General features: G+C 54.4%; 53 protein-coding genes and 3 tRNA genes (1 of these 56 running past the window's edge). 29 read left to right on the forward strand and 27 right to left on the reverse strand.

All coding sequences use genetic code 11. The features are described 5' to 3' along the window. The coding region (locus JRI89_02935; protein ID MBW2070189.1) for a DUF4372 domain-containing protein at positions 1-183 on the reverse strand (183 nt) is incomplete at its 3' end. A gap of 383 nt (positions 184-566) precedes the next feature. On the opposite strand from JRI89_02935, the gene JRI89_02940 reads away from it, so the two are divergent. After that, a complete protein-coding gene (locus JRI89_02940) occupies positions 567-1,103 on the forward strand; it encodes a hypothetical protein (GenBank protein MBW2070190.1) in 537 nt (178 codons plus the stop codon). A gap of 33 nt (positions 1,104-1,136) precedes the next feature. On the opposite strand, the gene JRI89_02945 is transcribed toward JRI89_02940, so the two are convergent. The 3 genes from JRI89_02945 to JRI89_02955 are packed head-to-tail and all read right to left on the reverse strand — an operon-like array spanning position 1,137 to position 4,634. Beyond that, a complete protein-coding gene (locus JRI89_02945) occupies positions 1,137-1,802 on the reverse strand; it encodes an MBL fold metallo-hydrolase (GenBank protein ID MBW2070191.1) in 666 nt (221 codons plus the stop codon). A 14-nt stretch (positions 1,803-1,816) separates the two neighbouring features. Then, the gene (locus JRI89_02950; protein MBW2070192.1) at positions 1,817-3,784 is read right to left on the reverse strand and encodes a GNAT family N-acetyltransferase; all 1,968 of its coding nucleotides are present in this window, start codon (positions 3,782-3,784) and stop codon (positions 1,817-1,819) included. A 43-nt stretch (positions 3,785-3,827) separates the two neighbouring features. Next, positions 3,828-4,634, reverse strand: a complete 807-nt coding sequence (locus tag JRI89_02955) for a prolipoprotein diacylglyceryl transferase (GenBank protein MBW2070193.1) — start codon at positions 4,632-4,634, stop codon at positions 3,828-3,830. Positions 4,635-4,874: 240 nt separating this feature from the next. Here JRI89_02955 and JRI89_02960 point away from each other — a divergent pair, with 240 nt between their 5' ends. From JRI89_02960 to JRI89_02975, 4 genes are all read left to right on the forward strand, one after another. Then, positions 4,875-5,081 (forward strand): hypothetical protein, encoded by a 207-nt coding sequence (locus tag JRI89_02960; protein MBW2070194.1) that lies wholly within the window; start codon positions 4,875-4,877, stop codon positions 5,079-5,081. Between the two features lie 32 nt (positions 5,082-5,113). Continuing rightward, positions 5,114-5,788 carry a molybdopterin-guanine dinucleotide biosynthesis protein B gene (mobB, locus tag JRI89_02965; protein MBW2070195.1) on the forward strand — a complete coding sequence of 225 codons (675 nt, stop codon included), beginning with the start codon at positions 5,114-5,116 and terminating at the stop codon, positions 5,786-5,788. Further along, positions 5,785-6,390: a molybdenum cofactor guanylyltransferase gene (locus JRI89_02970; protein ID MBW2070196.1), complete on the forward strand. Its 606-nt coding sequence runs from the start codon at positions 5,785-5,787 to the stop codon at positions 6,388-6,390. The genes mobB and JRI89_02970 overlap by 4 nt, the downstream gene beginning before the upstream one ends. Positions 6,391-6,492: 102 nt before the next feature. Continuing rightward, on the forward strand, positions 6,493-7,782 hold the full coding sequence (locus JRI89_02975) for a molybdopterin molybdotransferase MoeA (GenBank protein MBW2070197.1): 1,290 nt from the start codon (positions 6,493-6,495) through the stop codon (positions 7,780-7,782). A 17-nt stretch (positions 7,783-7,799) separates the two neighbouring features. Here JRI89_02975 and fdhD read toward each other — a convergent pair whose 3' ends face one another. Continuing rightward, a complete protein-coding gene (gene fdhD / locus JRI89_02980) occupies positions 7,800-8,627 on the reverse strand; it encodes a formate dehydrogenase accessory sulfurtransferase FdhD (protein MBW2070198.1) in 828 nt (275 codons plus the stop codon). Positions 8,628-8,774: 147 nt separating this feature from the next. On the opposite strand from fdhD, the gene JRI89_02985 reads away from it, so the two are divergent. Further along, on the forward strand, positions 8,775-9,005 hold the full coding sequence (locus JRI89_02985; protein ID MBW2070199.1) for a hypothetical protein: 231 nt from the start codon (positions 8,775-8,777) through the stop codon (positions 9,003-9,005). Between the two features lie 29 nt (positions 9,006-9,034). After that, positions 9,035-9,679: a CDP-alcohol phosphatidyltransferase family protein gene (locus tag JRI89_02990; GenBank protein MBW2070200.1), complete on the forward strand. Its 645-nt coding sequence runs from the start codon at positions 9,035-9,037 to the stop codon at positions 9,677-9,679. 54 nt (positions 9,680-9,733) lie between these two features. Here the strand turns inward: JRI89_02990 and JRI89_02995 are convergent, their stop codons facing one another. From JRI89_02995 to JRI89_03020, 6 genes are all read right to left on the reverse strand, one after another. Beyond that, positions 9,734-10,636: a YkgJ family cysteine cluster protein gene (locus JRI89_02995; protein MBW2070201.1), complete on the reverse strand. Its 903-nt coding sequence runs from the start codon at positions 10,634-10,636 to the stop codon at positions 9,734-9,736. 184 nt (positions 10,637-10,820) lie between these two features. Further along, a complete protein-coding gene (gene recG, locus JRI89_03000; GenBank protein ID MBW2070202.1) occupies positions 10,821-12,932 on the reverse strand; it encodes an ATP-dependent DNA helicase RecG in 2,112 nt (703 codons plus the stop codon). Positions 12,933-13,079: 147 nt separating this feature from the next. Then, positions 13,080-15,080 (reverse strand): UvrD-helicase domain-containing protein, encoded by a 2,001-nt coding sequence (locus JRI89_03005; protein MBW2070203.1) that lies wholly within the window; start codon positions 15,078-15,080, stop codon positions 13,080-13,082. Between the two features lie 67 nt (positions 15,081-15,147). Next, entirely contained in the window at positions 15,148-16,434 is a 1,287-nt protein-coding gene (locus JRI89_03010; protein ID MBW2070204.1) for a DNA helicase UvrD, read from the reverse strand. Positions 16,435-16,548: 114 nt separating this feature from the next. Further along, entirely contained in the window at positions 16,549-17,739 is a 1,191-nt protein-coding gene (locus tag JRI89_03015) for a class I SAM-dependent rRNA methyltransferase (protein MBW2070205.1), read from the reverse strand. A gap of 20 nt (positions 17,740-17,759) precedes the next feature. Continuing rightward, on the reverse strand, positions 17,760-17,963 hold the full coding sequence (locus JRI89_03020) for a zinc ribbon domain-containing protein (protein MBW2070206.1): 204 nt from the start codon (positions 17,961-17,963) through the stop codon (positions 17,760-17,762). A 261-nt stretch (positions 17,964-18,224) separates the two neighbouring features. Here JRI89_03020 and JRI89_03025 point away from each other — a divergent pair, with 261 nt between their 5' ends. The 15 genes from JRI89_03025 (at position 18,225) to JRI89_03095 (ending at position 35,185) form a co-directional block, all read left to right on the forward strand. Further along, positions 18,225-19,211: a 50S ribosome-binding GTPase gene (locus JRI89_03025; protein ID MBW2070207.1), complete on the forward strand. Its 987-nt coding sequence runs from the start codon at positions 18,225-18,227 to the stop codon at positions 19,209-19,211. A gap of 326 nt (positions 19,212-19,537) precedes the next feature. Further along, positions 19,538-20,881 (forward strand): sigma-70 family RNA polymerase sigma factor, encoded by a 1,344-nt coding sequence (locus tag JRI89_03030; protein MBW2070208.1) that lies wholly within the window; start codon positions 19,538-19,540, stop codon positions 20,879-20,881. A 339-nt stretch (positions 20,882-21,220) separates the two neighbouring features. Then, positions 21,221-21,979 carry a DUF4198 domain-containing protein gene (locus JRI89_03035; protein MBW2070209.1) on the forward strand — a complete coding sequence of 253 codons (759 nt, stop codon included), beginning with the start codon at positions 21,221-21,223 and terminating at the stop codon, positions 21,977-21,979. Between the two features lie 9 nt (positions 21,980-21,988). Further along, positions 21,989-22,603: a cobalt transporter CbiM gene (gene cbiM / locus JRI89_03040; GenBank protein MBW2070210.1), complete on the forward strand. Its 615-nt coding sequence runs from the start codon at positions 21,989-21,991 to the stop codon at positions 22,601-22,603. 10 nt (positions 22,604-22,613) lie between these two features. Further along, complete coding sequence (locus JRI89_03045; GenBank protein ID MBW2070211.1) at positions 22,614-23,240, forward strand: hypothetical protein; 627 nt, start codon at positions 22,614-22,616, stop codon at positions 23,238-23,240. 131 nt (positions 23,241-23,371) lie between these two features. After that, complete coding sequence (gene thiD, locus JRI89_03050) at positions 23,372-24,184, forward strand: bifunctional hydroxymethylpyrimidine kinase/phosphomethylpyrimidine kinase (protein MBW2070212.1); 813 nt, start codon at positions 23,372-23,374, stop codon at positions 24,182-24,184. Between the two features lie 397 nt (positions 24,185-24,581). Continuing rightward, positions 24,582-25,934 carry a TolC family protein gene (locus JRI89_03055; protein ID MBW2070213.1) on the forward strand — a complete coding sequence of 451 codons (1,353 nt, stop codon included), beginning with the start codon at positions 24,582-24,584 and terminating at the stop codon, positions 25,932-25,934. A gap of 189 nt (positions 25,935-26,123) precedes the next feature. Further along, entirely contained in the window at positions 26,124-26,843 is a 720-nt protein-coding gene (gene ftsE / locus JRI89_03060) for a cell division ATP-binding protein FtsE (protein MBW2070214.1), read from the forward strand. 4 nt (positions 26,844-26,847) lie between these two features. After that, entirely contained in the window at positions 26,848-27,741 is an 894-nt protein-coding gene (locus JRI89_03065; protein ID MBW2070215.1) for an ABC transporter permease, read from the forward strand. Next, the gene (locus tag JRI89_03070; protein ID MBW2070216.1) at positions 27,738-28,952 is read left to right on the forward strand and encodes a peptidoglycan DD-metalloendopeptidase family protein; all 1,215 of its coding nucleotides are present in this window, start codon (positions 27,738-27,740) and stop codon (positions 28,950-28,952) included. Before JRI89_03065 ends, JRI89_03070 begins: the two co-directional genes overlap by 4 nt. A 236-nt stretch (positions 28,953-29,188) precedes the next feature. Beyond that, positions 29,189-30,520 (forward strand): S41 family peptidase, encoded by a 1,332-nt coding sequence (locus JRI89_03075; protein ID MBW2070217.1) that lies wholly within the window; start codon positions 29,189-29,191, stop codon positions 30,518-30,520. Positions 30,521-30,686: 166 nt separating this feature from the next. Beyond that, positions 30,687-31,898: a divergent polysaccharide deacetylase family protein gene (locus JRI89_03080; GenBank protein ID MBW2070218.1), complete on the forward strand. Its 1,212-nt coding sequence runs from the start codon at positions 30,687-30,689 to the stop codon at positions 31,896-31,898. A gap of 273 nt (positions 31,899-32,171) precedes the next feature. Further along, on the forward strand, positions 32,172-32,942 hold the full coding sequence (locus tag JRI89_03085; GenBank protein MBW2070219.1) for an ABC transporter permease: 771 nt from the start codon (positions 32,172-32,174) through the stop codon (positions 32,940-32,942). Next, positions 32,942-33,718: an ABC transporter ATP-binding protein gene (locus JRI89_03090; GenBank protein ID MBW2070220.1), complete on the forward strand. Its 777-nt coding sequence runs from the start codon at positions 32,942-32,944 to the stop codon at positions 33,716-33,718. Before JRI89_03085 ends, JRI89_03090 begins: the two co-directional genes overlap by 1 nt. A 27-nt stretch (positions 33,719-33,745) precedes the next feature. Then, entirely contained in the window at positions 33,746-35,185 is a 1,440-nt protein-coding gene (locus JRI89_03095) for an MCE family protein (GenBank protein ID MBW2070221.1), read from the forward strand. Between the two features lie 72 nt (positions 35,186-35,257). Here the strand turns inward: JRI89_03095 and JRI89_03100 are convergent, their stop codons facing one another. Continuing rightward, positions 35,258-36,004: a 5-formyltetrahydrofolate cyclo-ligase gene (locus tag JRI89_03100; GenBank protein ID MBW2070222.1), complete on the reverse strand. Its 747-nt coding sequence runs from the start codon at positions 36,002-36,004 to the stop codon at positions 35,258-35,260. A gap of 127 nt (positions 36,005-36,131) precedes the next feature. On the opposite strand from JRI89_03100, the gene JRI89_03105 reads away from it, so the two are divergent. Further along, positions 36,132-36,206: transfer RNA gene (locus JRI89_03105), tRNA-Thr, on the forward strand. Between the two features lie 29 nt (positions 36,207-36,235). Here JRI89_03105 and JRI89_03110 read toward each other — a convergent pair. The 6 genes from JRI89_03110 to JRI89_03135 all read right to left on the reverse strand — a co-directional run bounded on the left by JRI89_03110 (position 36,236) and on the right by JRI89_03135 (position 43,361). Next, positions 36,236-36,532, reverse strand: coding sequence for a Txe/YoeB family addiction module toxin (locus JRI89_03110; GenBank protein ID MBW2070223.1), 297 nt, complete (start codon positions 36,530-36,532; stop codon positions 36,236-36,238). Beyond that, positions 36,525-36,803, reverse strand: coding sequence for a type II toxin-antitoxin system prevent-host-death family antitoxin (locus JRI89_03115; GenBank protein MBW2070224.1), 279 nt, complete (start codon positions 36,801-36,803; stop codon positions 36,525-36,527). The genes JRI89_03110 and JRI89_03115 overlap by 8 nt, the downstream gene beginning before the upstream one ends. A 267-nt stretch (positions 36,804-37,070) precedes the next feature. Continuing rightward, positions 37,071-39,368, reverse strand: coding sequence for a Flp pilus assembly complex ATPase component TadA (gene tadA, locus JRI89_03120; protein ID MBW2070225.1), 2,298 nt, complete (start codon positions 39,366-39,368; stop codon positions 37,071-37,073). A 393-nt stretch (positions 39,369-39,761) separates the two neighbouring features. Then, positions 39,762-40,523 (reverse strand): AAA family ATPase, encoded by a 762-nt coding sequence (locus tag JRI89_03125; protein ID MBW2070226.1) that lies wholly within the window; start codon positions 40,521-40,523, stop codon positions 39,762-39,764. 550 nt (positions 40,524-41,073) lie between these two features. Further along, a complete protein-coding gene (locus JRI89_03130) occupies positions 41,074-41,997 on the reverse strand; it encodes an FHA domain-containing protein (protein MBW2070227.1) in 924 nt (307 codons plus the stop codon). Positions 41,998-42,335: 338 nt separating this feature from the next. Next, positions 42,336-43,361: a sigma-54-dependent Fis family transcriptional regulator gene (locus tag JRI89_03135; GenBank protein ID MBW2070228.1), complete on the reverse strand. Its 1,026-nt coding sequence runs from the start codon at positions 43,359-43,361 to the stop codon at positions 42,336-42,338. Positions 43,362-43,800: 439 nt separating this feature from the next. Here JRI89_03135 and JRI89_03140 point away from each other — a divergent pair, with 439 nt between their 5' ends. Further along, entirely contained in the window at positions 43,801-44,259 is a 459-nt protein-coding gene (locus JRI89_03140; protein ID MBW2070229.1) for a hypothetical protein, read from the forward strand. Positions 44,260-44,391: 132 nt separating this feature from the next. Here the strand turns inward: JRI89_03140 and JRI89_03145 are convergent, their stop codons facing one another. Further along, positions 44,392-45,189, reverse strand: a complete 798-nt coding sequence (locus JRI89_03145; protein MBW2070230.1) for an inositol monophosphatase — start codon at positions 45,187-45,189, stop codon at positions 44,392-44,394. A gap of 181 nt (positions 45,190-45,370) precedes the next feature. After that, positions 45,371-46,105: a hypothetical protein gene (locus JRI89_03150; protein MBW2070231.1), complete on the reverse strand. Its 735-nt coding sequence runs from the start codon at positions 46,103-46,105 to the stop codon at positions 45,371-45,373. A 562-nt stretch (positions 46,106-46,667) separates the two neighbouring features. Here JRI89_03150 and JRI89_03155 point away from each other — a divergent pair. Next, positions 46,668-46,955, forward strand: coding sequence for a ComEA family DNA-binding protein (locus JRI89_03155; protein MBW2070232.1), 288 nt, complete (start codon positions 46,668-46,670; stop codon positions 46,953-46,955). 290 nt (positions 46,956-47,245) lie between these two features. After that, positions 47,246-48,499 (forward strand): DegT/DnrJ/EryC1/StrS family aminotransferase, encoded by a 1,254-nt coding sequence (locus JRI89_03160; GenBank protein MBW2070233.1) that lies wholly within the window; start codon positions 47,246-47,248, stop codon positions 48,497-48,499. A gap of 45 nt (positions 48,500-48,544) precedes the next feature. On the opposite strand, the gene JRI89_03165 is transcribed toward JRI89_03160, so the two are convergent. The 3 genes from JRI89_03165 to JRI89_03175 all read right to left on the reverse strand — a co-directional run bounded on the left by JRI89_03165 (position 48,545) and on the right by JRI89_03175 (position 49,868). Further along, a tRNA-Ser gene (locus JRI89_03165) sits at positions 48,545-48,638 on the reverse strand. A gap of 23 nt (positions 48,639-48,661) precedes the next feature. Further along, positions 48,662-48,754: transfer RNA gene (locus JRI89_03170), tRNA-Ser, on the reverse strand. Positions 48,755-48,905: 151 nt separating this feature from the next. Continuing rightward, complete coding sequence (locus JRI89_03175) at positions 48,906-49,868, reverse strand: putative metal-binding motif-containing protein (protein MBW2070234.1); 963 nt, start codon at positions 49,866-49,868, stop codon at positions 48,906-48,908. 204 nt (positions 49,869-50,072) lie between these two features. Here JRI89_03175 and JRI89_03180 point away from each other — a divergent pair, with 204 nt between their 5' ends. Continuing rightward, a complete protein-coding gene (locus JRI89_03180; protein MBW2070235.1) occupies positions 50,073-50,576 on the forward strand; it encodes a nitroreductase family protein in 504 nt (167 codons plus the stop codon). A gap of 113 nt (positions 50,577-50,689) precedes the next feature. Continuing rightward, on the forward strand, positions 50,690-51,268 hold the full coding sequence (locus JRI89_03185; GenBank protein ID MBW2070236.1) for a flavodoxin family protein: 579 nt from the start codon (positions 50,690-50,692) through the stop codon (positions 51,266-51,268). A gap of 24 nt (positions 51,269-51,292) precedes the next feature. On the opposite strand, the gene JRI89_03190 is transcribed toward JRI89_03185, so the two are convergent. The 3 genes from JRI89_03190 to JRI89_03200 all read right to left on the reverse strand — a co-directional run bounded on the left by JRI89_03190 (position 51,293) and on the right by JRI89_03200 (position 55,011). Beyond that, positions 51,293-53,278 (reverse strand): ABC-F family ATP-binding cassette domain-containing protein, encoded by a 1,986-nt coding sequence (locus tag JRI89_03190; GenBank protein MBW2070237.1) that lies wholly within the window; start codon positions 53,276-53,278, stop codon positions 51,293-51,295. A 54-nt stretch (positions 53,279-53,332) separates the two neighbouring features. Next, on the reverse strand, positions 53,333-54,535 hold the full coding sequence (locus tag JRI89_03195) for an amidohydrolase (GenBank protein ID MBW2070238.1): 1,203 nt from the start codon (positions 54,533-54,535) through the stop codon (positions 53,333-53,335). Positions 54,536-54,606: 71 nt separating this feature from the next. After that, a complete protein-coding gene (locus JRI89_03200) occupies positions 54,607-55,011 on the reverse strand; it encodes a hypothetical protein (protein ID MBW2070239.1) in 405 nt (134 codons plus the stop codon). Positions 55,012-55,575: 564 nt separating this feature from the next. Here JRI89_03200 and JRI89_03205 point away from each other — a divergent pair. Beyond that, complete coding sequence (locus tag JRI89_03205) at positions 55,576-55,965, forward strand: hypothetical protein (protein MBW2070240.1); 390 nt, start codon at positions 55,576-55,578, stop codon at positions 55,963-55,965. Positions 55,966-56,046: 81 nt separating this feature from the next. On the opposite strand, the gene JRI89_03210 is transcribed toward JRI89_03205, so the two are convergent. Beyond that, on the reverse strand, positions 56,047-57,671 hold the end of the coding sequence (locus tag JRI89_03210; GenBank protein ID MBW2070241.1) for a UvrD-helicase domain-containing protein. Its footprint extends 1,738 nt past the window's final position; 1,625 of the gene's 3,363 nt are visible here — the last part of the coding sequence; its start codon lies beyond the right edge, outside the window; it ends in the stop codon at positions 56,047-56,049.

Genomic DNA, 57,671 nt, shown 5'->3' on the forward strand with positions numbered 1-57,671 from the left:
GGCCTCGATATCCCGAAGACTTTCTCTGTAGGTCAACTGAGCGAAAGCCATGCATAGATATTGGTCCCGACAGGAGAAACGTTGCACTTTGTAGTGTCCGCGATATCGCTGGACACACCGTCGAAAGGTATGCATGGGCAGGTGATCGATGATCTGGGAGAAAATGATTTTGCCTGTATACATCAGCGGCTCCTCCTTTAAAAGATAAAGGAGGATAGCTGATTCGAGTTTTTCGATTCAAGTCGGTGACAGGCATAAACAAGGCTTTTGTATATTTATAACAATAGGTTACAGCATTTTAACAGGCAAACAACCGGACACTAGTGGGTATTAATTAAAACTTCACAATAGTCAAGCCAAATCGGTTAGTGCAGTTGATCTGAAATCCCTGTGGAGCAGCTGCCAACTTGTGAGCCCCTGGTCTGCCTGGGCAACAAGTCCCCTCCGGAAAAACTCCCGCCAAGCAGCCCCTTGATCATGCAGCCCCGGGATACTATCATGGGGCAGAGAATGGTTGGCCGGCAGAGTGCTGCAGACGTTTTGCAGCGGTGGCAGGAGGAGTTATTATGGCCGAGATAAAGAGCACCCTTGAGCTGGTCATGGAACGAACCAAGCATCTGAAGCTCTCGGAAGAAGAAAAGGCTGAGGTGCAGATGCAAGAGGCCCTGGCAAAGGTGCAGGGCCTTGTGCGGCAGCTTCAAGACGACACAGCCACTGTTGCGGATGTGTGCGCCCAGATCGAGGCCCTGCCTCAACATTTGCAAGCGCGCCTCAAGCGACAGATTGCCAGGCAGGTGTGCGACGCTCTGAGCCCCGACCAGCAAAGCGAAGTGCTTGTCAACCTCCTGGAGACATTGCTGGAGCCCTCCTGGGAAGCTCCTTTCAGCCGGTTCAGGAAATGCTGGTCCGAGTACAACCGCCTTCGCGAGGCTGAGAAGGAAAAGGTCACAAACAGCATTGTCGCCAGGCTGGCAGCTGCTGGTATACAGGGTTCGGCAGTGGTTCCCAAGGTGGAAGACGATCCTGCCTGGAGGGAGCAGCTAGAAAATCTGTGGCAACCGTGCGAGCAGCACCTGGCAGCCCTGCGTCAGGCATTGCTTTGAGATCCTCTGGAAAAATCTCCTGCAAATACCAGCCTACAGCATACTGAAGAACATACTGCGAACCAGGTAGAAGTTTTCTTTGACGGCTGCCTTGCCCTGGACAGGAGGGCCATGGCCGGGCAAGAGCAGTTCCACATCCAGTTCAGCCAGACGATCAATGGACTGCTGCAGCAAGGCGCCATTGCCTCCGGGAAGATCCGTGCGGCCGAGGCTTCTGTCGAAAATCACATCGCCTGAAAAGAGAATCTTGCGCTCCTGCCAGTACAGGCAGATGCTGCCGGGGGCGTGCCCAGGAGTATGGATTACCTGCAGGGTATGGTTGCCCAAGCGCAGCTCGCCCTCCACCAGGTGCAAGTCGACGCGGTACTCTGGCAAGGCAAGCCCCATGGCGCGGAAGAGCTCCCTGCCCTGCTCCTCGATGAAGTGCTCAGCCTCAGGATGGAGCGCCACCAGGGTATCGCTATCGAGAAAATCCTCCACAGCTTCGAAATGGTCCGGATGTGGGTGCGTTGCAATGATGAGCTGGATGTCAGCCCGAGAGAAGCCATCCTCAGCCAGGGCTTTCTCGAGCTGGGGAAAGAGGTGGTGGTGGCCCGGGTCGATGAGGGTTACCACTTCACCGGCAATGAGATAGCTGTTGCAGTTGTTCTCAACCATACTTTCCCAGGGATAGTTATAGAGATCTTCTTGTAGCTGCATTGGTCGCTTGCTCCTTACTGGTTCTCGCTGGTGCTGCTGCCAGAGAAATCCAGGAAACACTGCTCAACAGGTTCTGTCAGAGAAAGTGTAACCTTCATAACATCTCCTTCCAGAGAAGTATTCATCAGGTAGCCCATCTTCTGAAAAACTGCCAGGGCCTGGCGATTTCCAGGGTCGAGGTAGGTGACAAAACCTTCGATATGTTTGCTCTTTGCTATATTGATCAGCTGTTGCAGGAGCAGGCTGGCCACCCCCTTTCCCTGCCATTGTTGGCGCACAGCAAAGTCCACTTCAGCCATATTGGTTTCCTCATCCAGGAGATAACGACCCACAGCAACCACTGTTTCGGCAGCCAGTTCGCCGGTCACAGCTACCAGGCACATTTCTCGGTGATAGTCTATCTGCAGAAGCGCCCGTAGATCAGGACGAGGAAAAACCTTCATGGCGGAAAGAAAGCGAATAAAAGGCTTCTCTTGCGGCAGGGCATAGAAGAATTCCTGCAGGGCGCGCTCGTCAGTGAGTCGCACCGGCCGGAGGCGAATTTCCTCTCCTCCAGCAAGCACCTGCCGCAGCTGCCAGGTTTCAGGATATGGCTGTGGGGCACCTTTTGGCGGCTGCAGGTGCCGGTAAATGTAGTGAAGCCTCTGGGCAGCGCGAAACAGCTGCTCTCTAAACTTGGGATGGGCCAGTTCTATCAGGGCCAGAGCACGCTCCCGGATACTCTTGCCGTGGAGATTCACCGCACCGTATTCAGTGACAATGTAATGGACACCACCGCGAGTGTTGATTACCCCGGCTCCCTCACTGAGATGAGGCACGATTCTAGACTCTTCTTCGTCCAGAGTCGTGGATGGCAGCACTATAATACTTTTGCCATTCTTGGACAGCAGTGCCCCTCTGATGAAGTCCACGGCCCCGCCCACTCCACTGTATATGGTGTGGCCAACGGAGTCGGCGCATACCTGGCCGCTGAGATCCACCTGCAGAGCAGAGTTGATGCAGACCATATTGTCGTTCTTGCTGATGACGAAATAGTCATTGGTATACTCTGCGGGGTAAAAGGCCACCATGGGGTTGTCCTCCACAAAGTCATAAAGTCTTCTGGACCCCATACAGAAACTGGCCACGACTTTCTTGGGATGCAGGGTTTTTTTCCTGTTGGTAATGGCGCCCTTTTCAATGAGGTAGAGAAAGGCGTCTGTGAGCATGTCAGTGTGCACACCCAGATCTTTTTTGTCAGCAAGGGAGTAGAGCGCTGCATTGGCCACGCTGCCAACGCCAGCTCTGATGGTTGAGCCGTCATCAATGAGCTCGGCCACCTCCCTGCCTATTTCGTAGGCGGTGTCATTCATCAGGGGCGGCGGCATCTCCAACAATTCTTCCCTGTGTTCCACCACCGCATCGATCTGATCTATATGGATATAGGCATCGCCGTGGACTCTGGGCATTCTCGGATTGATCTGGGCAATGACGATTCTGGCCTCCTCGGCCGCGGCTTTGACAATATCCACGGAAATACCATAAGAACAATAGCCGTGAGGATCCGGGGGAGATACCTGGATGAGGGCAACGTCTATTGGACTGTGACCACTGCGGAACAGCTGCGGCACATCGTAGAGATAGATGGGCGTATAGTCGGCTCGCCCTTCGGCAACCGCCTGCCGCGAACCGGAAGCCACGAAGAAAGATTTCAGGCGGCATTTGTCTCGAAAGGCTTCCTCAGTAAAAGATGCCTTGCCGAGTGAGAGCAGATGGAGTATTTCCAGATCAGCCAGCTGCACCACCATGCGTTCCAGGGCCCGCACCAGATGCTGGGGCTCGCCGCAGCCAGAGCCGATAAACACTCTGTTGCCCCGGCGAATGCGGGCCATAGCTCTTTCTGCACTGGTCTTCTTCTTCTGATAATCGGCAGAGAGGACAGCAGCATGGTCACCCCCAGGAGAAGCGTTTTTGCTGAGACTCGTTTGCGGACCACTTTTCATCACTATATCTCCCAGCGGCTACCGGGTGGTATTCACAGCAGCATCAGGTTTCCTCTGGTTTCTCGGCAGAGTTGTGCGGCAGCAGCAGCCAGAGGCAAAGCGCTGCCAGAATCATAGCAAGGCAGAGAAGCTGCCCCATTGAAAGAAAACCGAAAAAGAGACCGAGCTGCGGGTCTGGCTCTCGAAAAAACTCGGCCAGGAAGCGCAGGATGCCGTAGCCAGCGAGAAAGAGACATACCATGCCCCCAGACCACCTGAGGCGATTTTTCAGCAGCCAGAGAAGTGCGAACAACACCACCCCTTCCAGAAAAGCTTCATACAGCTGAGAGGGGTGCCGGGGCAGGGGTCCTCCCTCAGGAAATAGCATGGCCCAGGGCACCGAACTGGGACGGCCGAAGAGTTCACCATTGATGAAGTTTCCCAGCCGTCCCAGGCCGAGGCCAATAGGGGCGGTGATTATTACCACATCTGCAACCTCCAGCATGGGAAGGCCGGCGCGGCGGCAGAAAAGAATCCCGGCAAGCACAGCGCCTAACAACCCCCCATGAAAAGACATGCCGCCGTGCCAGATGGCGATAATCTCCAGAGGGTGCTCCACATAGAAGGCATAATCGTGAAACTGGTAAAAGAGCACGTAGCCGAGGCGGGCCCCAACCACCAGACCGACAGCCAGATAAAACATGAAATCTTGCAGGCGCGAGCCATGGAGACCAAGTTTGCGGGCTCTCTCCATCCTCTGAATCAGCAGGTAGGATGCCAGGAAGCCCAGCACATACATGAGGCCGTACCAGCGCAGCTTGATGGGACCGATCTCGATAATGTTGGGATTGATCTTTGGATAGGCCAGCATGGGCAGTCAGTCTCCACTGCACAATGACCAGCCAGCAAGCTGGCTGTTGGGATTGTGCCCCAGCGGTCAACCTTATTGTCCTCGGACAGTAACATGCAGTATCATAAGGAGATCTGAGCGTCAACCAATGAGGCACATCGCCACCAGGAGGTTTGCGGGGCGGCTGTCAGTGGAGCTGCTGCCCGGAAAAATATCTAGCAGGCCGCGGACACTCCTGGTTGCCACAGAGGAGAAAAGGTTATGGCACCACTCGATCGTCAGCGAATAGAAGTGCTGCTGCACCACTGGCAGCACCACAATGAGGAACATGCCGATTCATTCGACAAGTATGCCCGGCAACTGCGGGAACAGGGCTGGGAGAAGATCGCCGCCTATCTGGAAGAAGCCAGCCAGCTGAGTCGACAGACTGGCGAGCTGTTGAGGCGGGCACTCGCCGACCTTAGCTGAGTTACCCAAGAGAACTGGAAAGGAGGCTGTTGATGCCCAGTATTGTATCTGTTGTGGGCAAGTCTAAAGTTGGCAAGACAACCTTTATCGAGAAACTCGTGCCCGAGCTGCAGCGACGAGGATATCGGCTGGGTACTATCAAGCACGATGCCCACGATCACGCCGACATTGATCATCCGGGAAAAGACAGTTGGCGGCACCGCCAGGCAGGCGCCCAGACCGTGGCCCTCAGTTCACCTTCCAGAATCGCCCTCATCAAAGAGGTGCCGGAAGAACTGGATCTGGACAGCATCGTTGCCATGTATTTCCAGGATGAAGATCTGGTGCTCACCGAAGGCTACAAGGGGAGCAACAAGGCAAAGATCGAGATCTTCCGCAGTGAAGTGCATGAAGAGCTGCTCTGCACCCCGGCAGATAGACTGCTAGCTGTGGTGAGCGATGTGTCACTGCCTGTGGAGGTGCCCTGCTTCGACCTGGAAGATGTGGCAGGAGTAGCGTCCTTGCTGGAAGAGCGCTTTCTGCGTGCCGCCTCTGATACAACCATGATCGTCCGGCTGGACGGCAAAAGGCTTCCCATGAAATCTTTTGTCAGGGACTTTGTGGTGGGCGGCATTACTGGCATGCTTTCAGCACTGCGAGGCTACAGAACTCCCAGCAGGATAGACATAGCTATTCGCTTGCCGAAGCAACAGAGAGAATCCACATGATCGGAGTCGTCCTAGCAGGCGGCAAGAGCCGCCGTTTCGGCAGAAACAAGGCCCTGGAACTGTTCCAGGGGGAACGGCTCATAGAGCGCCAGGTCAGAACCCTCGGGCGGATATTTTCTGAAGTGATAATCGTCAGCAACACTCCGGAAGTCTATGTGGACCTCCAGGTGACCTTGTTGCGAGACATCATCCCTGAACAGGGGCCTCTGGGGGGCATATATACCGGGCTGCTCTATGCTCGGGACAGGGGTATTTTCGTGGCCGGCTGCGATATGCCCTTTCTGCAGGCCGCCCTCATAGGTAAAATGGTGGAACTGGCTGCCAACTACGACGTGGTCATTCCAGAAAAGGAAGGCCGCCTGGAGCCCCTGCATGCAGCCTATTCGAGCCGCTGTCTGCCTCACATCGAGGGTATGCTCAAACGAAAAGAGCTCCAGGTAATCAGATTTTTCCCGGCCGTGAGGGTGTACCGTCTGGGAGAAAAGGAGTGCCAGGCAATTGATCCTCTCGGCATCTCCTTTTTCAACATCAACACCGTTGCTGATCTGTCCAGAGCAGAAGAACTCCTGCAGCTGCAGCAGAAGGCAACTGCCGGCAAATAGGGGGAAAGCAGACTGCTGGAAGCCATTTGCAGAGGAGAGACGAGATTCTTTCTGCTTCAATGTTTCGAGATCCACTGACTTCACCATCAGGCTGAGCACTGCATGAACCGCAGAATAGCAACTCTTGAACAGGCGCTGGCACTGATAGATAAAGTTGCGCCAACTCTGGCTACCGAGGAAGTGTCACTCGATGCAGCTCTGGCACGGGTGCTCTGTGAGGAGATCAGAGCCAATCGCCACGAGCCTGCCTCGGCCAGAGCAGCTATGGACGGCTATGCCCTGAGAAGCGTGGATACCGCAGGCGCCAGTTCCGACCGGCCGCTTTTTTTTGAAATCGTCGGCAATGCCAGCGCCGGCCGAACGCCATCTTGCGAAGTAGGCCGGCGTCAGGCCACAGTAATATCCACTGGTGCGGTTCTGCCTCCGGGAGCAGATGCAGTGATACCTCATGAACAGGTGCTGCCTGCGCCCGGGGGCATCCAGGTCTCCTCTGCTCTGGCCGCCGGGGCCTGGACCAGCCAGCCCGGGGTGGATTTTCAGCAGGGAGAGCATCTGCTCAGCAAAGGCGCCATCCTGCAGGCTGCAGAGCTGACTGTCATTGCCGCCCTGGGCAGGAGAGCAGTGCTGGTAAGGCGGCGACCCAGGGTGGCGATTCTGGCTACCGGCGACGAACTTGCAGAGCCGGGCTCCACAGCACACCCTGACAAGGTGTTCGCCAGCAATCTGCAGACCGTTCTCCAGCTGGTGCGCATCTGGGGCGGCGAGGTGATCACCGCCGCAGTGGTGCGGGACACCCTGGCAGCGGTCGTCGCAAGCATCGACGAAATGCGGGGATTGGACCTCATAGTAACCACGGGAGGAACCGGCAAGGGAGGCAAAGACTTCATTGCTGCCGCAGTCACCTCACTGATGGGGAAGATACACTTCGCAGGAGTCAGAATGACTCCAGGCAAACAGACGCTTCTCGCCAGCCTGGGGAAGACCCTCCTCTTTGCTCTGCCGGGCAGGCCAACAGCTGTGTTTGCTGCTCTTCAAGAGCTGGTGCGTCCAGCTCTTCTGCGGATGCTGGGCCTTTCCTGCACCAGAGTGCCTGAAGTCAAAGCCACCCTCTGCCAGGCTGTGGAAAACAGCAGAAAAGAGATGCTGGCTCTGCTGCCCTGCCGCCTGACCTTCACAGTGGACGGAGCCCAGGTATGGCCGCTGGACCGCCAGGCCGGAGGGATGTTCGCCAGCATGCTGGCAAGCAATGCTCTACTACGGTTGGATCCCGGGGAAATCAGAGGCAGCGGCGAACAGGTTGCTGTGCAAATGGTAAATCTCGGTCTATCGGCGCTGTGCTACTTTACAGACAAGGGCCAGCAGATCCAGCAACGCCCCCCCTGCGGAAAATAATTCACCAGAGTGCTGCCTCAGCTGCTGCCTGCCGTTTGCATTATGACGTTTTCGCGGCCGGTGTAAACCACCATGCCGCCTCCCCTCACCAGACCGACTACTGTTATGTTCAGATCTCGAGCCAGATCCAGAGAGAGGCTGGTTGCAGCAGAACGTGATATCAGCATGGGGAGCTTCATTTTCGCCGCCTTGATCAGGATCTCCGAGGTGATCCGCCCGGTGGTGACCAGGATCTTGTCACTGGTCGAGATATCGTTGAGAAAACATTCTCCGACAATCATATCAACCGCATTGTGGCGGCCGATGTCAGTCCGGAAAATCAGTATCTCCTCACCTGCAGCCAGGGCGCAGTTGTGCACACCCCGAGAAAGGCGGTACAGCTCGGAGCGCTGATTCAGTTTGGACATGAGCCGGCGAATCTGTGCCACGGTCACAGTGAGGGGCGAGCGAATTGCGCGGCTGTGGATCGAGTCCAGCACATGGTAAAAGAGGGTTCCTTTGCCGCAGCCAGAGGTGACAGTTCTCTTGCCCTGGAGTTCGACGGCGCTGCTGGTCTCTTCACTGGAAGAGACCCGGACCACATGCGTCTGCCGATCCACTTCCACGGCGGTGATGCTCTGCCGGCGGTGCAGAAGACCTTCCGACCTGAGAAAGCCCACGGCCAGGCTCTCCACGTGAGCTCCAGTGCATAAAAGGGTAACAATCTCCCGGCCGTTCAAAAAGATGGTGAGGGGAATCTCCCTTACCACTGTGGCTTTGCCCTGCCGCGAGCTGTCTCCCCGGATTCGCAGGGCCCCCACTTCTTGGGTGAGGTTGGCGGTAGTAGTGCAAGGGATCTCTGCCATGCAGACCTCATACTGACCTCACGGCCAGCAAAAACAGGCGGACACCAAGGGTTTTTTGCTTCGGACAACTCTACCATAACGGAAGAGACGGCACTTGTCAAAGAATGTGCTCGACAAATTGCCTTAATTTGTTAAGATAACAGAGAGTTGTTTGAACTTACGGCGGTCCTGCCTGCCAGCGGCTCCAGCGCCAGCAGCAACAGTGAAGCGTGCCCCTGCTGCGGCCAGCGGCAGGAGCACTGCCTGATAGACTGCCCACGAGGCATGGCGGCACACATTGCAGACGGCTCGCTTGCAGACAGCGCCAGATTGATCCGGGGCTCCGTATTATGTCCATGGGGCAGTAGCAATGAAGTGCAGACGGTTGTTTTCCTTTGACCATAATCTGCAGCGGACTGGGCTGAAAGATGCTTAAAGGAAGCACACTGGAGACTGTCTACTACCGGTTTCTGGGCAAATACCTGGTACCTTGCTGCGTATTTCTTCGTCTGAAGCCGAATCATGTCACCATCTTTGGTGCCCTTTCCGGCCTGGCAGCGGGTATATGCTTTGTCTTCAGCCCCTTGTGGGGTGGAGCCCTCACCCTGCTCACCGGTCTTCTGGACACTCTCGACGGAGCGCTGGCTCGGCAGCTTGGCCAGGAAGAAAGACGCGGCGCCTTCATGGATTCGGTGCTGGACCGGTACACAGAGCTCTGCATCCTGGGAGGCATCTGGGCCTATTTTTACCGAGTGGGTGGTGCTACTCCGCTGATGACAGTAACCATCGTTCTGGTGCTGTTTGGCTCTCTGATGGTCAGTTACACCCGGGCCAGGGCAGAAGCGCTGCGGGTATCATGTATGGTGGGCCTGTTTCAGCGAGGAGAGCGCATTATTGCCATCGGCGTCACAGGCATGGTCAATTCCATAGTGAACCTGACTGCCAGGGCAAACGAAGCTGCGGTGCTCGGCCAGGACGCGGTGCTGATCGTAGTCCTCATTCTGCTGGCCGTAGGAACCAACCTGACTGCTCTGTGGCGCTTTTTTCACGTCTGCAACCAGCTGCGCTCGTAACAACAATCCAGACTGGTCGGTCCTCCTGTTCCATATCGAGCTCCGGCAGCCAGTTCAAGGCTCCTGGCTGGAGAAGCGGATGCCGCCTTCGCTGCCATCTGCGGCCTCCAGGGAAAAAACTTTGATGAGCTCCATCAGCGGCCTGCCAAAAAGAAAATCCATTTCCGCTGCTCTTTGCGGCAGGCTCTCGGCAAAAGAGGCCCGCCAATGAGCGTCGGCCTGCAGCATTGCCAACAATTGCTCGCCGCCCTGCCGCCCTCCAGTTTCACGGAACCGCTGACACGCCAGGTACAACTGCTCCACCCCGCAGCGCTCCTCGTGACTCTGGAGCAGATTCAGTACCTCCCTGTTCTGCTGGAACAGATCACGGCGGCTCAGCTTCCGTCGCTGCCACAATCGTTCCAGTTGCCCGGGATCCCAGCATGCCTGCACGCGGCACTGCAGGGGGCGATGCTGGTATAGGGCGCAGCGGCCACGGTCAGCCTGGTAAAAAATGCACTGAGTCGTTCCCTGCTGCTGTTTGACTTTTATCAGTTCCACTGGCAGCCTTGCCAGCCTGCCTGCCAGGTTGAAGTTGACGAGTTCACCCTTTCTCAGGGTGTAGAGCTGGCCGGGCAAAATCACGCCCTGCTGCAGAAGATCCACATCTTCTGGATGCAGTGAGGGAGTGGATCTTCGACAGCACTCCCCACAGCGAATGCAATACGGCCTGCGCCGGTAGGCTGCCTGCACCATGAAGCTTCTCAGCTGCTGCCAACCGCGCTGCCGCTGAGCTGCATCAAACCTGTCCCAGGACCGCTGGAGGCTCAGATAGCATTCGTCTTGCTGCACCTCGGCAAGGAGTTCCGCAAAACAGTCCGGGACGCGCAGCTCGGCAACTACCTGCCGCAGGGCCGTCTTCACCGCGGCCAGGAGTCCGCTGCTGGTGGTTGGCAAAACAGCCTGTTCTCTATCCATGAGCACTTGCTCCGGTGTGTACTCCAGGTACGGCCAGGATCTTTCGTCTTTCCCGCCCGCCGCCAGGCAAAGCAGCAGCAGGCGGCCTCCCTGGCACATCAACAATGAGCCACCCTCCCGAGGGCGCAGCCTCTGCCTTTTCTGGTACCCCCCTGACAGCCGAGCTCCTCGTCCCCAGTACCCTTCAGCAAGTCCCAAGCAGTGCGGCTGCCTGCTCATTCTGACGCTGCAGCTTGCTCCTGATGGCTGCGTGCTCGGGCTTTTCTATCTCCGGATCCCTGGCTATCAGTGCCATAGCCGCTCGGCGAGCACCCCTGAGAATGCCAACATCACGCAGCAGGTTGGCCATCTTCAAATTAGCAAAACCGCTCTGCTGCACACCTGCCAGTTCGCCCGGCCCTCTCAGCCGCAGGTCTTCTTCGGCTATGCGGAAGCCGTCGTTGGTCTGCTCCATGATAGCCAGACGCGCTCTGCTCTCTCTGCCCCCTCCCTGGTGGACCAGAATACAGTGAGAGGGGTGTTTGCCGCGCCCCACCCGACCCCGAAGTTGATGCAGCTGCGAAAGGCCAAATCTCTCCGGGTGTTCGATTACCATAACAGTGGCATCCGGCACATCAATGCCCACCTCGATAACTGTAGTAGCCACCAGCAGCTGAATCTTTTTCCGGGCGAAATCAGTCATGATTGCCTGTTTTTCCTCAGAAGACAGACGGCCATGCAGCATGCCCACCTTGATATCAGGAAAAACCTGGTCTTGTAGATGAGATGTCATGCTTACCACATCCTGCAGTTCGGAATTCTCGGATTCCTCCACCAGGGGGTAAATGACATAGGCCTGGCGCCCCAGGAGAAACTCCTGCCGCAGCAGCTCATAGACTCGCTTCCTCTCCCTGGCCTCCAGAACTACGGTTTGCACCTGCGGCCGTCCTGGCGGCAGTTCATCAATGGTGGATACCTCGAGGTCACCGTAGAGTGTCATAGCCAGGGTCCGGGGTATTGGGGTGGCAGTCATCACCAGCAGGTGCGGATTCACCCCCTTGCGCCGCAGAGCTAGACGCTGCAGCACGCCAAAGCGATGTTGTTCATCAATGATCACCAGTCCCAGCCTGTTGAAAGTGACCCGCTCCTGAATAAGTGCATGGGTGCCCACCACCAGGCTGGCTTCGCCCCTGGCAATTGCTTCGGTGCGGCTCTTTTTTTCGGCTGCGGCAATTCTAGAAGTGAGCAGCGTAAACGGTATGCCCAGGGCACGAGCATAGCTCGCCATATTGAAGAAGTGCTGCTGGGCAAGTATCTCGGTCGGCGCCATCACTGCAGCCTGGAAGCCATTGGCAATGACAATGAGGGCTGTCAGCAGGGCCACAATGGTCTTGCCGCAGCCCACATCCCCCTGCACCAGCCGATTCATTGCTCTGCCGCTGCTGAGGTCAGCTGCTATCTCTCGCATTACTCTTCTCTGGGCTGCGGTTAATTTGAAAGGCAGGAGCTTGCCCACCCTGCGGAGGAAGTCCTTGTCGAGTGTCATGGCCTGGCCGGCCTCGCCACAAAGCCTTTGCCTGCCTCTGAGTATCTGCAGTTCCAGAAAAAAGAGTTCTTCGAAGATCAGTCGACGAAGTTCTGGAGACACTGTGCTGCTGGGGTACTTCTCAGGGCCTCTGCTGGGAAAATGGACTTGCCGCAGGGCCGTCTGCAAGTCGAGCAGATCAAAGTAACGGCGGACAGCTGCAGGCAGCGTCTCCGGAACCCTGGGCACATAACAATTCACCACCTCAGCCATGAGGCGACGATAGGTCCTGCGGCTCACCCCTGGAATGGCGCTGTAGCGGGGAACAATGCCGCCTATTTCTTGTTGGCCGGCCTCCACTTCCTCCACCTCCGGGTGGTGCATCTCCAATCTGCCGCCAAAGAGGCGCAGGGTGCCGCTCACTCGAACCTTGCCACGGACTCTGTTGAACCGCTTCACCAACCAGGCGCCATAATGGAACCACTTGGCCGTAACCAGCCCGCTGCCGTCGCTCAGAACCACCTCCAACAAACGCCGGCGCCGGTATTGAACTTCTTTGGCTGAGAAAATGTTGGCCACAAAACTGACATACTCACCGGCACGGAGTTCGTTGATCCGTCTGCCACCACGGTGATCAACATAGCCCACAGGCAGATTGAACAGAAGGTCTTCCACGGTGGTCAGGCCTCGTGCCTCCAACTTGCGGGCCAGCTGAGGGCCGACGCCCTTGACGACCTGCACCGATTGCCGCAGGGGGTCTGCACAGAGCAGTTCAGATTGTTGGCCAGCCATATCGACAATCTCCGCCGCTGTCAGTTGTTATCACAGAGGGATATTCGGCACAAGTACATCTCACGGCAGGGCATGCTGCCAGGATAGCTTCCGGCAGCAGCGCCTGTCCTCGTCCAGCAAGAGGACAGCTTTCCCCTGTTGCCGGGATCAGAACAGGCTCAGCTGCTTTTCTCTGGAGGATTTTTTCTTGCTGCTTCTTGCAGCAACAGCCACCCTGTCCACATACTCCGGGGGGATCTCGCTGAGAAACCGGGAAGGCTCCAGCAGCACTTTCTCACCGAAAAGGAACCGACGCCGGGCGCTGCTCAACACCAGGGTGTGCCGAGCCCGCGTCATGGCCACGTAGAAGAGGCGACGCTCCTCCTCCATTTCCTCCTTCTGCAGCTGCCGGCGCAGCAGCGGAAACAACCCCTGGTCCATACCACAGACAAAAATTACCGGGAACTCCAACCCTTTAACAGCATGCACAGTCATCAGAGAGACAGCATCTGCCCGGGGATCGTAGAAATCATTCTCCTGCCAGAAGCGCAAATCCTCCAAAAAGGCGGCAAGCGTCCGCTGGGCAGGCTCCGGGCCATACAGAGGGGCAAGAGTTTGCAGCCACTGGTAGCTCTCCGAGGCAGTCGCACTGCGCTGGCCGAAATAATCGCTGAGTCCTGTCATCTTCCAGGCCCTCTCCAGGACTGTTGTCAACGGTTCCGTGGCAACAAGTCTCTGAAGCTCTGCCACAACGCCGTGCAATTGTTGGAAGCCGCCCTGGTAGCGCCCCGGCAGATCGTCTGTCCGGCAGGACAGACAGAGCGCCTCCCAGGCCGAGCCCCCGGTGCCTGTCAACCGCTCGGCAAACCACTGCCTGGCCTTGGCACCAAGGCCCCGGGGGGGCACATCAAGGATAAGGGGCAAGTCGTCTTCACTGGAGGGATTGGCGGCAAAGTGAAGATACGCCAACAAGGTTTCTGCCGCCCTGGTAGCAAATGGCGCCTTGCCGCCGACAGTCTGAAACGGGATGCCAGCCTGCGACAGCGCTTCTTGCAGAGGCCTGTTCTGGACATGGGTACGGTAGAGAATAGCAATATCGCTGAAACAAAATTGGCCATCGTCAGGGGTGTCCACATAGTCTTGTTGATACAGGCGGTAATGACTGCTGCCACCGAGCAACCGCTCGATCTCTTCCACCACAAAGCGCGCTTCCTGGAATTCGTCTCTGCAGCGAGCCACACGCAGCAAGGGCCCCTGGGCAGCAGCACTCCAGAGAGCGCAGCTCAGAGGATTGTTGTTCCGAGAAATTACTGCGGTGGCTGCAGCAAGGATTCGTTTGCTGCAGCGGTAGTTCTGCTGCAGCCTGATGACAGCTGCCTCAGGGTAGTCTTCCTGGAATCTGTGGAAAATGTCCACATGAGAACCCCGAAAAGAATAGATCGACTGATCAGAATCCCCCACGACCCACAGATTGCGGTGGGCAGCAGTGATAACCTGCACCCAGCGATACTGGGCCCTGTTGACATCCTGGAATTCATCGACGAGCACCGCGGCAAAGGCCCGTTGATGTCGCTGCCGCACCTGCTGATCCCTGCTCCAGAGCTGGAGCAATAAACCTATGAGATCATCAAAATCGAGCAGGTCTCTCCGCAGCTTTTCCTGCTGATAGAGTTCATACAGGCTGGCGAACTCTTCTCCCTCCGTGGCTGCCAGCTCTTTGGCTGTCAACAGCTCTCCCTGGGCAAGGGAGATGCGGTTGCGCACCTCCTGGAGCTGCCAGCGGGGGCTGCTCAGGTTTTTCTGCTGGAGAATCTCTTTGATGAGAGCAAGCTGGTCTGCTTCGCTCAGGAGGCTCTGCTGACCGTGGTCCCCAGTGGCCTCTCGTAACAGTGCCCCAGAGAGAGAATGGAAGGTGCCGATTCTTGTTGTCTTGATATCCGGAATGTGCGGCAGCAGTGCGGCCAGCCGGCTCTTCATTTCATTGGCGGCTTTTCTGGTAAAAGTAACCGCCATGATCCTTGCCGGCGCAGCCTCCTTTTGCTGGATGAGATGGGCCAACCTGTAGACCAGAGTTCTCGTTTTTCCAGTGCCGGCTCCTGCCAGGATGAGCACGGGGCCATTGCCGTACTCCACGGCCTTTCTTTGGGCTGCATTGAGATTGGCAATCATCAACTCCGCTCACGGCAGCCAGAGCTAGATCTTAGCAGTGGCCGACCTTCAGCCAGACTCACCAGGTTCAAAATAGACCTAGCTGACCCGAAAGTTCTCTCCTTTCCTCGCCGTCAAACACCCGTATGGTGCCAAACTCCCCATCATAGCCAGGCGAAATGCTCACCTGCCCCTCTCTTACCTTAGCAATGCCTGCAGCCAGCAGATTGTAGCCAAGGCTTCTCAATCTTTGCAGCTCCTCCTCGACCAGGATGTGGTACTCATTGCCGAATCTGCTCAAGAGCTCCATATAGAGCTTGTCCACCTTCTTGCTGTTCATCCCCACCTGCTCTATCTCTGCGATGATTTCTGCCAGGGGTATGAGAGCTCGAAATGGCAGGGCGCCGGGTGGACGATGACCCGGGGGGAAATCTGCCAGCTCCTCCACCCGGTGCATCACCCCCACAGTGACAGGTCGGTTGCACCTGGGGCAAAGACCTCCTGCCTTTCTGGTCTCCTCGGGTGACAGTCGTATTTGACAAGAGCGGTGACCGTCGTAATGATATTTGCCCTCTTGCGGGAAAAATTCAATTGTCCCGAGGAACGCCCTGTTGTGCGGTTCGCAGATCGCCCTCATGATAGCAGCATAGGTGAGATCCGTGTCGAACAGATTTGCTTCCCGCATGAGCTTGGCCGGCGAATGGGCATCGGAGTTGGATATGAGGCGCACATTTGCCAAATCTGCCAGCCGCCAGTTCATGGGTGGATCCGAGGAGAGGCCAGTCTCTATAGCCGGAATGAGGGGAGTCAGCTCTTCAAAGCACTCCTGCAGACTGTCGAAACCGGATCTGGCGCCGAGTATGGAAAAGTGAGGCGTCCAGGCGTGCGCTGGCACCAGAACGATCTCCTCTGATACCTCCCTGGCAATCTTCAGGAGCTCCTTGGCGTCTAGACCCAAGATCGGCCGTCCGTCCGAGGCAATATTGCCGATGCGCGCCAGAGCTGCTTGCAGAGCCGCGGCACTTTGCATCTCCGGCAAGAAAAGGAGACTATGAATTTTGCGAACCCGGCCGTCTTTTTTGTAGATACTGCTGATTTCAGCGCTCAGCAAAAACCGCACCGGGGAGCGGCAGCGCCCGGGAACGGCCTGATCGACTGCTTCTGCCAGATCCGCCCTGAGCTTATAGAGACCGGCTTCAGCAGGGACCAGTTTCTCTTGCAGTTCACTGAGCCAGCCAGGGTGGCAGCAGTCTCCTGTACCCAGAACAGTGATCCCCTTGAGCTGCGCCCAGCGGTGCAGCTGTTCAGGGATCATTGCCTTGCTCGTGGCTACCGAGTAATGGGAATGAATGTGCAGATCGGCTAGGAAGCGCAAAAGATACTCCTCTGGAGGTGCGCAATAGAATTCATGGTCGTGCAAGGTTGGCAGGTCGGGCCGGTTCGAACGGACCCTACTGTAACGGAGATGACCGGCAAATGCAAGCCTGTCTCACATCGGCTGCAGTACCTGCAGAAAAGCACACTTGAGATATTCACTTTCAGGGTGACCCAGGAGGATCGGGTGATCCCTGGCCTGGGTAAACATGCCAAGGAGTCGAAGCTGTTTGCCCGCTGCCCGAGCCGCCCGCACCAGCACCTTGCGGAAGCGCTCCGAGCTGAGATGGTGTGAACAGGAGCAGCTTATGAGGAGGCCCTCTGGAGGGAGAAGCTTCATGGCCCTTCTGTTCAGATTGACATAGCCCTGTTCTCCCTGTACCAGTCTCGCCTTTGTCTTGACAAAGGCCGGGGGATCCAGAATGATGAGGTCGAAGCGTTCCTCTGTGTCAGCCAGGAAAGCAAAAATGTCCTGCCGTTCGAACCGACAGCAGTGTACCAGGCCGTTCTGGGCGGCATTCAGTCTAGCACCTTCCAGCGCCTGCGCCGAGACGTCCACCCCCACCACCTCGCGGGCACCACACCTGGCAGCATGCAGTGCCCAGGCGCCCTGGTAGCAACAGCCGTCCAGTACCCGTGCTGCTGCTGCCACCCTGTCAACCAGCAGCCAATTTTCACGCTGATCAAGGAAAAGGCCTGTCTTCTGGCCATTCAGTAGATCCACATGCAGGGAGAGCCCATGAATATCCACCCTGAGATCATCGGGGAGCCTTCCCCTTGCCACACCTTTCTCCAGTGGTAGATCTTCGAGCAGTCTTGCCGGTGCATCATTGCGTACAGTGATTGATGCTGGCCGCAGAACTTCCTGCAAAACGTCCAGCAGAGTCGATTCCAGGCGGGACATTCCCTGGGTCAGGGTCTGCAGCACCACATGAGAGGCATAGTAGTCTACAATGAGACCGGGGAGGAAATCTCCTTCAGAAAAGACCAACCGCAGCACCTGGGCATCAGGCAAAAATCGCCGCCGTCTTGCCAGAGCAGCCAGCAAGCGGCTTTTCAAGAAATCTCTGTCTATGTTCACCTGCCGACGGCTGAGCAGACGTATGCTGATCAGAGAGTGCGGATTGAGGTGGCCGACTCCGAGAAACCTTCCCTGCCAGGAGATCACTCGCACCAGCAGGCCTGGTTCAATCCCCTGCAGTGAGTCATGGATTTCATTACTGAAAACCCACGAGTGTCCTGTGAGCAGCCGTCTTTCTTCGTTTTTCTTGAGCCGCAGTGTGGGTATGTTGTCAGTGGTTGGCACCGCCAACCTCGCTAGGAGGCTCAGGAAAATCCGGAACTGCTGCAGCCGGAGGCCGCGGCAGTGCCAGACCCCGTAGAGGAAGTTGTGCAGGCAAAAGCTGACAGTAGACGCTCCACCTGCTCCGCCCCGCAGTGAGGGCAGCTGGGCGCGGGCTCGTCAGTTTTGAAGACCAGAGTTTCAAAACATTCGTTGCAGGAGCAGCAGCGGTATTCGTATATTGGCATGACAAACCTCCCTGAGAACAAGCTTCGACAGTATAATAAACATCCTCGACAAATGATGCAACTGTCAAGAAACTCGGTAATTTGTAGATCCTGGCCCACAAGCCCCCTGGCACCGATGATAATTCTCTCCCCCAGGCACATCTGAGGGGACCGCATATCTGCAAAGCCTGGCAGACATTGACTTTCGCGATGAAATTTTCTATATAGATATCAAACAGTTCAATGGGCACTAATCTATAAACCACGGCTTACAGGTCGTTTATGCCTGCCAATCTGCCACCAGAGTATCTGGAAGCTGAACAGCGTCTGCGTGCCGCCAGGAGCCCGGCAGAAAAGATCAGCTGTCTAGAAGCAATGCTCACTGCTATGCCCAAGCACAAGGGCACCGACAAGCTCAGAGCCGCCCTGCGCCGGCGAATTTCCAAGCTTAAAGCCGCAGCTCAGACCAAGAAGTCAATAAGCAAGAAGGAGTCTGCCTTCCGCATTGACAAGGAAGGCGCCGGACAGGTAGTGCTGGTGGGGCCACCGAACGTGGGGAAGTCGGCACTGGTTGCCGCACTGACCAATGCCAACCCTGAAGTGGCTGACTTTCCTCATACTACCTGGCGACCCACACCCGGGATGATGCCTGTGGCCAACATCCAGGTGCAGCTCATTGACACGCCGCCCCTGACAAAAGAGTACGTGGAGCCCGAGCTGCTGGCTCTCATTCGCAGGGCGGATCTCATAGTGGTAGTGGTTGATCTGAACACAGATCCCATGCAGCACCTGGAGGATGTCATTGCTCTGCTGCGCGAACACCGCATAGCACCGCGTCGTTACCAGCAGCAATGCCAGGAACAGCACCGCTGGACTTTTATGCCCTTCCTTGTCCTGGCGAACAAGAGTGACGATGAGACAAGCGTCGAGAATGAGGAAATCTTCCGGGAGTTGATGGACGAGGACTGGCCGTTGGTTGCGGCTTCAGCCGCCACAGGACGCAACCTGGAGCTCTTCAAGCAGGCGGTTGTGGAACGCTTGGAAATCATCCGGGTGTATTCAAAAGCGCCTGGCAAAGAAGCTGACCGCTCTGCTCCCTTCATATTGAAAAAAGGCAGCACTGTGGCTGATTTTGCCGCAAAAATTCACAAGGATTTTCTAGAGAAACTCAAGTGCGCCAAGATATGGGGTACTGCTGTATTTGACGGCCAGATGGTAAATCGCGATCACGTCCTCAAAGACGAGGACGTGGTGGAGCTGCACGTCTGAGCGCCTCCCTGCTACCTTATCGCTCCCATCCCCTACATAGCGCAGCTGACCAGGTTCTCCGCCTGTTTGCTGAGTGCAGTTGGGGTGCTGGCACTCGGCACATGATGGGGGCCGCTGACGGGATTTGCCGCGGTGCTCTCTCCGACTGCCGCTATAGCCTGCCGAGCATTCGTGATTTTTTTCTTCTTGACAGGTGTACATAGACTGCTTAATTTCCTATTTGGCTAGTAGTAGTTTGACAGAACTGGTAAGCTGGCTCAGCGACAGACCAGGTCTTGTGGGTGAAGTAAGAAAGATGCTGGGAGTGAAAACGGATGGCTTTTTGTATGGAGAACAAAACAGATAACGACGATGCCAATGAGGAAGCTTTCGACCGCCAGGCAGATGATCTAGGTGACTTGCTCGGCAGAGGATTCCTGGAAGTGGAGTCTCTAGAAGAGCTGGGTTGCTTTGATCAGAACTCGGCTGCCGGTTGCGCCGATGGGCTTACTGATGCCGCTGAATGTGCTGCCGGCCCGCAGACTCTGCCGGACATGGCTGGAGAGCAAGGCCGCTGCAGCCCAGAGCAGTCTGCCGGGCCCTTGCCAGAAGCGGATGTGGAGGCTGAGGATCTTTTCCAGGAAGACCTGATCAGCTTCTATCTTCAGGAAATTGCTCGCTACCCTCTGCTTACTCCTGAGCGAGAAATGGAGCTGGCTAGAACTATCAAGGAAGGCCAGAGGCAGCTTGTGGACCTGCTGTGGGACAAGCGGGCCGCAGGGAGTGAGTTTGACGAAGTTCGGCAGCAGCTTCACGCCTGGGAAGGTGATTCTACTCTGTATCCCGGGCTCAGGGAGAAAATGGTGCAGCTCGCCAAAGAAGCACTCGGAAAGGCTGCCAGCAGAGAAGGAGCCTCCAGCGGGCACCAGGCCCTGTACCATGATGCTTTGCTGATTGCAGCCCGCATCGATGAAGCCAAAAGAGAGATGGTGGAGGGCAATCTACGACTGGTGCTCAGTATTGCCAAGCGTTACCGGGGCCGGGGGTTGAGTTTTCTGGATCTCATTCAAGAAGGCAATATGGGACTCCTCAAAGCAGTATCGCGCTATGACTATACCAAGGGCAACCGCTTCAGCACGTATGCGACCTGGTGGGTGAGGCAGAGTGTAATTCGCAGCATATATGACAAGACTCGTACTATTCGTCTGCCAGTGCATTTTATCGAAATGAAGAGCTTCTTTTTTAAGAACTTCTACGAGCTGGTAAAAGAACTGGGCAGAGAGCCCACTCCAGCAGAAATTGCCGAATACAGCGGTTTGTCTCTAGAAAAAGTGAAAATGATCATCCAGCTTTCAAACCGACCCATTTCCCTGGAGGCGCCCTTCGGAGGCGAAGACCAGAAGTTAGGAGATTTTATTGCAGACGACAACAGTGTATCTCCTCTGGAACGTGTCAGTGAGAAGGAGCTGGCCAAAGTGACTCGCGAGGTGCTTGGTTCGCTCAGCTCGAGGGAAGAGACCATTTTGAAGTCGAGATTTGGCATTGACGGTAAACCCGAGGAGACCCTGAAGACAATAGGAAAACGCTTCAGCGTTTCCAAAGAACGCATACGGCAAATCGAGAAAAAGGCGATACGAAAACTCCGCCATACTCCTCGCCGTGAACAACTCAAATGTTTTCTGGAAGAATAGCTCGCTGTGGTCGCCGGGGGCCGATTTGCAGGTGGCTTGCGGAAGCCGCCGCTCTATCCCGGGCGCTCCATTGGAGATGGTTCTGCGGCATGCTGCAGAGGAGACTAGAGTGTCAGGACAAATTAACCATTGACAAGATCCCAAGAAATGGACTATATGAAAAAGTAGTTGGAGGAAGAAACCTCCAGTAAGTCTACAAGAACTATACAGCAGCAAAACGAGCCACGAAGGCTTATCAGAATAAACGGTAAGGCTTGGTGGCTTTTTTCGTGTCTGGCCTCTGTTCCCACAGATGCGTAAAACAAGCCACAACCTTGCAACGACAAGAGGAGGTTGCTGATGCGCTGGTTTGTTGCTCTGTTGACGGCTGTTCTGTTGTGTTCTTTCGCTTTGCCCGATGCCCGGGCTCATTTCGGCATGATTATCCCTTCTGATGAGATGGTCATGAAGGGCGACAGCCCAGTGGTGACTGCTCGTCTCATGTTCTGGCATCCCTTCGAAGACCACGGCATGAATCTGGACAAGCCTGCAGCCTTCGGAGTGGTGGTGCATGGCAACAAGCAGGATCTGCTCGGCACTCTAAGTCCTGACAAGCTTCAGGGGCATACCATCTGGAAGACGAGCTACAGGATAAAGCGGCCAGGTATCTATGTATTTTATATGGAACCCAAACCCTACTGGGAACCAGCCGAGGATACCTACATAGTGCATTACACCAAGACAGTGGTAGCTGCCTACGGCGACGATCAAGGCTGGGATGAGCCCATTGGTCTGAAGACCGAGATCGTCCCCTTGAGCAGACCTTTTGCTCTCTATGCAGGCAACGTGTTTCAGGGAATGGTGCTGCTCAATGGTAAGCCGGTGCCGGGTGCTGAAGTGGAGGTGGAATATTTCAATGAGGCGGACACCTACTCGGCGCCCACAGATTATATGGTAACCCAGACCCTCAAGGCGGACCCCAATGGCATTTTTACCTATGCCGCTCCGGTGGCAGGCTGGTGGGGATTCGCCGCCCTTAACACTGACAGCCGCCAGCTAAAAGGCAAAGATGTGGAGATCGGCGCTGTGCTCTGGGTTCGTTTTCACCAGATGAAATAGGAGTTTCTCATGCACATATCAGAAGGAGTTCTTTCTGCCCCGGTTCTGCTGGCTGGTGTTGTGTTTACGGCCGCGGGAGTGGCTGTAGGCCTCAAGAAGACTGAACCTGAAAAGATTCCGCAAGTGGCAGTGCTGACCTCGGCCTTTTTTGTGGCCTCACTGGTGCACGTACCCATTGGCTTTTCATCGGTGCATCTGGTATTGAACGGCCTCCTGGGCTTGCTGCTCGGCTGGGCCGCCTTTCCTGCTATTCTGGTGGCCCTTGCCCTGCAGGCCCTTCTTTTCCAGTTCGGCGGTCTTACCACCCTTGGAATAAATACCTTTAACATGGCCTTTCCCGCTCTCGTCTGCTATTACCTTTTCGCCAGAGCCATCCCGCGCAAACGGGATGACCTTGGTCTGGTTCTGGCCTTTATGTGCGGCTTCATAGCCATTCTTCTCAGTGCGCTCCTGGTAGCGGCCTGTCTGGTATTCACCGGCGAATCCTTTATGGCAGCTGCCAAAGTCTTGCTGCTTGCTCACTTGCCAGTAATGTGTATAGAGGGAACCATTACCGCCTTCTGCTACGCCTTTATCAAGAAGGTAAAACCGGAGATGTTGGGAGTTACCCATGCAGCCAGCTAGAGGGAGAACTATGCAGCACATCTTGTTCTTGCTGCGGGCGGCGCTTGTTGTCTCGATATTTACTGTGCCACTGCTGCCGAAGCAGGCTCTGGCCCACAAGGTCAACGTGTTCGCCTGGGTGGAGGGTGATACGGTCCAGGTGGAAGGCTATTTCAGCGGCGGCAAGAAGGTGCGACAAGGGTTGGTGGAAGTCTTCGATCCCGCAGGGAAAAAACTTCTGGAGGGCCGCACCAATGACCAGGGAGAATTTTCCTTCAAAGTACCGCAGAAGTCTGACCTCAAGATCGTCCTTACGGCCAGCATGGGCCACAAGAATGACTTTACCATTCCCGAGAGTGAATTAGAGGGCACAGCCGCAGTGGTCGATTCGCACAGCGGCCAACAGGAGCAGAAAAAACAAGCGGCCCCTGCAGCCGCCGCCGCCGACACGGCGACCGCCGTTGCCAGCAATGTGAGTGCGGAGCAGCTGCAGACAATAATGGAAAAAGTGCTCGACAGAAAGCTGGCACCGCTCTTCAGGCGACTGGGAGAAGAACAGGCAGCAGGACCCGGGCTCAGTAAAATAATCGCTGGAATCGGCTACATTATTGGTATAATGGGTCTGGCCATGTTCTGGTTCAGCAAGAAAAAAACCTAGGGCAGCAAGGCTGTGCTCGGCCCGAGACGCCTTGCCCCAAGAGGGGAGTCCGCGGCAAAGCCGCGGCCTGTAAAGGGCACCGCCCTCGCTTCTCAGGGGCAAGCTGATGACACGGCAGCTGAATGTGAGCCATGAAACGGATACTCACCATAGCGGGTTCTGATTCTGGAGGCGGCGCCGGCATCCAGGCCGACCTGAAAGCAATCACTTTGCTGGGCGGCTTCGGGATGAGCGCCATTACTGCTCTCACTGCCCAGAATACTGTAGGTGTAATGGCAGTCCACCAGGTGCCCGTGGATTTTATTGCGGCCCAGATCGATGCAGTTTTCACTGACATTGGGGTGGATGCAGTAAAGACAGGCATGCTCGCCAACAGCGACGTGGTCCAGCTGGTGGCTGAAAAAATTGCCTGGTATTCTCCAGAGGTAGTGGTAGTGGATCCGGTTATGGTTGCCAAGAGCGGCGATCCCCTGCTCGCAGAGGAGGCTAGAGATGCTCTCATCCAGCTGCTGCTGCCTCGGGCCACCATGGTAACACCAAACCTGCCGGAAGCATCTGTTCTCGCCGGCCAACAGGTAACCAGCGAGACAGAAATGCGCCAGGCTGCCAGAAAGATCCAGGCCGCTGGCCCGGCTCACGTGCTCATCAAAGGAGGTCATCTGAGCGGCGCAGCCCTGGACCTGTTGTTTGACGGCCAGGAATTCTATGAATTTCGGGCAGCTCGCCTAGACACCAAGAATACGCACGGCACCGGCTGCACTTACGCCGCAGCCATTGCCACCTTTCTTGCCATGAAAATGACACCTCGAGATGCAGTTTCACAGGCCAAACGCTTCATCACCGACGCCATCCGCCACGGCTTGCCTCTAGGACGCGGCCACGGTCCCACCAACCCTTACGCGGCTGTCATGAAGAGCAATGACGGCCAGGGCGCTGGAGAGTAACTATCCTTTTCTCGAATCACGGCAGTTTCTTCTATTCTGTACTTCTCTAATATCTCTTCCTGGCAAGCCTCGAAGAGCACAAAGGGTGGTTGTCAACAAAACCGGGCATTTTCCAGCGGCCGCCGGGAAGAGCTGTTGTTACACCCAGAAAAACAGGATGAGTCTTGCCAGAACTGCTCTTGACAAAAAATCACCGATTCCCTAAGTACCAAAGTATTTGTGTCACCACTTGACAGCGGCAACTACCTCTGTGCCAAAATGCCCAGGGGCTGGCAGAGGAAAGCTCCCCCCAGGAAACATCGCGGCGTATCTTCTGCCGCCGGTGGAGCTGTTCGGGGCTTCTGTGGCCCAGAGTAAACTTTATTTCACTGCAGGATTTGCCCAAGCGAGGTGTGCAATGGGTCGACAACAGCAAAAGCGAGAGAAGGTGATACCTGGATTGTGGTTGGCAGTGGCTCTTGTTCTGATGATGCTGGCTGGCACAGGTTCAGAAGTTACAGCCAGTCAGGAAGAGCCGGTGGCCCTCACTCTCGAAAAGAGCATAGAGATAGCATTGCAGCGCAACCTCAGCATCAAGGTAGCTCAGGAGGGGGTAACAGTAGCCGAGCAACGCAAAAAAGAATCTTTCACCGAATTTCTGCCAAAACTGAAAGCGGAATACGGCTACCGACGTCCCAGTGAGAATACTGTCACTTTCGGTGGCATCAGTGTTCAGGCTGGAGACAGAAATCAGTATAGATTCACTGGCACCCTGGAACAACCTATTTTTACCGGTTTTGCAATTCTCACCAACTATCAGTTGAGCAAACTCGGGCTCGATGTGGCGAAAATTCTCCTCGAACAGGCCCGGCAGGACCTCATCCTGCAGGTAAAAGAGGCTTATCTCGGCATTCAGAGGGCGGAGAAGCTCCAAGAGGTCGCCGCCCAGTCGGTGCGTCAGCTGGAAGAGGAAGTGAAAGTAGCAAAAAGCTTCTATGAGGTTGGCATGAAGCCCAAAGTCGACGTGCTCGATGCTGAGACTCGGCTGGGAGACGCCAAGGTACAGTACATTCGCACCGCTAACAATCTCCGGGTTGCCGAGGCCAATTTCAACACGGTGCTGCGCCGCCCCCTCGAGACCCCGGTAAAAATAGCGGATGTGCTTACTCCCAAGCCATACGACAGAACTTATGAACAGAGTGAAGCAATCGCCCTCAGCCACAGACCCGAAGTACTGGAAGCGCAGAAAAAGGTAGAGAGTGCAGAAAAGGAAATTTCTCTGGCAAAAAGCAACTTTTACCCGACCGTGACCTTTGCCAGCAACTACTATCGCCGGGGCAACAGACCAAATGTGCAGGGAAGCAATTTTGTTGATCGGGAAAACTGGGACATCATAGCAGTGGCCAACTGGACTTTCTTCGAGTGGGGCAAGACGCTCTACTCGGTGAACCAGAAACGCGCCCAGTTGCAGCAGGCCAAAGACGCCCTGAAACAGGTGGAAGACTCGGTTCGTCTCCAGGTGAAAAGCGCCTATCTTACCCTGCAGGCTGCTAAGGAGGCCATTGTGGCAGCAAAGCTGAGCGTTGAATCTGCAGAAGAGAACTTCAGGATCAGTCAGGAACGTTACCGCGGCCAGGTGGCTACTTCAACAGAAGTGCTCGACGCCCAGACCAGGTTGACCACGGCCAAGACAAACTACACCAACGCCCTTGTTGCCTATGACCTGGCCAGGGCCCGCCTGATTCGCGCCATGGGTCTGGAGGAACTGTGACCTCCAGGAACAAAGTGGCTGCCCTGGCAGCAGTAGCCAGGATATCGCATAGAAGTGAATGAGTTAATGGCTTGATTTTCTTGCTTGAATGCCTATTGTGCCTGTGATAGGGTGTAGCCGCTCTTTGCTGGCGAGGAGCACTTTTTACAGGCGAAACCGCGCTGCATTCACGTGGGGGACCGGCAGCCCATGGTTCAGATGTACCATGTGTTCAAGAGCTACGACGGTGAACGTTATGCCCTGGCAGATGTGACGCTCACTGTGGACAGGGGCGACTTCCTCTTTCTCACCGGTCCCAGCGGAGCGGGCAAGACCACCTTGCTGAAACTCATATTCTTCGATGAAAGGGCCTCTTCCGGGCAGATCCTGGTAGACGGCATCAATCTGCAGCGCTTGAAGCGTTCGAGGGTGCCCTACTTCAAAAGGCGAATAGGAGTTGTCTTTCAAGATTTCAAGCTGCTGCTCGACCGCACCGTGTTCGCCAATGTTGCCCTGGCCCTCGAGGTTGCCGGCAAGCCAAGGGGATATATAGAAAAAAAAGTTCGCCAGGTGCTGCGGCTGGTGGGATTGGCAGGCAAGGAAAACCACCTCAGCCGCAAACTGTCGGGGGGAGAACAACAGAGAGTGGCAATAGCCAGGGCCATAGTGGTCAATCCCATACTTCTCCTGGCTGATGAACCCACCGGGAACCTTGACGAAGAAATCACCATGGATATCCTGGAGCTGTTCAGAGAGATTCACCTCAGAGGCACTACCGTGATCCTTGCTACTCACAACAAGAATCTCATCAGCCGGGTACCGAGCGCCAAGATTGCCATGTTGCGAGGCGGAGCCCTGGTAGCTTCAGGATTGCAAGTGGGTATGCACCGCAGTGGCGCAGCTGTTGAAATGGCCGCCCAGGGGAGATGAGCAAATGCGGCTGGGAATGGTGGGCTATTTCATCAGGAAAGCCCTGGAAAATCTGCGTTTGAAGCCTTTTCTCAGTCTGGTGACTTTGAGCACCATTACTCTCTCACTAATGATTCTGGGCCTTTTCGGCTTGGTGTACCTCAATTTGCAGCATTTTCTGCACAACTGGGGCTCCCGACTGCAGGTGACTGCTTATCTGCACGATAGCGTCACCCAGGAGCAGGCTGAAAAACTGCAGCAAGAAATTGGCCGCTGGCCTGCAGTGCAGCAGGTGGTCTACGTCAGCAAATCGACGGCTCTGGCTCGTCTGCGGGAGCAACTGCAGCAATACGCCGGCATCCTGGACGGCCTGCAAAAAAATCCCCTGCCCGCCTCCCTGGAACTCAACCTGAATCCTGAGGCTGCTGGGGTTGACCATTTGGAAAAGCTGGTGGGTCAACTGCAAAAGCTGCCCCTGGTTAGCGAAGTTCAATATGGCGAGAGATGGCGCGAGCGGCTCAAGACCGTGGCAGACGTGGTAAAGCTGTTCGGCATCACTCTGGGAGGACTGGTTCTGGTGGCTACGGTGTTGGTGATTTCAAACACTGTCAAGCTCACCTTCTATTCGAGGCGACAGGAGCTGGAAATCATGCGTCTGGTGGGCGCTACTGACTTTTTCATCCAGGCACCTTTTCTCATCGAAGGACTCCTGCACGGCCTGGGAGGGGCCGTTTGCGCCTGCGCTTCCCTGTTTCTCTTGCTCCATGTTTTTCTCTCCCGCGTCCATTTACCGCCGCTCCTGGGCATAGGGCCGACAACTCTGCTGCCAGTTTCGGCCATAGTCGGCTTTCTCGTCCTGGGCACCCTGCTCGGGGTGTTCGGCAGTGTAGTGTCCGTGCGGAGGTTTTTGCAAAGATGACCAGACTGTACTGCTCCTTGCTGTCGTTATTGCTCTGCCTGCTTGCGGCTGCCGCGGTGTGCTCGTCCAGTGAACAGGGCAGTTCCGCGGCTGCGGAAGCCCGCCAGGCGGAAATGCGCCGGGTTCGAGAGCGCATGCAGCACAGCCGGCAAAAGATTGAGTCTATGCAGCGTCAGGAACGCAATCTACTCGATCAGCTTGACCAGATGGAGCTGCGGTTGGAGAAACTCCGCGAACAGGTGGCAAAGCTCAAGGCAGAGCAGCTCACCGTCCAGCAAGAAGTGGCACTGAAGCGCAAACGTCTGCAGGTGCTGGTCAGGGAGATGCAGCAGTTTGAAGCACTGCTGGGACAACGTCTTCGCGTACTGTACAAGGCAGGCCGTAGCGGCTATCTCGATCTGTTGACTTCTGCTGCGGACATGAGTGATCTGCAGCATCGCTGGGTGTACATGCGAACCATTGCCGAGCAGGACAGGCTGTTGCTGGAGACGTACAGACGACGGCAAACCGAAGAGGCGCAGCTCACCCGAAAGCTCCTGGCCCAGGAAGAACGGCTCTCTCTTCTGGTAAGAGATTTGGCCAACCAAAAGGAGGAAATGGAGAACATTCGGCGTCAGCACGTGGCCCTGCTTCAGGACGTGCATAATCGCGAGCAGATGTATCGCCGTTACCTGGCAGAACTGGAAACAGTTTCGCGCAATCTGGAGAAAGTGTTTGCCAACCTCCAGGAGCAGAACAACAGGCGCTCTTTGCCGGCCCCTCACCAGGGTGGCTTTGCCAGGCAGAAGGGGACTCTGCCCTACCCTGTCCAGGGCAGGATAATCACCCGCTTTGGCCGCAAGCGATATGATAAATTCGGCACCACCATTGTCCATAAAGGGATTGACATGGCCACCAAGAAAGCATCTCCAGTAATGGCGGTTTATGGCGGCCAGATCATTTATCGAGGCTGGATTAAGGGATATGGAAACGTTATTATAATTGATCATGGCGACAAGTACTATACTCTTACGGCCCACCTGGGGGATATGGCCAAAGACGTGGGAGAAAAGGTGGAGGCCGGGGAGGTGATCGGCTACGCTGGCTACAGCGCTACTGCACGTTCAGCAGGGAGAATATATTTCGAAATTCGCCATCGGGGCCGAGCCCTGGATCCCCAGAGGTGGCTGTTGCCTGCCCTGGCCGGCATGAACAGCCCAGGCAGAGGATAAGGGCATACAAATTGCAGGAAATTGTCTGAATCCAGACTTGTCATGACGTAGCAAAGCTATTCTGGGGCAGCACTAAAATGGACACGGTTGCCATTGTGCTCCAGTATAAGAAGCCACAGTTTTCACTGTCGTGGCAGGAACGACATTGCGGTTCGCAATTGCCCTCCGAAGAAACCGGAGGCCAGCAAGCAAACAGTGAGCAACAAATCATAAAAGCGGCCGCATAAGGAGGTTACATGTCAAGGTCAAAATTACACTTACCCATTGTGCTTTTCTTGCTCGTGGTCGTTGTGCTTGTCATCGGCTGGGAGCGCTTAAGTGTACAGGACGTATCTGCAGAGGCAAAAGATGTCTATGAACAGCTGCAGGTGTTCAGCGACGCTCTCGATATTATCCAGGAAAATTATGTCAAAGAGGTAGACCAGGAAAAGCTGATCGATGGTGCCATCTCCGGCATGTTGAAAACTCTCGACCCGCACTCCTCATACCTGAATCAGGATGCCTATAAAGAACTGCAGGTGGAAACTAAAGGCAGTTTTGGCGGCATAGGCATTGAAATCACTATACGAGACGGGGTCCTTACAGTGGTTTCTCCTCTGGAGGGTACGCCGGCTTATGAATTGGGCATCCAGGCAGGAGACCAGATTTTGAAGGTAGACGGCGAACCCACCAAAGATATGTCCCTGATGGAAGCAGTGAAAAAAATGCGGGGGCCCAAGGGCACCAAGGTCACCCTTACCATCATGCGCAAGGGATTTACCAAACCAAAAGAATTCACTGTGATCCGGGCAATTATTCCCATCAAGAGTGTGCGAGCCAAGAGCATGGGCTCCGGCATTGGCTATGTGCGCATCTCCCAGTTCCAGAGTACTACCACCAAGGACTTGCGCAACGCCCTGGATAGTTTAGAAAAAGAGCTCAAGCCCATGAGAGGCTTGATTCTGGACCTCAGAAACAACCCGGGCGGTCTTCTCGACCAAGCAGTCAAGGTAAGCGATGAATTCCTGGACGAGGGACTGATAGTCTATACCGGCGGCCGAATAAAGAGTCAGGATATGGAGTTCCGGGCACACAAGAACATGCATCCCCATCCTTACCCATTGGTTGCCCTGGTAAACGAAGGCTCAGCGAGCGCCGCGGAAATTGTGGCAGGTGCGCTGCAGGATCAAAAAAGGGCTGTGATCCTGGGAGTAAAGACCTTCGGCAAGGGCTCTGTGCAAACTGTTATTCCCTTGAGAAATGGCTCCGCCATCCGCCTGACCACTGCCCTTTACTACACACCGAGTGGTCGTTCTATCCAGGCCACCGGCATTCAGCCTGACATCGTCGTCGAGCGGCGACTGCCAACAGAAGCAGACAACAAGAGTGCGGATTTCAAGGCAATCCGGGAAAAAGATCTCAAAAACCACATGGAGCAGAAGCAAGGAGCCGACGACGAAAATCGCCAAAAATTGGACAAGGAGGCCCAGATTCAAAAAGAACTCGAAAAGGACAACCAGCTGGCTCGGGCTGTGGAGCTGTTGAAGGGCTGGGAGATTCTTTCACGCATAAAACAAGCCGGCAGTTGAGGCCACGACTGTCTCTTTCAGGTTCCTGTCATTTCCTGCGCTTTGCTGGACAACGGATTTGCTCTAGCAGAATGTGGTGCCTTTGAACTGCAGAGGAGGTTCCTCCACAGGAAATGATGTTTTCAATAGCGCCGTCTCACTGCTCTGCAAGCATACCGACACATCTATGGCATCTGGGAAAAGGCCTCGCCGAAAAAAGAAGAAGCGCACCCCTTCAGGCAAAGACCTTCTGCTAAAATGGTCTCTGGCAGCTGTGGCAGTTGTCATTCTGCTGCTGCTGTTCTTGTGGTTTGACGCCTCTTTTTATCAACAGCCTCCTGCCATACCTGCATATGAAGAGGTCCAGGTCAACGGCTTCACTTCGCTGCTCGGCGAAGTGGAGATAGCCATCTACCATGGCCTCAGAGAGCTGGGCGTCAAAGAATCGCAAATTCGCTTCCGTAAAGTAGTACAGCGGTCTCGGGGGAATAGACACTGGGAATATGTTGAAATTGAAGTCCGGCTGAAACCGTCGCAAAACCTGGTGCAAACCCAGAATATCGTAACCAAAAATCTGCAAACTGTGAGCGGGGCGATTTCCTGGGAAGCAAACGGCAGAACACCCTCCAGCCGGGACCTCACTGTGCGAGTCATGGGCATGCTCACCCACAAAATCATCCTGACGCACAAGATTGAGCAGCCTCCTGCCAGGGCCCGGAAAAAACCAGCAGCCAGAGTTGCCATCGTAATCGATGATCTGGGATACGACCGCCGTCTGGCAGAAAAATTTCTTGCCATCAAGGAGCCTCTCTCCTTTTCAGTGCTGCCGCATGGCAGATTCAGCAAGACGATTGCCAGTGAAATCCATAAGAAGGGCAAGGAATTGATGCTGCACCTGCCCATGGAGCCTAAAGGCTTTCCTGAGGTCAACCCAGGACCTGGCGCCCTGTTGCTGGCAATGACGGACGAAGAGCTCAGGCAGCAATTGCAAGAAGATCTTGCTTCCTTCTCCTCTGTTGTGGGAGTCAACAACCACATGGGGTCACGCTTCTGCGAGCAGGCAGCAAAAATGAAAATAGTTTTGCAGGAGATCAAAAAGAGGAATCTTTTTTTCCTCGACAGCCGAACGAGCAAGGACACCACCGGGTACACTCTAGCGAAACAGCTGGGCATACCCTCTGCGGAAAGAAATGTCTTTCTGGACAACATCCAGTCGCCCCGGGCAATTCGCAGCCAGTTGCGAAGACTGGTGCAATTGGCTCGGCTCAAGGGCAGGGCCATTGGGATAGCTCATCCCCATCAGGTTACGCTCGAGGTACTCAGCAGCGATTTACCCAAGCTGAAAGAGCAGGGAGTCGAACTGGTATTGGTTTCGCAGATTATCCACCCACCCACCTGAGGAGTGCCCAGAGCTCTACCTGGTTGGCCGTATTTATCAGGGCACTCAGCCCCAGATTGTCTCTCTTGACAATTTGTTATGATTTCCGTATGGTTAACTGCTCACTGTGACTTTGGGCCGAAAAGCGTCACCAAGGCTCGATAAGGGGATCACTTGCGCTCTTGGCTGGCAGGGCTCTCCTGTGTGACAGCACCAGCTGCTGGAACCCTGGCACGCCAGGGAACACGGTGAGTTGTTTACACCTGGCCACCTGCCTCAACTTATTGGGACGTCATGCAGGCAATCCTCACCGAGATCGGCAGACTTACCTATCGTCTTCTCTTAGAGACAGGCCAGATAGCCATTATGCTGTTTCAGGCAGCCACATGGCTTGTACGTCCGCCTCTGAAGGTAGGCCTCATTTTCAAACAGATGGAATTTGTGGGGGTCAAATCTACCACTGTAGTAATTCTTACCGGGGCATCCACCGGTGCTGTACTCGCCCTGCAAACCTATTACGGCTTCACCAAGTTCAATGCGGAGACCATGGTGGGTGCGGTGGTGACCTTGTCCATGACCAGGGAGCTCGGCCCGGTACTCACCGGACTCATGGTAACTGCCCGAGTGGGCTCTGCCATGGCCACAGAACTCGGCACCATGAGGGTCACCGAGCAGATAGATGCCCTGGAAGTTATGGCGGCCAACCCCATAAAGCACCTGGTTGTGCCACGATTGGTGGCCACTGTACTGATGCTGCCGGTGTTGACGGTAATGTGCGTCTTTATCGCCGTTGCTGGCGGCTATGCAGTTGGCGTCAATTTGCTCCACATCAATCCAGGACTTTTCATGAGCAAGGTCTATGATATGGTGCAGCCCATTGACCTGTTCAATGGCCTGATCAAATCGGCTTTCTTTGGGCTTATCCTCAGCCTGGTGGGCTGCTATAAAGGTTTTGCCACCTCCGGTGGAGCAGAGGGAGTCGGCCGTTCAGCCACAGAGGCCGTTGTGCTCTCTTCGGTCCTCATCCTGGTGAGCGACTATTTTCTTACAGCGCTGATGTTTTGATGACTGAGGTCAACAACAATTCTAGGGTAGCAATCCGGGTGGAAGCATTGTACAAAACACTCGGGGGACAGCCCGTGCTCAGAGGCCTTGACCTTCACATCGAACGGGGAAAAACTACTGCGGTAATTGGTCAGAGCGGCTCCGGCAAAAGTGTGCTCTTGAAGCACATCATCGGCCTCATGAAGCCAGACTCGGGAAAAGTTCTGGTTGACGGGGTGGACATTGCTGCCGTCAATAGTCGCCAACTCAATGAAATAAGAAAGAAATTTGGCATGTTGTTCCAGGGAGGAGCCCTTTTCGATTCCATGACCGTTGCCGAAAATGTGGCTTTTCCCCTCAGGGAACATACGACAAAAGATGAAGAGGAGATCGCCCAGATTGTGGCAGACAAATTGCGGCAGGTGGGGCTCAAGAATGTGGAGCACAAAATGCCGTCTGAACTCAGCGGCGGCATGAAAAAGAGGGTGGCACTTGCCAGGGCCATTGCCCTCGATCCGGAGATCATCCTCTTCGACGAACCCACAACTGGCCTGGACCCAGTGACCGCAGACGCCATAAATGATTTGATTATCACTACTCATATGCGGACCCAGGCCACCCTGGTGGTGATCAGCCATGACATCGAGGGGACCTTCAAGGTTGCCCACAAGGTTGCCATGCTCTACGAAGGACGGATCATAATGGAGGGAACGCCGGAGCACTTCCGGCTCAGCAACGACCCGGTGGTGCGACAGTTTATTGAAGGCAGGGCCGAGGGTCCTATAGTGGTGGTGTAAGGGACCCGACTGATCGGAGACCAAGGAATGGCAAGACTGACAACTGAGGCACGAGTGGGACTCTTTGTCCTCTTGGGCATAATCCTGCTGGTCTACATGTCCCTGAAACTCGGTGAATTTCATTTTGGCCGCAGAGGCGGCTATGAGATCTATGCCATTTTCGACTCCGCTGCCGGCCTCAAGCTCAACGTACCGGCTGAAATAGCTGGTGTGGAGGTGGGCAGGGTCATGGGGGTAGAACTCGAGGCCGGCAAAGCAAAGGTCAGACTGCGGATCAGACCAGGTGTCAAGCTCAGCACCGATGCCACAGCCACCATCCGCACCAAAGGCTTGCTGGGAGACAGATACATAGAAATCCAGCCCGGCACTCCCACTGCAGAGCCCCTGCCACCAGGAGGGACTATCGTCCACACGGTGACTCCTCCGGAGATGGACCAATTGTTGACCAAGCTGGGACAAATAGGCGACGACATCCGCCAGGTGACCTGGACTCTCAGCCAGGTACTGGGGGGTAAAGAGGGGGCGGCCAGCCTGAAACAAGTGTTTCGCAATATCCGCGAGCTCAGTGAGAATCTAAACATGGCCGTCAAACAGAACATGGAACACTTCGATGCCATAATGGCCAATCTAGATCGCTTCAGTCATGACATCAGAGAGATGAGCGGGGAAAACAAGGAAGATTTCAAGATCATTGTTGCCAACATGAAAAACACTTCCAAGCAGCTGGAAGAGGCTATTACAGCCGTGCGCCAGGTGGTGGACAAGGTAAACCGGGGCGAGGGCTTTTTGGGACGTCTGGTGAACGACCCGGAAACTGCGGCAAATCTCGACGCCACCCTTGCCTCATTGAAAGAGGTCTCAGACAAGATAAACAGAGGGGAGGGATCTCTGGGTAAGCTGGTCAACGACGAGGAGACCGTGGACAATCTCAATGAGGCCCTGGGCAGCATCAACCGCGTTCTCAGCCAACAGGAGCGGTTCAAGACCTACCTGAGCTACCGGGGTGAATACCTGGTGGACGGCAGTGATCTCAAGTCGTACGCCAGCCTGAGAATTCAACCTCGGCCAGACAAGTACTATCTGCTTTCTGTGGTGGACGTGCCCAAACGCGGCGACCGCAGCGATGGTATCAAGGTGTCGGCGCAAATCGCCAAGCGCTACCAGGACGTTGTTCTCCGGGGCGGTGTTCTGGAGTCCACAGGGGGGGTTGGCCTGGATTACTACCTGCTGGACGACAGCCTGAAGTTCAGTTTCGAAGCCTTTGATTTCGAGGACAGCCCCCACCTGAAATTGTATGCTGACTATACCTTCCTGCAACATCTGTTTGTCACTATGGGCTGGGATGATTTTGTGGGCAGCGAAGGCGACGCCTCCTTCTTTTTCGGGGCGGGAGTGCGCTTCCTGGACGAGGATATCAAGGCTCTGCTTGGCGGCGGGGCCACAGCTGCGGCTGCAGCCAGAAAATAGCCCACTGTCATATGATACTCTGCCGGCGGAACTGCCCTACCGCCGGCTTCAAAGCAGCCATATGTTGCTCCCCTAACGATTCGAGGTGTTTTTCCCCTGTCTGAGTTTTTGCAATAGGCGCAAATGCTCGGCGCGTCTTGAGTCCAGCTTTTCCCATTCGAGGCCTGCAGGCCGCAGGGGGCGCGGGCTGATCGCAATAAGACGGCTGGGCGTGACAACCACGTCTACGGGGACGTCATGTGCCGCAGTTGGGATGTGGCTGCAAATCTGCAAGTCGTCCACCAGAGCAGCAATTCTGCTCTCCTCCCCGAGGGAGCCAATACTGAGAAGAATGGCAAACTCCAGGTCAAAGTAGCCTGAGCCCTTGCCCAGCCTGACTCCCTGCAAACTGACAGCCACCGCTCCAGTCACCAGCATATCCAGGCGGCCGATGGCTCGGCGCGTTGTGGCCAGTTTCTTGCCGAATCTACGCACTCCCGAACTGCTGGCAGCCCGCCGCCAGGTTCTGGGCCTGAGCACCTGCCCTTCGAGCAGGTAAAAGCCGTCACGCAGGCCTGGTGTGGCCATGATCAGCCTTTTGCCATCGGCTAGACAATTGAGCCGCACCTGCAGCAGGGCCCTGTCCGGCGTTGCCAGAACGGTAGCCGCCCTTCTATAGGCCTCGAGCCGCCGCAGCCTTTCTGCCGCCTTGTTCTGCCCGGGAAACAGGGGAATCTTGCCATAAGGATCTGGAGAAATCCCTCGAGACTCCAGCAACTCCCACACCTCATGCCTCAGTGCTGCCTTGCGCCTCGCCACAGCCGCGGTTGAGCCATTCATGAATTAAGTATTCCCTTGCAGATCAACTTCTGGTAACAAAAAACCCCTGCCCATGGAGCAAGGGTGTCAACCAATTTCTCCTTGACCACCAGTGAAACCAGGTGATATAAGCAATTGCTTACCATGAGCCGGCGTAGCTCAGGGGTAGAGCAGCTGATTCGTAATCAGCAGGTCGCGGGTTCGAATCCCATCGCCGGCTCCAATGATATCAATAAGAAGGAATAGCACCCTTCAATAATGATAACGTGCTTGAATAAAATCGACTCTATCCCGGCTTACTACGTAGACCAGCCTATGTTCCTGGGTGATTCTGCGAGACCAAATGCCTGGTCCAAGAAACTTTAGTGGTTCTGGTTTACCCACCCCTTGAAAGGGATCACGCATTACTGCTTCTATGAGTTTAAGAATCCGAAGAGCTGTCCGACGGTCTGTTTCGACCCAGTAACGCAGATCCTCTCTGAACTCAACCTGGAATACAGCTTGCCTCTTTCTGCTGCTTTGAGGCGATCCCTTTCTCCGCTTACTCAAAGCCGACCTCGCTGCGAAGTTCTTCAATAGTTTGTGGTGTACCGATTCCTTGCCGAACTCGATTAAGAGCAGAGAGCAACCGCTTCGTATTGGCAGGTGAACGAAGCAAATGTACAGTTTCGAGCAGGCCAGCGAGTTCCTCGGCGGCTATCATAGCGACATCCTCACTTCCACGCCGTTGGATAATTACAACCTCTCTATTCTTGGTAACTTCATCAATTAAGGAAGCGAAATTTGCACGGGCCTTGGTGTATGTTGTTTGAATGGCCATGATGGTCCCCTCATATAATGTACAGTTTTACTGTACATCTTGCAGCTTTAAATGTCAATGTTGTTGAGTTGCTTCCAGGAGTAAGCCCTTGATTTAAGAAAACATGAGGCACAAGCTCAGATGACGACAAAGGATTTGCCTCCACCTGCTGGCTAGCCTTACCCCCGCCCAGTAGCCTTTCCATTGGGAAGCGCTGGAGATATATCGTATCCGAGAGGCAGATACGACCAGTAGACTGTGCGCCTCAAGAAATTACCTGCTATTCTGCTACTTGTTCATGCAGACCCGCCGTACTTCGGAGAGGTCCGTGACTCCCTGGAGCACCTTCTGGATGCCGTCCTGCTTGAGAGTGGTCATCCCTTCCTTCCGCGCCTGCAACCGGATCTCCCCCACAGGTCGGCGAAGCTGGATCATCCGTTTTATCTTTTCGCTGCCAGTGAGCAGCTCGTGGATGCCCGTGCGGCCGAGGTAGCCCGTATTGTTGCATTTCTCGCACCCCACAGCCCTGTAAAGAACAAGGTCTGAGGAATATTTCACACCGAGGCGGCGGAAATCATCTATGCCATATTCTAGGACCAGGGTGCGAAAATCATCCTTGGAAGGATGATAGGGCTCCCGGCAATGTTTGCACAGAATGCGGACAAGGCGCTGGGCCAGCACACCTAGCAGAGCATCGGCGAAATTGAAGGGATCCATACCCATGTCCAGGAGTCGGGTGATGGTCTCCGGTGCGCTGTTGGTGTGCAGGGTGGTGAGAACCAGGTGGCCGGTGAGCGAGGCCTCGATACCCATAGCCGCTGTTTCCTCATCGCGCATCTCGCCCACCATGATCACATCGGGGTCGCAGCGCAGAAAGGCCCGCATGGCCCTGGCAAAGGTCAACCCTATCTGGGGTTTGACCTGCACCTGGCGAAGACCCGGCTGGGTGATCTCTACTGGATCCTCGGCAGTCCAGATCTTCTTACCCGGGGTGTTGATATGGGCCATTGCCGCGTGCAGCGTCGTGGTCTTGCCAGAGCCGGTGGGGCCTACCACCAGGATCATACCATAGGGATACTGGATAATCTGCCGGAAGAGTTCCAGATTCCTTTCAGTCATGCCCAGGTCCTTGAGGTCCCTGGTCTCTCCTGAAGTGAGGATCCTGAGTACCACATCCTCCAGACCGCTGGTAGTCGGCATGGTAGCCACCCGCAGCTCAATCTTTTTGCCAAATAGCTTGCCAAATCTGATCTTGCCGTCCTGGGGCAACCGTCGTTCAGCAATGTCCAGATCAGACATGATCTTGATGCGCGACACCACCGCCCTCTTGTAGCCGTAGGGGACAGTCTGGTAAGGAGTGCAGACGCCATCCACCCGAAATCTAATCTGCATGCTGCGCCGGCCGGGAAGCGGCTCGAGATGGATGTCTGATGCCCCTCTGTTGTACGCATCAACTATCATTTTGTTGACGAACTGAACCACCACATTATCGGTTTCGTGGACCAGTTCCTCTTCTTCCTGCTCAGCCTCGTTTTCTACTTCCAGTCGTCCGAGAATGTCGACTATGGAGGTCTGGGCGAGGTTGGACCCGTAAAAGTAATCCAGATATTGCAGGATGTCCTCTTTGAGGCCCACGCAAAACTCAATGTTGTTCGTCCTGAGAATGTTCCGCGCCATGTCCCGCTTCAATAGATGATTGGGATCGTCCATCAGCACAGTGATACAGCCATTTTTCTTTTCCAGGGGAACCCAGAGGTTGGATCGCAGGTAGCTCTCTTTCAGATTCTTGAGCAATTCTCCGGGGATGACATGTCTGCTGCTGAAGGGTATATAGCGCGTGCGGTAGAAATGACTTAGAGCTGTGCCCAGATCATGCTTGCTTATGGCATAATTTGACAGCAGAATCTCCTCCACGTTCATTCCCTTGCTGCAGGCCTTGGCAATGGCATCTTCGAGCTGCTCCTGGGTCAACAATCCCCTGCTGATGAGGTAGTCGAATTTGGTCGGTCGCCGTCTAGAAGTCTTGAGCTGGTGATAGAGGGCGTCACCGAGAACGCCGGAAATCTTCTGGGCCAGTTCTTCGTCGGCAGCTGAAAAGGGTGTGCCATCTTTCTTGTTGATCAGTTGCAGCACTCCCAGAGTGAAGCGATGAAAGCGAATTGGCACCACTAGCATCTGCTCGGTGCGATATCCCGTCTTGGCGTCCCATCTGCGATCGAACCTGAGCCGGGGGTGGATGCTTCTCAGCTCACCAACATCGTAAGCATTCTTGATATTGACAATTCTACCAGTCTTGGCCACATAACCGGCAACACTCCCCTCGGAAATGGGCAGTCTGATTTCACTGATTTCGTGTCCCACCTTGAAGCGCGAGTAGATTTCTTTGGCAGCCACATCCACCACATAGACAGTAATTCGGTCTGCCTGGGTGAGGCTGAGGAAACGATCTTTGAGGTAGAGGATAATTTCATTGAGGCTGAAAGCGGAGTGCATTTCCTCTGAGATCTCATGCAGCACCGATCTGGAAGTAAGCGAAGTCTCAGCCTTGTGGAGGTGCGCATGTTCTCCTGCTTTTTTGACTGCCATGTTACGCTCCCACTCAGAGGCGCCCTCTCAGATGCCAACAGGCGTCAGGCGCACTTTCACCATTTATGAGCGCAGGTGCTCTTCGAATCATGACCTTTCCCGAGCTGCACCTTGTAGACGGCAACCTGGCAACGGCACAGTGGTCAATCTGGCCAGCGGCCCACCTCTCTTCTAGCCTCACCCTCGGTCCGCATAGCCGGAGAGGAGGTGGAGTAGACAGAAAGAGCCGCCCCAAATATTGAGGCGTGGTCAAACTTTTGAGGCCAATTTCGACTTGGCAGGCCACAGCCTTCCAGACCTCGCAACGCTTCAGCAAACATTCAGGCATGCTGCCTGGTAGCAGCTCGTACTAGATATGCAATAATAACAGATATATGAAGAATTATCAAGCAATCAGTTGCAGGGCGCCGTGAGATGGTTTAGTTTTTTTACGCATCTTTGGATGATTTTTGGTTTAATAACATTTACTTGCTTAAAGTAACCAGCCAAAAGTGCATTGTCACAAATGATATTTATCAAACGTGGGTAACCTCTGGAAAAATTATATACCTCGCGAATCGCCTTTCGGGTAAAAATCTCCCTGGTGGCCCCTGCAAGATGCAAACGGTGTTCTATGTAGTCCTTTGTCTCTTGTTCAGTTAATGGTTCTATATTAAAGCTAACTTCGATTCTCTTTTGGAATAGAGTAAAATCCTTTTTCGTTAATAATTGCGATAGTTCATTTTGCCCTACCAGATAAATGTTTATTGCCTTGCGATAACTCTTTGTCGTTGGTAAATGTGAATCAGTATTATGCAACAAATTATAATTAGAAAAAATAAGTAATTTTTCTAATATAGAAGGCGATAACTTGTGTGCTTCGTCAATAATCAAAATAACTCTTCTATTAAATTTACATGCTATTCTAAGAAATGAACTAAAATAGGTAATAAATTTGGATTCATATTTAAATCTCTTGGCGAAATTAAATGAATCAGCAATTAAATTATAGAAAGACAGTGTATCTAGCGTAGGATTCGCAATAGTAGCCACAAAAGCATCATTTTCCAGACCATTAATAAACGCATTCAATATGGTGGTTTTACCCGTACCAATGTCTCCAGTCAGGACTATCAGTGTTTTGTTTTTCTTATGAGCCTCCTGCAAAGTGGTCAATGCCTGGCGATGCTTGCTCCCGAGCCAGAGAAAATCTGGATCAGGACTTATCTGAAAGGGTAGTTTGTGCAAATTGTAATGGGAACAGTACATGGCGCCGGGCCTGACGTCTCTTTAGGAACCTCACGGTGTTTTTGTGCGCCAGAGAGCAGATCTGTCTATTTCACCACGCCCCTGCAAACACTGGACTACACTGTGTCACACCCTCACTGCCCTGTCAAGCGCCCTGGTTTACAGTTGTAGCCGCTCGGGTCTGCTCCCCATGTCAATCAAGCCTGACTGCTCTGCAGTCGTGCTTTGCCTTGCAGCCTGCCCCTCTGCTTGGCCGCAGAAGTGGCGGGCAGTGACACGACATCAGTCAGCAACCAACAAGGCAGCAAGAACCATTTATGGCAAACTTCCCGAGGATACCTACCGTAAGATACTATCGTAACTACTTGATTTATATACATAACAAAATATTGACTCGCCTCGAACCATCATCTTTCTGCCGACGCAGCCGATGGTACCTAAATACTCCCCGCGAGGGGCAGACAAGCTGACATAATTATCAACAGGAGCTTGCACGTAACTCGCTGAGCAGTTTGTGAAAGGATTCAGAGGAGAAATAGACAACTTTTGTATGAGGACCAAAGGAAATTTCATCACCATCTGAGAGAAGATATTCTTTTTCAGGAATTAACTTATTCTTGTTAACAAAAGTACCATTAGCTGAAGCAGAATCAACTAGATAACACTTCTTCTCAGACAAATTAAAACGGATATGGGCATGATTACGTGATACCAACTTATTATATAATATTATATCATTAGTATTTGCTCTGCCAATATAGATCGATATGTCATCTACATCAGAAGCTTGTTTTGTAATTTCTATTACAGTAGTACTCAGTGTCCTGGGATCTATAAGCACATTAGACTCATTCTCTGCTATTTTACCGTCGTCAATAATTTCTGTTGTAAATTGCAGAACAGAATTCTTATCAAAGATAGTCTTAGATTTTTCGACGAGAAATCCGCCTGGAAATATCTCTAAAAATTGCTGCTTTTGCATCTCCCCAAATTTCTCCAGGTAATAGCCAACGCTCTTGTGTATGCTCTCAACCGTTGCCCGAGATGCTTCAACTTGTTCAAATTGTCTGAAATTTTTGTCAAATCGTACGCCAAACCCACCATGTTCCTCATCGATTCTCACTATAGTTCCCCTTCCCTGCAGCCCTATGGTTCTCTCCTGGCCAGTAAAATCGGGAGGGAGGAGGAATGTAATGACTACTGGCTTGCCGACTTCACATGAGCGGTATTGACTGGTCTTGATGAAAGCTCCCCCCTGGCTGAGGTTCTCGCTCATTCCTTCTATTACCAGGTCGGTGGAATCAACGCAGTGCAGCAGCAAGGGAAACTGGCGCCCTAGTCGTCTCTCTTTTCGACGGTCAGTTCCATTCATCATGTTTGCTGTTTCATTTGAATGGCTCATACACGGCAACGTACCCCTTTCTGCACAGCGATCTCCTGCATGCGCGGGCATGAATTATTGCCAGAAAAGTGGAGTCATCAAAACCGTGCACTCGCAAGAATTTTAAATATATTACAAAATTCGATCAAGGTTACAAGGAAAAAATACATCTTCTCGTTGATTCTCATCCCCGCAGTTGAACCTACAGCCTGCAAATTTCCACAAAAGTTGGCGTGATAAGACAACCGTCTGTGCCGGCTGTCCCGGACAGCAATCCGCTCCACATACCAACTCACGCAGGCTGAGCTCTTATAGCAGGGATCTCCATCCCCCAGGTTTTTGGCAGAAAAATATGCAGTTCACAAGACCTGCCGTTGGTCGACTTCGTACTGTTTTATTTTATAAAGCAAGGCCTTATAGCTGATTTGCAGGATACTTGCAGCTTTCTTGCGGTTCCAACCAGTCTCTATGAGAACGGATCTTATCAACTTGCTCTCAGCCTCCTGCACCGCCCTCCTCTTCACATCCTTGAGAGAAGGAAATTGTCTTCCAGCTGTTTCATCCAGAAGGCTTTCATCCGGCGAGGTGACAACTTTGGGCTTCTGCCGAGACTCAAGGACTCCCGACGCTCTCGCCATAAGCTCCGCTTTAACTGCAGGCCAGTCACCGAGAAGAATGAGGCGGTTGACGGTGCTCCTGAGTTCTCTGACGTTTCCCGGCCAAGAGTACTCTCGAAGGAACTGCACCACGCCGTTGTCATCAAAATGAAACCGGGGTCTTTCCACTCTGGCGGCAGATTGTTGGGCAAAATAGTGAATGAGAGGCTCGATGTCCTCTTTCCGTTCGCGAAGGGGCGGGATGTATATGCGAATTATGTTCAAACGATAATACAGGTCCTCTCGGAACAATCCCTGCTTGATGCGATGCTCTATCTCTTGATTTGTGGCGGCAAGCACCCAGCAATCTACCTGGATGTCTTTTTTACCCCCCAATCTAGAAAACCGCAGATCTTGCAACACCTGCAGCATTTTCGCCTGGAGCGGCAGCGGCATATCGGCAATTTCGTCTAACAGAATGGTACTCTTGTGCGCCAGTTCGAATTTCCCTATCTTCCTGGCCTCAGCCCCTGTGAAGGCTCCTTTTTCATAGCCAAAGAGCTCACTTTCGAGCAGTTGTGCCGGGATGGCAGCACAATTAACTTTTATGAGGAGCCTGTTCCGGCGGTCTGACATGAAATGGAGGGCATGAGCAACCACTTCCTTGCCAACGCCAGTTTCTCCACAGATCAGCACGTTGAGGTCACTATTGGCCACATGGCGAATAAGGTCTTTGATTTTCCGGATAGGCTGGCTCTGGCCCACAAAAAAATGTTCGCCAAACTGCATGGTCGCTCCCAGTGGGAAATCCTTACTGCGATCAGTGACCTGTACCACACCCTGTGGAGACTACTGCAACGCCAGGAAACGGCCACTTCCAAATATCTTAACACCCCGCAGTGCTAAGCGGCAATATATTACAGCTGCACCCATCTGAAAAACTGTTTTGCCCTGGCATGTGCTTCATCTGCCTCACAACGAACCCGAGCGGCAAGTGAGCTGTATTTCCCTCACTGTTGCCCTGTGCAGGTTTTCTCGCCTCACAGGGTCAGCAAAACTGCCTTCTCCTGACTAATGAACAATTGATTTTCACTGATGTTTAACTTATAGTATATTTCATATATTAACAGCAAAATCAAAAGGTTAAAATATTGAGCAATCTACTTTCAAGAGCGAAACTGCCCTGGGCCTCTCTTGGGCATGCCCGTTTTGCAGGAAAGGATCCTGTATGGCTGACCTCTTCAAGAACTTGCGACCGTACCTTTACACAACCAGTCGCCTGGTCGCTGCCCTTATGATTCTTGTCACCTCTATGGTGTTGTCTAGCTGCGGCCCTGAAAAACCTGAAAAAGGAGTTGTGGAAATACCCTTTCGCACCATTACTGTCAACCCGGATGCAGTTGCCGCGCTGCTGCCGCTCGTCTCCTGCGGCCGACAGCCAGCAGCTCCAGAGATCCCTGCTTCACTTGGCGTCTTGTTCACCTATCTTGCCACAGCCCAGGCGGCAAATCTCGTGGAAACTCGAGCACACGCCCAAGGCAAATGGCGAATGGAAAAGATCTATTTCCTCGACGACTGCGTAGCTGTACAAATGACGGAAGGCCACTACCTGGAGACTCTCTTTTTCGTTCAATTCAGCAAAGGTTGGAGGCTGGCCGCCAGAATCAGACCGCAAGATCATGAATAGAGTCTGCCACTGGTTCCTCATGAAAAGCCGTGGCAGCATTGTATCGGCACTGGGAACCTACTGGCCTCTTTTCGAATGTGCCTGGTATGGCATCAGCACCTTTCACGCCATCGGCTGGCCCTAGACTGCTTTTCAGGACAGCTCGAGATACTGGGTAATGAGACCATGTTCTCCAGAGGGTGCAGCAAGCAGGGGTTCAGCTACTTTCTGGCCGTCGAGAAAATCGTTCAGATGGAAAGTCTTGCCGTCCAAGTAGCGAATTTCACCGCCGACCGCCTCCAGCAAAATCTGACCAGCAGCCAGATCCCAAATGTGCACATATTTCAACAGAGCCGCCTCAGCACGGGCCGAGGCAACATAGCTCAGATGCGCGGCCGTGGATCCCAGGTTTCTGATCTTGCCCGGGAATGAAGAACGAAACTCGTTGTGGAAACGGGAATAAGTAAGCAGAACCGACTCATTGCTGGCAACGATTTCCGGCCTGGAGGTTAGCGGCGTATCATTCACCATAAGGGTGCGTCCAGCCAAGGCCTTGTACACATCTCCAGTCACCGGCATATGAAAAAGGCCCAGTATTGGCCAGAAATTTTCATACAATGCCAGTGAGATTCCCCAGATTGGAATACCAGCCTGGAAATTTGCCGTGCCATCAACAGGGTCAACGATCCACTGGAACCCTTTGCTGCCGTGGCGGTAGGTGGTCTGAGTCGTCCCTTCCCCCAGAAGTCGGTGTTCGGGATATTGTCGTGATATGGAGGTGCTGATAAAGTCTCTGATGACCCAATCCGCCTCTGTTACCAGGGCATCGTCGAATTTGACTTCGGGATTACCCTGGCCATAATATTTGAGCGCCAGCTTGCCGGCCTCTTTCACAAGTTCCTCAGCAAACTCCAGGAAGGTACTGGCCTCACCCTTTTTCCTTTCTCCCATAAGCCCTCCTCGTTCCGGGGCTCAATATACCACGACGTCTGCGGCCAGCCAAGGAAAATACCATTAGACAAATTTGTCCGGGCCACATCCCCTCGTATACGACGGCGCCTGGGGTCGCAGCCGGAGAACTGCCAGTGCTCTTTTGCTGGACGACAGCACTTTACTACTTCAGCTCAGTGGCCTACTGTTTCAGGAATTTTCTTACCTCAGGAGGAAGTTTTGCATGGCTGAGCAGGGCTCGACGTATAGTAGCGTCTCTCTGCCACTTCTGCCTCCGGGCAATATATTCGAGTGCTGCCCTCGGAGCCAGAGGCGAGCGTGCTACCTGCAAGACGAAAAAGCGTGAGATATTCGGACGGTGCAACAATCTGAGCAATACCCGCTGGTCTTTGCCGCTCAGGGCAGTGAGTTCATGCAGTATCCTTCCTTCACTGTCGAGAAAAACCGCAGAAGTTTCTGCTTCGGAAAGTCTCCTGAAGGCTGTGCCCAGACATTCACGCGCCCTCTGGCGCACCTCACTGGGCAGATTGATGTCCTGCATCAGGCGCCGAAGCTCCACGAAGGGAAGATAGCGAAGAATTCTGAAGGCCGTATCGTACGGCAGGATAGGGTTTGTCAACAAACGCCTCTTTATGGCATGGTTGGCATACCATTTGCCTGTTCGGCTGATTTTTTCCAGAAGCTGTGGTGAGCGACAACGGTCTATGAGCACCAGAATTTCAGCCTGGGTAAGACCTTCGTTTTCCAGGAAGGCCATGAGCACCTGTTCGTCTGTTTCGGAAAGAAGTTGCTGGAATGCCTCGCGAGGCGCAATGCGAGCCAGCTGCCGGCGGGACCCCGCTGGTAGTCGCGGCCAGTTGCCAAGATAGTCTGGTCGCCAGGATTCGTTAGCACCTTTGTGGTCCTGCTGTTGCACAACAAACTCCGTGCTCGAAGTATGAAAGCCAGCGGCTGCAGGCAAATCTACTGCAAGAACTGTGCAAACAGGAATTTGATTTGCCTCAATGGCAGAGCTGCCTTGGGCGCTCTGGGAACACTCCTGAGCCAGATTTCTCCTTGACAGCAAAGATGCAGTTCGCGTAACCTACATACTCTGCAAGCGATACCTGTTGCCAGGTCCAATTAAGGCGCTCAGCGTAAGGCAACTTGTGATGAAGGGCAGGTGCACAGGCATCGCTGTGAGGGCGCACTCTTCGGCTGCTCGGGGCACAGACCGGAAATTTGCAACTCCTTTTATTCCCCGCTGATAGCCCTGCTTGCTCTCTGCTCTGCTGTAAGTCGACGTGCACTGTGGGGAGCGGCACTGCCAGCTCGGTGTGGCCAGTTCTTCTTGAAATTGCCATGGCAGACCGCAAGGCAGCGCTCTCTTTATGCGTCTCCTACTTTGACCACTGCCAATTGTGCCACTGGTTTAGTTTGCGTCAGCACTGCCGTGTTATCAGGCGAGGGGCACCTGCTGCAAAGGAAAGGAGAAAATCATGACAAAGACGCACACCAGATTGTTTTCCCTGGTCCTGGTCATTTGCTTCTGTACCGTGCTGTGGAGCGGCACAATCTGCGCCCAGGAGCAGGAGAAGATCAACATCAACACTGCTACCGTGGAACAGCTATCTACATTGAAACGCATTGGACCTTCATATGCCCAGAGAATTGTCGAATACAGGGCCGCCCATGGTCCATTTCAAAAGCCGGAAGACATAATGCAGGTCAAAGGGATCGGCATGAGGACCTATGAGGAAAATAAAGAACTCATAACTTGCGAATAGATCAGGAAGATTTTCAACACAGCTGTCCCTCGCCCTTTTCACTTACTTTGTTGAGATATAGATCTCTACCCCAGATTCTGAAACTGCAGAGTGCTGCTAGTTTTTCATGGCAGACAAGCGAGCAGTTGCTGTGAGGGCCAAAGGAATTCCTTGTTAAAAGAGCTTGACAACCTTCCAGCAGTAACTATTCTGAACCGAAATCAAAAATGAGGCTTGAAGCGGCAGAGGCACACCGGTGCAAAGACCTGCCAGAGGGATTTCCAGCTTATATCTGGAGGACAGTTTATTCGATGAAGTCATTCCAAGTACCATTTATCGATTTCAAGGCACAGTACCGCCAGATCAAGAGAGAGCTCGAACAAGCTTTCCAGGAGGTCATGGATTCTCAACTGTTCATCCTCGGTCCGCAGGTTGCCCGGCTGGAGAGGGCCCTGGCCAAATACTGCGGCTGTCAATACGCGGTCGGCGTGTCCTCGGGCACAGATGCCCTGCTTATTTCCCTGATGACCGCTGGCATTGGCCTCGGCCATGGCGTGATCACTACACCATACACCTTTGTGGCAACCGCCGGGGCAATCGCCCGTGTGGGGGCAAGACCGCTTTTTGTGGACATTGATCCGGTGAGCTACACCATTGATTCCGGGGCGGTGCAGAGGTTCTTCGACCAGGAGTGCCGCTGGCATTCTGCGGAAGGTCGCTTGCAGCACAAGCGGACAGCTACGTGGGTCCGAGGCATCATTCCTGTACACCTTTACGGACAATGTGCCGACATGGAACCACTTCTGATTCTCGCCGGAGAGTATAACCTGGTTGTTATCGAAGACGCTGCGCAAGCAATCGGCGCCGGGTATCCGTTCGAGGAAAAATCTGGCTGGGCACGGTGCGGCTCACTGGGCGAATTTGGCTGCTTTTCCTTCTTCCCCACCAAAAATCTCGGAGGGGCTGGCGACAGCGGCCTGGTGACGACCAGTAATAGAAAGACAGCGGAGACTCTCGGGATACTGAGAGTGCACGGCGCCCAGGGAAAAAATTACCATGTGAAACTGGGCGGCAACTTCCGCCTGGACACCTTACAGGCCGCTATACTGCTGGCCAAGCTTGGCCATCTCGATGAATGGACAGTTAAGAGAAGAGCTCATGCAAAATACTACGAGACCCTGTTCTTGCAAGCCGGCCTTCAGGATAAAGAGCGGCTTACTCTGCCTAGGGCGGTCTGGGAAGAAGGCCTTCAGAATATGGCTGAAACAGGCAAGGAGGAACCGGGCCCACCCTATTATGGACACGTGTACAACCAGTACGTCATACGGGCTCATCAACGGGACGAGCTCAGAAGATATCTGGCTGAACAGGGTGTAGGTACCGCAGTGTATTATCCTCTGCCCCTCCACCTGCAGCCTTGTTTTTCTGAACTTGGCTATGATGAGGGTGATTTTCCGGAGAGCGAGAAGGCAGCAAGGGAAACTCTTGCACTCCCTGTGTATCCGGAGCTCGAAAAAGCACAACTGGACTACGTGGCGGACAGGATCGCAGCTTTCTACGAATAAAAGGGGCGTCCCCATCACCATGCTGGACGCCCCTTTTCTATCCTGTGGCGGAGAGAGTGGGATTCGAACCCACGGTACAGCTTTCAACTGTACACTCGCTTAGCAGGCGAGCGCCTTCAGCCGACTCGGCCATCTCTCCGGAAACTCTTATGTGACAGTGGCTGGCGGAGGGAGTAGGATTCGAACCCACGGTCCCGCTCATCACGGGACAACGGTTTTCAAGACCGCCGCCTTAAACCACTCGGCCATCCCTCCGGATGTTTCTTGCTATCATTTTCCCGGGAAAAAGTCAACTATTGCGCCTGATGCCTCCAGGAGAGATTCTGTTGATATACCAGTAAATTGTCAGTGCCTGGCAGCCAACAGCTGCCCGCAACAGTCCACTCGAGCAAACCTCCTTGGAGATCTATTCCTCCCACATATCAATTACTATCGTATAGGAAGTACAGCTGAAAGCGCCCGCCCACGGTTCCACAGCCACCCGGAAGTAGCGTGAATCATCCATGCCACACATGCCGTCCCAGGTATAGATAATGACTTCTTCGTCGCATGCTGCCCCTTGCGAGGATTCTAAACTGCTGCACTGCTCGTCATACAGGTGGAGATCATAGTCTCTGCAGTCAGCGCCCTGGGGGGGAGTCAAGCGAATTCGCACAGTTAAATCCTGGTCCATAAACGGTATGCAACCACTAGTCCCTTCTTCAGCTTCAAACCTGAAATAGTCCACGTCATCTTGCGGATAGATAGTCGCGGTCAAGGTGACCTCTCCATCCACCTCACGAATAGTTCCCAGATATGTAGTGTTTGCGCAAGTGTCATTGTATGAGGGGTCTAAGCATTGGGAACAGTCGGAGTCCTGTTCATCTTGCTTGCCGTCGCAGTCATTGTCGATGCCATCGTCACAGTCCTCAGAAGCCCCCGGATTGACGGCCGCCTCACTGTCGTTGCAGTCTCCATCCTGGGTAGACGTATAACCGCCCGAGGGGGCGCACAGACATCTGCCGCTGCCAGAAGTTCCATATCCGTCGTTGTCATTGTCCAGATAATACGTTGTGCAGCCAGTCGCACCCTCCTCGTCGATTTCTGCATCACAGTCATTGTCTTTGTCGTCGCAGCGCTCCTGGGCGCCAGGATAGACCTCCGGGTCACCGTCGTCACAGTCAACAGCAGCTTGGCCGCAGTTGTCCTGCTCGAAATAACCATCCTTGTCGGCATCGACACAAACCTGATCATCAGAATCCAGCAGTAGAGGAAAGATGATTTCAATCAGCGACGCCCCCCTGGCTTGAGAGAGTGTTTCCGGCATACCCACAAGAGACAAGCCAGACAACAAAAGGAAACCGACAATTACTGTTCTTCGCGTATACACCCCAACCTCCTTTCCGACGCCGCATATCGAAATAAGACATTTTATCCCTTGGTAGTTTTGCACCGCTTCACTGAGATGCTCAGACAAAGCAAATTTTGGGCCATCTCACCGGAGTGACAGGCATTATTTTAACTATTCCCGTTCTATCGAATTTATGCTACTAGAGAAAAATATTTGCAAAAGTCTGCGTATCGGGGGACTGCAATGAACGACTTGATCGAGGTCATCAAGAGGCGTCGGAGCATCCGAAGATTTTCCTCTGAGCCGATCCCTGTAGAGATAATCAGTGACATATTGGACTGCGCCCGGTTGGCGCCCACGGCGATCAACATTCAACCCTGGCTCTTCGGGGCAGTCACCGACCCGGAGCTCAAACAACAGATTGCCCAGCTGGCTGACTATGGCAAGTTCATCAAGGATTGCGCCGTGTGCTTTGCAGTATTTGCTGATTCTACCCAGAAATATTTCCTGGAGGACGGCTCTGCTGCCACGGAAAACATCCTGCTGGCCTGCACTGCTCACGGCATAGGCAGCTGCTGGGTGGCAGGACACAAAAAAGAGTACGCCGAAGCCGTCCGCAAGCTTCTCAATGTTCCGCAACCTTACACCCTGATCGCCCTGGTAGCGGCGGGTTATTCAGATGAAAGACCCGCACCCAGAAAGAAAGCTCTTGATGAAGTGACCTTTTTCAACAGGTTTCAAGGATAATGAATGGCCAGCCTCCAGGAGTGGCTCCCAGGTTGGCTAGAACCAGGCAACTACAGCCAGGCCATTGCACGGCACAACAGCAAAATTTGCCAGCGTGATATCCGGGGGTGCTTGTGAAGGTACTGTCTCTCTTTGGCGGTCCGCGGCAGAAAGGTAACACAGCCACGGTTCTCAGTTGGGTGGAGGAGGCCTTGCAGACTCGGGGACACAGGGTCCAACGGATCAATGTCATTGACAAGAAAGTGGCAGGCTGTCTCGGCTGCAGCAACTGTCAGCAAGTCGCAGATGAACCCGGCTGTGTGCAAAGAGATGACGCCTTGTTCATCTTTGAACAGATGGTTGCCTCCGATCTTATCCTCTATTCCTGCCCTCTCTACTGCTGGAGTTTTCCTGGCCAGCTAAAAGTCCTCCTCGACCGCCACTTCTGTCTGGTAACGGGCTATGACGTGGGAGAACCAGAATCCCTGATCCAGGAGCACCGCACTGCACTCCTGGTGACCTGCGCCGGTCCACTGGAAAACAATGCGGATCTCATCGTCGAGATGTTCCACCGCTTTGCAGCCTATCTTCTGGCCAGACCCGTGGGCGAACTGATTGTGCCCTTTTGCACCTCGCCCGAGGCCCTGGGTGAAGAGAGCCGTGCACAGGTCTCCGCCTTCGCTGCCAAGATCTGCAGCACAGAGGCCCTCTGAAGCTGGCTGCTGCGCAGGCCTGCACTAGTCAGCGGTTTCTCTTTGTTTTTGCTCCCAGAAAAATTCCTCCAGGGCCTCCAGTTCGAGAGCCGTTTTCTCCCACTGTTCATTCCATTTCTCCAGGTTGCCTTTCAAGTGCTGATATTCCCGGCTCAGTTCCTGCACACTGCCACCGTTGTGGTATGTCTCCGGCGCGGCCAGCAGAGTGCTCAATTCTTCCAGCCGCAAGGCCGCAGCATCGATCTGCTTCTCGATATCATCCAGCTTCTGGGTCAGAGGCGCCTTCAAACGGTAGAGTTCATTGCGCCAGTTGGCTTCCAGCTGTTTTCTCTTTTTGCTTTTCTTCTGAGCGCTGGCATCCTGGACTCTCGTGGGGCGAGACTCCATAGCACTTTGAGCAGGCTGAAGACGCTTCTTCCATATCTCTTCATAGTCATCGAAGTTGCCGGGAAAAGTCTCAACCCTGCCGTGGTTGACCACCATGATTTTATTGGCTACAGCATTGATGAAGCGGCGGTCGTGGCTCACGAAGCAGATGCTGCCAGAATACCCCTGGAGCGCCTGTTCAAGAACGCGTCGGCCATTGATGTCGAGATGGTTGGTGGGTTCGTCGAGAATGAGCAGATTCGTCTGCTGCGCCAGGAGGTGACACAACAGGAGGCGGCTCCTTTCGCCGCCGCTCAACACAGCCACCCGTTTTTCCACATCGTGGCCGCGGAAGAGAAAGGCTCCCAGCAGGCTGCGCAACTGGCCGTGTGCCATATCACCGGCTACAGAGCTCAATGATTCCAGAACAGTATGCTGCGGATTGAGCAGCTCCAGCTGCTGCTGGGCAAAATAGCCAATGACCACACCACGAGAGAGGTGCACCTGGCCACTCTCTGGAGCCAGAACTCCCGCCATCAGCCTGAGCAGAGTAGTCTTGCCGGCGCCGTTCGGGCCGATGAGGGCAAAGCGGTCCCCCCGCTGCACAGCAACATTGAGATGGCGATACACCACCACCTCGCCATAGCTCTTGCAAATATCCCGCAGTTCCAACAGGACGCGCGGTGCCCGCGGTGGCGGAGGAAAACGAAAACTGAACTCCAGGGGAGACGAAGGCGGTTGAATCCTTTCCATTTTATCAAGCGTCTTCAGGCGCGCCTGCACCTGCCGGGCTCTATCTTTGCGAGCCCGGTTGCGATCGATGAATCTGTTGATCTGACGAATCTGCTCCTGCTGCTGGCGATAGGCGGCCCATTGCGCCTGCAGGTGTTTCTCTTTTTCCTCCAGATAGCGCTGGTAATTGCCCGGATAACTTGTTACCTGGCCATTTTCCACCTCAAGGAGCCGCTGACTGATGCGGTCCAGGAAGGCCCGATCGTGAGATATTACCATGAGCGTCGAGGGGATGGTGCGCAGATACTCCTCCAGCCAGAGAAGGGAGTCGAGATCCAGATGATTGGTTGGTTCATCCAGCAGCAGCACATCAGGTTCTGAAAGCAGGAGTCTGGCCAGGGCTACCCGCATGGCCCAGCCGCCGCTCATCTCCTCCACCGGCCGAGTCATATCCTGCTGTGAAAAGCCGAGGCCTGCCAGCACTCGCCGTGCTGTCGACTCGAGCTGGTAGCCGCCTAGGAGATGGTATTCTTCCAGCAGGCGGCTCTGTCTGGCGGCAGCAGCCATGGACTCCTGCTCAGAAAGCGGCCCGGCGAGCTTAACGGCCAGTTGAGCAAGCTCCTTTTCTATGGCCAGAACATCGCCGGCCACGTCCATAACCTGCTCGAGCACCGTCTTGCCGGTGAACTGGAGGACATCCTGGGGAAGATACCCGAAGCGCAGGTTCTTGGGCACTGAAATCTGCCCCTGGTCAGGGTGATCAAGGCCGAGGAGAAGCCTGAAAATGGTGCTCTTGCCGGAACCGTTAACTCCAATGATGCCCAGGCGTTCGCCCTGACTCAAGTGAAAAGAACAGTCCAGCAGTACATCGTGCTTGCCATAGGACTTTCTTACATTGCGGAATGAGATCATCTTGTTCAAGCTGGCGAGAAAAGGAGCAGCTTCTCCTCCAGATGCCCATGTTCGTTAGGCAGAGCAGGCTGCAGAAGGATCGGCAAAGTATTTTTCCAGAAGCCGCAGGTAGAGCTCCACACCCAGGCCGAGTACATCCTCGTCCAGATCAAAACGGCAGGTATGGAGCATCTGCCTGATGCCTTTTTCCTCATTGGCACATCCAAGATCAAAGCCAGCGCCAGGAGCACAGCTCAGGAAATAGCCGAAGTCCTCACTGCCAAATTTTGGCCTCCGGTAGCGCACCCTTTCTTGTCCCACCATTTCTGCAGCCACCCGGGCTATGAAGCTGCTCACTTCCTGGTGATTGGTCATGGGAGGATAGCCATCACCCCAGGAGATTTCAGCGCCAAGGGAGTGGGCCTGACACACCCCCTGGACCACCTGTTCGAGTCTCTGCAGGGCCCATTGGCGAATTTCTGGACTGAGCGCCCGGATGGTGCCGGCAAGGTACATCTCGTCAGGGATTACATTGGTGGCCGTACCTGCCCGCACTTGCGTCACGCTCAACACCAGCCCTTCACCCGGGTCAGTGTTGCGGCTGACGAGAGTCTGCAGTCCGCTTATGATCTGGGCGCCCGCAGGCACTGGATCCAGGCTGAGGTGTGGATATGCTGCATGAGCGCCTTTACCGACAATTCGCACCTCGAAAGAGTCCGCCGAAGCGCATGCCTCCCTCAGGTAGATACCTACTGTACCGACAGGCAGCAGGGGCGCCACGTGGGCGGCCACAATGACATCCACCCTTGGGTTTTCCATGGCACCCGCTGAAATCATCTGCCTGGCGCCATGGCCGCCTTCCTCACCGGGCTGAAAAATCAATTTTACCTTGCCTTTGAGCCGCTCGCGCAACTCAGCAGACTCCGACAGCAGCCGTGCTACCCCCAGCACCATGGCCATGTGGGCATCATGGCCGCAGGCATGCATAACCCCGGGATGGCGCGAGCTGAAGGGAAGCTCATTCTCTTCCTGAATGGGCAGAGCGTCCATATCAGCGCGAAGAGCAAAGGTCCGGCCTTCTGGCTGGTTGCCGCGGTACAGCCCCACCACACCTGTACCGCCAACGCCTGTCTTCACCTCGAGCCCAAAACCTTCCAGGTACTCTGCCACCTTTGCCGCAGTGCGCTTCTCCTGGAAGCGAAGCTCGGGATACATGTGAAAGTCACGGCGAATGTCTTGCAGCCATTGCTCTATTTCCTTTACAGCACCACGCAGCACTGCAGCCCCCTCTCCTGTAAAAGCGTCCAGGACCAGAATCTTCCTCTTTATCTGCCGCCATTTCGCTCTCCTCAGGCCTGTTCCTCGAGAGCGGCCAGCAGTCTGAGTACTGCTGCTCTGCCGGTAGGGTGCTTAGGGAAGTGCTGTCGGCGGTAGTGATCGCATACAGGTTTTTCCACATACAGGCCCTCCGGCTCTCCAGTCCTGCCCATATCCATGATGCGGCTGCTCTTGTAAGTGCGAAACACCAGATAGTCGTAAATGGAAGCCTCAAAGGCGAGCCCCTGGATGTCGTCGGCCACGGCGAAAACAGAAGCCGGCAGGATCTCGTCTACCCCCACTTCCTTCTTGCCCAGGGTGATCCGCTCACCATCAATGGCGGTGATAGTGCCTTTCTGATAGAAATGGCCCACCTTCCGCCATACCACATCGCCCACCTTGAAATATATCTCTTGTTGAGGTACATCATTTTCCATGGCCGTGCATCCTTTCCACCCCTGCCTGTGTGGTGAACCTTGTTCGAGCAATCCAGCATTACGGGTGTCAGCCCAACCTCTGGCGCCGTCCCTGAAGGGGAGGAGCTCTGTTGCTGGAGCAACCATAATATATTGAAATTATAATCTATTTAATTATGTTTGTCCGGCGGCCCCATCAGATTGAAGAAAACTCCAATATGTCTTTCCTGCAAACCGTTCATTTTGTCCGCAACATTCTCTGCCATTCAGCCGCTTTTTATGAACGAGGCACAATGTATAACATAAATCCGCCTGGAGCAAAACAACCCCTGCCTGTTCCTCTATGAGTGCGGCTCGCTTAGAATAGCTGAAGAGATGTGGCCCGACAAGGTGGGCACCGCCCCTGCAGGGTTGACAAGTAGCGGGGGCAGCTCTAATTTTCTTATAGATAGCCACAGTTGCCCCGAGCTCCGGCCCTACAAGGAAGCAGTACTGATGACTCCCTCAGGAGAGTTGACCATGGGGGCAAGACTCTGGGGCGCAGGGTTACGGCTGGATGCTATAATGATTGCTTGGGGGTGTGCCATGAGCAAATGTGCAGAATGCGGTGCTGCTGTTGCAGAAGATGAAACATATGAACACCTGGGGAGAATCCTCTGTGAGGATTGCTACCTGGATGCCCTGAATCCACCCAGGGCATGTGATCCCTGGGCAGTTCATACTGCCAAGAGCAGCATCCGACAGGGGATGCAGCTCACGCCGACGCAGCAGAGCATCCTCAACATGCTGAAAGAATCAGGGCCCCTTACTGCCGCAGAGCTGATGCGAAGGCTCCACCTCGGTGAAAACGACTTCAAGACTGCCTTTGCCACTTTGCGTCATATGGAGCTTGCTCGGGCCTTCAAGCAAGGCGAGCAGATCTATTACACTGTCTTCGACTCGAAGAGCAGCAAGGCTGGCGCCGATGCTCAATAAAATATGCCTGAGCCTGCCTTGCTGCAAGGTGCCGTTGGCTGTCCCAGGGCAAGCTCCCTGGCTGCCCAGGGACCAGCCGCTTCACAATTCTATTTTTCGCTGCAGAGCAGTAAAGTACAGTATGGCGTGGATCTCTGAGGCGTCAATCACGAGGCTCCTGGCAGCCATTTCTCGGTACCCCAGGATCTGGGGTCGGTAATGTTCTACTTCTCTAGCCAGGAAAGATTCTACCGTCTCGTTTGCTGCAGGTCTGCCTGTCTTGTAGTCCACCAGCCACCACTCATCGCCATCTGATACCAGGCGGTCTATTACTCCCGCCCGCACCTTGCCCGGGCCAGGACAGTCTTCCAGAGGAATCTCACAGTAAGACCTGGTGTGGCTCTCCCCCAGCAACCAGGCAAAGAAAGGCTCCTGCAGACAAGTCTGCACCTCGAGCACAATTGCCTGCGCCAGGTCAAAGGCTCTGGCTGCAGGGACCTTTTCTCTCACAAGGGCAGCGGCCACTCCCTCCACTGTGGGCAGCGGCTGCTGGCGGCCAAGGGATTCGAGCATTCTGTGAATGACAACCCCTCTTTCCCGGGCATAGTCCTCGCCGCCCTCACAAATCGCCATTTCAGCAAGCTCTGACGGCTTCACCAGGCTATAAGGCAGCGGTTCAGTTCTCAAGTACAGAGGCTGCGGCAGGGTGGACACAGGGCATCTTGGGCTGACACTGGGAGACGTCTGAGGATTCAGCAGCAGATTGACAACACTGTTGTTTGCTGCTGCCAGCTGACCATCAGCCTCTAGAGTAATGCCATGGTGCTGGAGCAGCCATTGCAGAGGACTGCGCTGTCTCGGCTTGAGCCCCTTGGGCCCCCGACCACAGATGCCACTGAGACAAAGCCTTTTTTTTGCTCTGGTGGCAGCCACATAGAAAAGCCTCTTTGCTTCGGCAAGTTGTTTTCGCCGGCTGATCTCTTGCAGCAACTTGAACAGACGTACACTGCTGTCGTTCTGCTGGCGGCGGTCAGGAGCAAGGGCTAGCAAAGACTCACCATCGGCCTCCGGCAGCCGCTCCAAGAGATACGGCGGCCCCGAGCCAGCAGCACCACTCAGAGGATCCCAGTCCAGAAATGGCAGATATACTGTGTCGAATTCCAGGCCCTTGGCCCGGTGAACCGTCATCATCTCCACGGGTGCTGCGGCAATGGCAGGATCCACCGGCGAGTAAGCATTTTCCAGCAGCAGCTCCATCTCCTCTATGGTCTCCTCGGCAATGCCCTTTTCAGCTTCGGCCAGAAGCTCCAAATAACGCCGACAGTTGGCGACTCCGGCAGTGGAGCTTGCGGCAGCCACCGCTGCTGGCCCATCCAGATCCTGCCAGACCCGGGCCACCAGGGTTGCCAGCTCCTGGCGTCCCAATCGCTGCTGCGCCTTGTGCATGGCATTCCACAGCTCGGCAACAGCAGGCAATTCTGCGGCTGCAGCACAGCACTTGGCACGCCAGCTGCTGGCAGCAATCTTCGCCACCTGAACAAAGTCAGCCAATGTCAGGTAGCACCAGGGTGAACGCAGCAGAGAGGCCCAGGCCACATCGTCATGGGGTCGGCTGAGCGCCAGAGTTATCTGGTGGAGATGCTGCACCTCCGGCTGTTCAGAAAGTAACAAGCCCTCCTGCACCTGTACAGCAACGCCTGCCTGCTGCAGGGCAGCCATATAGACGG

This window comes from Deltaproteobacteria bacterium, assembly GCA_019309045.1.
Lineage (GTDB): Bacteria > Desulfobacterota > Syntrophobacteria > BM002 > BM002 > JAFDGZ01.

Bases quoted from the DNA above. Each gene is read 5' to 3' on its own strand.
- JRI89_02955 (MBW2070193.1), bottom strand. From the start codon at position 4,634: ATGCTGGCCTATCCAAAGATCAATCCCAACATTATCGAGATCGGTCCC.
- JRI89_02995 (MBW2070201.1), bottom strand. From the start codon at position 10,636: ATGGATAGAGAACAGGCTGTTTTGCCAACCACCAGCAGCGGACTCCTG.
- JRI89_03085 (MBW2070219.1), top strand. From the start codon at position 32,172: ATGCAGGCAATCCTCACCGAGATCGGCAGACTTACCTATCGTCTTCTC.
- cbiM (MBW2070210.1), top strand. From the start codon at position 21,989: ATGCACATATCAGAAGGAGTTCTTTCTGCCCCGGTTCTGCTGGCTGGT.
- JRI89_03200 (MBW2070239.1), bottom strand. From the start codon at position 55,011: ATGGAAAATGATGTACCTCAACAAGAGATATATTTCAAGGTGGGCGAT.
- JRI89_03135 (MBW2070228.1), bottom strand. From the start codon at position 43,361: ATGCAGTTTGGCGAACATTTTTTTGTGGGCCAGAGCCAGCCTATCCGG.
- JRI89_03090 (MBW2070220.1), top strand. From the start codon at position 32,942: ATGACTGAGGTCAACAACAATTCTAGGGTAGCAATCCGGGTGGAAGCA.
- JRI89_03140 (MBW2070229.1), top strand. From the start codon at position 43,801: ATGGCTGACCTCTTCAAGAACTTGCGACCGTACCTTTACACAACCAGT.
- JRI89_03160 (MBW2070233.1), top strand. From the start codon at position 47,246: ATGAAGTCATTCCAAGTACCATTTATCGATTTCAAGGCACAGTACCGC.
- JRI89_03095 (MBW2070221.1), top strand. From the start codon at position 33,746: ATGGCAAGACTGACAACTGAGGCACGAGTGGGACTCTTTGTCCTCTTG.
- ftsE (MBW2070214.1), top strand. From the start codon at position 26,124: ATGGTTCAGATGTACCATGTGTTCAAGAGCTACGACGGTGAACGTTAT.
- JRI89_03025 (MBW2070207.1), top strand. From the start codon at position 18,225: ATGCCTGCCAATCTGCCACCAGAGTATCTGGAAGCTGAACAGCGTCTG.
- JRI89_03180 (MBW2070235.1), top strand. From the start codon at position 50,073: ATGAACGACTTGATCGAGGTCATCAAGAGGCGTCGGAGCATCCGAAGA.
- JRI89_03020 (MBW2070206.1), bottom strand. From the start codon at position 17,963: ATGCCAATATACGAATACCGCTGCTGCTCCTGCAACGAATGTTTTGAA.
- JRI89_02950 (MBW2070192.1), bottom strand. From the start codon at position 3,784: ATGAAAAGTGGTCCGCAAACGAGTCTCAGCAAAAACGCTTCTCCTGGG.
- tadA (MBW2070225.1), bottom strand. From the start codon at position 39,368: ATGGCAGTCAAAAAAGCAGGAGAACATGCGCACCTCCACAAGGCTGAG.
- JRI89_03080 (MBW2070218.1), top strand. From the start codon at position 30,687: ATGGCATCTGGGAAAAGGCCTCGCCGAAAAAAGAAGAAGCGCACCCCT.
- JRI89_03055 (MBW2070213.1), top strand. From the start codon at position 24,582: ATGGGTCGACAACAGCAAAAGCGAGAGAAGGTGATACCTGGATTGTGG.
- JRI89_02970 (MBW2070196.1), top strand. From the start codon at position 5,785: ATGATCGGAGTCGTCCTAGCAGGCGGCAAGAGCCGCCGTTTCGGCAGA.
- JRI89_03045 (MBW2070211.1), top strand. From the start codon at position 22,614: ATGCAGCACATCTTGTTCTTGCTGCGGGCGGCGCTTGTTGTCTCGATA.
- JRI89_03190 (MBW2070237.1), bottom strand. From the start codon at position 53,278: ATGATCTCATTCCGCAATGTAAGAAAGTCCTATGGCAAGCACGATGTA.
- JRI89_03065 (MBW2070215.1), top strand. From the start codon at position 26,848: ATGCGGCTGGGAATGGTGGGCTATTTCATCAGGAAAGCCCTGGAAAAT.
- JRI89_03005 (MBW2070203.1), bottom strand. From the start codon at position 15,080: ATGATTGCCAATCTCAATGCAGCCCAAAGAAAGGCCGTGGAGTACGGC.
- JRI89_02990 (MBW2070200.1), top strand. From the start codon at position 9,035: ATGCTTAAAGGAAGCACACTGGAGACTGTCTACTACCGGTTTCTGGGC.
- JRI89_02975 (MBW2070197.1), top strand. From the start codon at position 6,493: ATGAACCGCAGAATAGCAACTCTTGAACAGGCGCTGGCACTGATAGAT.
- thiD (MBW2070212.1), top strand. From the start codon at position 23,372: ATGAAACGGATACTCACCATAGCGGGTTCTGATTCTGGAGGCGGCGCC.
- JRI89_03030 (MBW2070208.1), top strand. From the start codon at position 19,538: ATGGAGAACAAAACAGATAACGACGATGCCAATGAGGAAGCTTTCGAC.
- JRI89_03205 (MBW2070240.1), top strand. From the start codon at position 55,576: ATGAGCAAATGTGCAGAATGCGGTGCTGCTGTTGCAGAAGATGAAACA.
- JRI89_03070 (MBW2070216.1), top strand. From the start codon at position 27,738: ATGACCAGACTGTACTGCTCCTTGCTGTCGTTATTGCTCTGCCTGCTT.
- JRI89_03100 (MBW2070222.1), bottom strand. From the start codon at position 36,004: ATGAATGGCTCAACCGCGGCTGTGGCGAGGCGCAAGGCAGCACTGAGG.
- JRI89_03145 (MBW2070230.1), bottom strand. From the start codon at position 45,189: ATGGGAGAAAGGAAAAAGGGTGAGGCCAGTACCTTCCTGGAGTTTGCT.
- JRI89_02960 (MBW2070194.1), top strand. From the start codon at position 4,875: ATGGCACCACTCGATCGTCAGCGAATAGAAGTGCTGCTGCACCACTGG.
- JRI89_03130 (MBW2070227.1), bottom strand. From the start codon at position 41,997: ATGAGCCATTCAAATGAAACAGCAAACATGATGAATGGAACTGACCGT.
- JRI89_03155 (MBW2070232.1), top strand. From the start codon at position 46,668: ATGACAAAGACGCACACCAGATTGTTTTCCCTGGTCCTGGTCATTTGC.
- JRI89_03035 (MBW2070209.1), top strand. From the start codon at position 21,221: ATGCGCTGGTTTGTTGCTCTGTTGACGGCTGTTCTGTTGTGTTCTTTC.
- mobB (MBW2070195.1), top strand. From the start codon at position 5,114: ATGCCCAGTATTGTATCTGTTGTGGGCAAGTCTAAAGTTGGCAAGACA.
- recG (MBW2070202.1), bottom strand. From the start codon at position 12,932: ATGGCTGGCCAACAATCTGAACTGCTCTGTGCAGACCCCCTGCGGCAA.
- JRI89_02945 (MBW2070191.1), bottom strand. From the start codon at position 1,802: ATGCAGCTACAAGAAGATCTCTATAACTATCCCTGGGAAAGTATGGTT.
- fdhD (MBW2070198.1), bottom strand. From the start codon at position 8,627: ATGGCAGAGATCCCTTGCACTACTACCGCCAACCTCACCCAAGAAGTG.
- JRI89_03075 (MBW2070217.1), top strand. From the start codon at position 29,189: ATGTCAAGGTCAAAATTACACTTACCCATTGTGCTTTTCTTGCTCGTG.
- JRI89_02940 (MBW2070190.1), top strand. From the start codon at position 567: ATGGCCGAGATAAAGAGCACCCTTGAGCTGGTCATGGAACGAACCAAG.
- JRI89_03115 (MBW2070224.1), bottom strand. From the start codon at position 36,803: ATGGCCATTCAAACAACATACACCAAGGCCCGTGCAAATTTCGCTTCC.